The sequence below is a fragment of the Domibacillus sp. 8LH genome (assembly GCF_038806185.1).
GTDB lineage: Bacteria > Bacillota > Bacilli > Bacillales > Domibacillaceae > Domibacillus > Domibacillus indicus_A.
On the sequence record NZ_JAVJNG010000003.1, the window covers coordinates 55948 to 113618 of the forward strand.

Genomic DNA, 57671 nt, shown 5'->3' on the forward strand with positions numbered 1-57671 from the left:
CTGTGATATCGGCCCGCGTACTGGGCGCTATTATCTCTAACCCGGTTGAACAGATGACGGAAACGATGCGCCGGATCCGTAAAAGCGGTACACATGAACGGATTGAAACAAACGGCAGCCGGCATGATGAACTGCAGGATATGGCACTTACCTTCAACGATATGATGAACTTGCTTGAAGAAAATTACCGAAAGCAGGAAGCGTTTGTACAAAACGCTTCGCATGAATTAAAAACACCCCTTACCGTGGTAGAATCATACGCCCGTTTGTTGAAACGCCGCGGAAAGGACTACCCGGATTTGTTCGATGAATCGGTGGAAGCCATTTACGAAGAAGCGCTCCGCATGAAAGAACTGACCCAGCAGCTGCTTGCGCTCGCACGGCGCGATGAAACATGGAATGTGAAAATGGAAACGGTCGATATGGCTGTTTTTGTACGGGAAACAGCCGACTCCTTTCAGCGGGCATATAAGCGGCGTGTTGACGTTCGAATAAAGGAAACATGCAGCGTGAAGACGGACCGGGCTAAACTGCGGCAGCTGTTATTTATTTTTTTGGATAATGCACGCAAATATTCCGAGAAGGAAATCTGTCTAGAAGTCGAGAAACAGGAAATTCGTGTGATAGATCAGGGAATGGGCATACCCGCATCGGACCTGCAAAAAGTATTTGACCGATTTTACCGGGTGGACAAAGCAAGAGCACGTAAAACAGGCGGGTTTGGCCTCGGCTTGTCTCTCGCAAAAGAGCTGGCGGATGCCCTTGGGATCATTCTCCGGATTGAAAGCGAAGAAGGAAGAGGAACAATCGTAATTCTTACTTTTAGCGAATGCTCGTCTGCTGAACGAAAAGACGAACGGGGGAAAGAGGAATGAAAAAAGTCATAACGGCTGCCATCGCCATCGCAGCCGCCGCAGTGTTTTTTTTATACCAGTCCCTGCAGCAGCCGGATGTCACGATGAACGAAGCAGGAGAAAAGCTGGCTGAGCAGTACGGCGGCACGGTGAAGAAGGCTGGGCAGGCAGATGGAGAATTTCACTATACAATAGAAGTACCCGATGAAGGCCAATACAGCATGACGGTTGACAGTGAGACGGGCGAATTAATGGCTATGACACGCCTGGAAACAGTAGAAAATGATTCGGCTGCCCAAGAAGAAAAAACTGAAAAAGGTGCTCGACAGCTGACAACGGAAGAAGCAGGAGAGATTGCGCTAAAAAAAGTACCGGGAACAGTGGATGATATCGAACAAGGCGACGGAGAAGAAGCCGGTTCTTATCTCGTTGATATAGATGCTCAAAATGGCGAAGAAGCGACGGTGCGAATCAATGCGATTTCAGGAGAAGTGCTGTCGATTTCCTGGGATGACTAACGCTTCTCATCAAACTCTCATTTTTCCCTCCCTTTTTTCTCATTTTGTATGGCTATGATAAAAGCAGAAAAGAAAAAAGAGGAGGAAATAAAAATGAAGAAAACAACCATTGCAGGCAGTTTCTTAACGTTAGGTCTTTTAAGCGGAGGGGTTCTCTGGGGCGTACAGAATGACAAAATCCAGGCGGAAGTGCCCGGCTTTGACGTGAAGCTGACGATGGAAGAAGCAAAAGCAATTGCTGAAAAAGAAACGCAGTCTGTAGTTGAGAGCATTGAATTGGAGAAAAATCTGTCTGGCCCTGTTTATGAAATCGATACGCAGGAGTATGATATAAAAATTGATGGAGACTCCGGCAAGGTGTTAAAAAAACAACGGGATACGGATGATGACAGCGGCGATGATTATGATAATCGTGAGAATACAAGTGTAACGGTAACAGAAGCAGAAGCGAAAGCCGCCGCCCAAAAACAAGTAAAAGGCACAATTGAAAAAATAGAGCTGGATGACGGACACTATGAATTAGAAATCAGGGACGGCAAAACAGAAACGGATGTATGGGTAAATGGAACAACAGGTGAAGTCGTAATCGAGGAAGAAGATCTGGATGATTAATCCGGGTCTTTTTCATTTTTCCCTTGCTAAAAGAAGCTCTTCCCTGCTAATGTTAAAGACAACAAAACTAAATAAAGCAATCATTAAAAGTGCCCGGAGTTTCTACGTCCGGGATAATAGGGAAACCGGTGAAAGTCCGGTGCAGCCCCCGCTACTGTATGCGTGATGAACCTGTCTGAAACCCACTGGATTCTATCCGGGAAGGGAGGCAGAAGTAAAGTGACCGCAAGCCAGGAGACCTGCTTTTAATGCTGAAACATCATTCTTCGGTGGGAAGAACGGGATGAATACGCATGGCTTTTTTTGGATAAGTCATTTCTTTAATGCGATTTTCTGCCCCTGCTTCTGCCGTAGAAGCGGGGGCTTTTTGCATGCTTTAAAAAAGGAGCGGATAAAGTGGCAACATGGAACTTAACGAGTATGAGCAAGCATGTGCTGATTTGCAACGGGTCTACCTGTATGCGAAAAGGCGGCGAAGAAGTGACACAGGCAATTCGGAATGAAATTACCGAGCGGGATTTGGATGCATATGTACATACAACAAGAACAAGATGCAATGGACGCTGTAAAGACGGGTGTGTGGTTGTCGTTTACCCGGAAGCAGACTGGTATTTTGAAATGGACGAGCATCGTGCCAAAGAGATGGTCGCCTCGCATCTTGAAAACAACCAGCCAATAAAAGAATGGATTGCCTACGAGCGGTCAGGAGAAGGCATGCAGCTGCTGAACGGCCGCTTTAAGGGAACAGAAAAAGGAGAGAAAAAATGACGGGCACATTGTATGTTGTCGGCTTCGGACCCGGCCATGAAGATCATATTACCGATCGGGCGAAACAAGCGCTGAAAGAAAGTGATTACGTCATTGGATACAAAACCTACATGGAGCTTGTAGCCCCTTTGATTGAAGGAAAAGACGTTATTTCAACCGGAATGAGTGAGGAAGTAAGCCGGGCACAGGCAGCGGTTAAGCAGGCGGAGCGCGGAAAAACCGTTTCTGTCATTTCAAGCGGTGATGCCGGTGTATACGGCATGGCGGGTCTTGTATATGAAGTATTGGCGGAACAGGGATGGAAGCGGGATACCGGCATTCGTGTAGAAATCATTCCGGGAATATCGGCGATCAATTCATGCGCGTCTTTGCTCGGCGCCCCTATTATGCATGATGCCTGTACGATCAGCTTAAGTGACCATTTAACGCCGTGGGAGCTTATAGCGAAACGGATAGATGCTGCCGGCGCTGCTGATTTTGTGATTGCGCTGTATAACCCGAAAAGCGGGCGGCGCACGAAACAAATTGAAGAGGCACAGCGGATTTTGCTCAACTACCGAAAACCGGACACGCCGGTTGGGCTTGTAAAAAGCGCATACCGTGACCGGGAAGAAGTCGTCATGACGACACTTGCGGAAATGCTGGACCACGAAATTGGGATGCTGACAACAGTCGTGATCGGCAATTCAACGACTTTTTTCTATGATGGACTGATGATTACACCGCGTGGATACACACGCAAATATACATTAACAGAAGAAAAGCAGCCGCTACGGCCGCATGAGCGGCTTCGCCCTGAAAACGAACCGTGGGCATTGCATGGAGGCCAAAGTGAAAAAAAGCCCGAGCTTAAAGAGCTTGGCCTGCAGGCGCTCGCCGCACTGAAGCGACAGAAGACGGCGCCGCCAGCTGTGAAAACAATCTTTGAAGCGGCGGTCAGTCCAGGGCTGGTAAACAAGCATTTTACACCGCAGCAGCTGATCGCTATATCTGAAGCGGCGGGCGAAAGGGGTACGATCGAATATACACCACATCATTATGTGCTGTTAAAAACCGAAATGAGTAACCCGCAGCCGATTATTGAAAAGTTGAAAGAAGCGGGACTAAGCCTTGCGCCAACCGGCGATGTTGTCACGATAAAAGCATGTGACTTCTGCAACGGTGATAAAGGCGACGCGATTCCATATACCGAGCAGCTTGGACGGGAGCTTGGCGGCCTCGACGTGCCGAAAGAGCTTCGTATTGGCGTGAATGGCTGTGGCATGGCGTGCTACGGTGCAGTGAACGAGGATATTGGCATTGTATACCGTAAAGGAGCGTTTGACCTGTTTTTAGGCGCTAAAGTGGTTAGCCGGACTGCGCACCCAGGTGTGTATGTGGCAGAAGGCATTCCGCCGGAACGAGTTGTTCCGATGCTCACAGGAATTGTAGAAGAATACCGTGAATCCGGTCATCCAAATGAACGCTTTTTTAAATATTTTAAACGGGTTGGGGAAATAGAAGGATTTGCCCATCGAGATATGCCGGTGCCGGACGTTGAACCGATGCCGTGTGGAGAATAAGGGGGAAAAAGAATGAAAGCCGTACTTTTTGTTGGGCACGGAAGCCGTGACCCGCAAGGCAATGATCAAATTCATCAATTTGTGGAAGGATTTCTGCCGGATTTAAATCCGCTCGTTTTATATGAAACATGTTTCCTGGAGTTTGCACGTCCCGATATCGCGGAAGGCATCGAGCGGTGTATAGTCCGAGGAGCAACTGAAGTTGCCCTCATACCACTTATGCTGCTGCCGGCTGGGCACTCAAAAATTCATATTCCAGCAGCGATTGACGCAGCAAAAGAAAAGTATCCGGGTGTGACATTTACCTATGGAAAGCCAATTGGCATCCATTATGAAACTTCTGTGATTTTAAAAGAACGCCTGCAGGATGCCGGCATTGATCCGGATGAAGCGGGCGAACAGGATGCGGTGATTCTGCTTGGGCGCGGCGGAAGCGATGCAGATGCCAACAGTGACTTATGCAAAATTGCCCGTATTTTATGGGAAAAAACATCCTTTGAAACCGTTGAACCGGCGTTTTATGGTGTGACGAAGCCATCACTTCCCCAAGCGGTAGAAAGAGTTAAAAAGCTTGGCGCGAAAAAGATCATTATTCTGCCGTACTTTTTGTTTACGGGTGTGCTGATCAAACGGATCGAACAGGATTTGGCCCTGTTTCGTGAGCAATATCCAGAATTGTCTTTCACGCTTGCGGATTATTTCGGGTTTCACCCGAAGCTTAAAGTCATTGTGGCAGACCGGATTGATGAAGCGCTGGGCGGTAAATCACTCATGAATTGTGATACATGCCAGTACCGGTTTGAAGCGGGTATTCACCATCACCATCATCATGACCACGACCATGATCATCATCACCATGATCACGACCACGGCCACCATCATCACGGTCATGACCATGATCATGAAAAAGAGGCGATTCGATGATTTTCTTTCTAGCGGGGACAAGTGATGCCCGGGAGCTCGCTGTGAAACTGCAGGAAACGGGGCGCCCGGTTACAGCATCTGTGGTCACCCAGAATGCGTCAATTGAACTTGAAGCAGCGGGCATTTCAACACGTGTGGGCCGGCTGGCTGGAGATGAAATGACGTCTGTGCTCGAAAAGGGTTATACGGCAGTCGTCGACGCCAGCCATCCGTTTGCCGAAGAAGCATCCCGAAATGCTATCGAAGCTGCCCAACGTGCCGGCATTCCTTATATCCGCTTTGAGCGGGCCGGCACGCAGGTTATTGAGCATCCGCTTGTCACACGCGTGGATGCGTATGAAGAAGCAGCGGAAGCGGCACTAGAGCGAGGAGGTGTCGTGCTCCTGACGACCGGCAGCAAGACGCTGCAGGTTTTCACGGAAAAGCTGCTGCCCCACACGGATATCCGGCTGATTGCACGGATGCTGCCGCGTACGGACAATATGGAAAAATGCGCTGCGCTTGGACTGCCTCAGAAAAATATTGTGGCTATGCAGGGTCCTTTTACGAAAGAGTTTGATCTTGCATTGTACCGCCATTACGGCGTGACGACGACCGTCATGAAAGAAAGCGGCGCGATCGGCGCGGTAGCGGAAAAGATCGAAGCGGCCGTGTCGCTTGGTATCGAAACGATCGTCATTTCCCGGCCGCCGGTGCAGTACCCAAATCAATGCGAGCAATTTGAGCAAGTGATCCACACATTAAACCGCCTGGAGGAAACGAAACATGGACTTTAAAACAACTTTTGTACCGGAAACAGTGAAACCAATGGAAATTGAATCACTTAGTTTCTCGATTATTGAAGACGAGTTTGGCCCCCATGATTTATCACCGGAAGAGTTCGCTGTTGTACAGCGGGTGATTCATGCTTCTGCCGATTTTGAACTCGGGAAAAGCGTGCTGTTTCATCCAAAGGCCATTGAGTCCGGCATTCGCGCGATTCGGCAGGGTACGCGTGTAATTTGTGACGTACAAATGATTCAATCAGGTGTATCAAAACCGCGTATTGAGCAGTTTGGCGGTTCTGTGCATGTACATATCTCGGATGATGATGTGATGAAAGAAGCCAAAGAACTTGGGCTGACACGGGCGATTATCTCTATGCGTAAAGCGGCTGCGATTGGAGAAGGCGGTATTTACGCGATTGGCAATGCCCCGACAGCTCTTTTGGAAATTATCCGCCTCGCCAAAGAAGGCCTTGCCAAGCCTGATTTAATTATCGGCATGCCGGTCGGCTTTGTGTCGGCAGCGGAATCCAAAGAAGAACTGGCAAAACTGGATATTCCGTTTATTACGAATATTGGCCGTAAAGGCGGCAGTACGGTCACCGTGGCAGCGCTGAATGCCCTGTCGCTGCTTGCCGTAAAATGAAGCCGGTCCCTGATAAGCCGCTTCGCACAGGATACACAACGGGTTCCTGTGCGACTGCTGCGGCAAAAATTGCGCTGCAGACGCTTCTTACAGGTCAGCCGCCCGAATCAGTTTCTATTTATCTGCCGGCCAAGCAATGGGCTCACTTTACACCGGAATTTATCGAAGTAGGAGAGGGCTCTGTGAAAGCCGGCATCAAAAAAGATGCAGGAGACGATCCTGATATTACACACGGAGCTGTTATTTGTGCAGAAGTAAGCTGGATAAGCGAGCCAGGCATTGAGCTTGATGGCGGGGAAGGCGTCGGCCGGGCGACAAAGCCAGGACTCGACGTAGCACCGGGAGAAGCCGCAATCAATCCGGTGCCGCGCCGTATGATTACTGAAGCGGTTCAAGAGTTGCTTTTAGAAGCGGGGGCTGGAAAAGGCGTCCGCGTGATCATTTCCATTCCAGGCGGCGAGAAGCTGGCTGAGAAAACCTTAAATGCAAGACTTGGCATTTTAGGCGGCTTGTCTATTCTAGGGACGAGCGGCATTGTCCGCCCGTTTTCAACCGCGGCTTTTCGAGCCAGTATTGTAAAGGCTATTGAAGTGGCCGTTGCAGCCGGCTGTAAGCAGGTGGCCGCTACGACAGGCGGACGCAGTGAAAAATATGCCATGAATCATTTGCCGCACCTGCCGGAAGAAGCATTTATTGAAATGGGCGATTTTGTCGGCTTTACACTCAAGCATTGTAAACGGCTCGGTATTCAAAAAGTTACACTTGCCGGGATGCCGGGCAAATTTTCAAAAGTCGCTCAAGGCGTCATGATGGTGCACTCCAAAAGCGCACCGGTCGATATGAATTTTTTGGCGCAGATGGCGGAAGAAGCAGGCGCCTCCGAGAATGAAATTGAAGAAGTACGGGCAGCTAACACAGCGACGCATGCAGCAGAATTAATGGCGGACTATCCGGCATTTTTTGCGCTTTTCTGCCGCAATTGCTCAAGAAATGCCGTTCAGGAAGTGCGCGGCGGCATGGAAGTTGAAACGCTGCTTTTTGCGATGAAAGGACAGCTTTTAGGAAAGGCGGAATACAGTGAGTAACGTACATATTATTGGCATCGGTGCAGACGGAGCGGAAGGGCTGCATCCTCGCCAGCTGAAGCGTATTGAAGAAAGCCGGCTGCTTGTCGGCGGAGAACGGCAGCTGTCGTTTTTTCCTGATTTCACAGGGGAGAGGCTCGTGATTGGCGGGAATTTAAAAGAAGTAAAAACAAGGGTTCAGGACGAAGAAGGTCCAGTCGTGGTACTGGCTTCGGGCGATCCGCTTTTTTACGGAATCGGAGCGTATCTGTCAGGGAGTACAGAAGCTGTTATTGAGCCGCAGCCGTCAAGTGTACAGCTTGCATTTGCCCGGATGAATGAATCGTGGCAGAATGCAAAAACGATCAGTGTGCACGGCCGTCCAATCACCGGGCTTGCCCAGAAAATTGACGGTGAAGAAAAAGTGGCGCTGCTGACAGATGAAACGCATTCACCGGATGTGATTGCCCGCTACCTGCTTCGGTTTAACATGACCGAGTACGATGCATTCGTGGCTGAAAATATGGGTGCGCCGGACGAACGCTGCCGTCATTTAACGCTTGAAGAAATGAGTGAAGCGTCGTTTGCTCCGTTGAACGTGGTGATTTTAAAGAAAAACCGGCCATCGAAAACATGGACTACCGGTATTCCGGATGAGGAATTCAGCCAGCGCAAGCCGGACAAAGGCTTGATTACAAAGCGTGATATCCGCATTCTTACCATTGGTCGAATGAACATCCGTCCGAACAGTACCGTTTGGGATATTGGAACGTGTACCGGTTCCATCGCGATTGAAGCAGCTAAAATAGCTCGAAACGGTGCTGTTTTTGCCATCGAGAAAAATGAAGCGGACCTCGCCAATGCTGAAGCGAATTTTCAAAAATTTCGCACGGACATCACGCTCGTTCATGGAAAAGCGCCAGATGGATTAGAGGGTTTCCCTGATCCGGATTGCGTGTTTATGGGCGGCACGGCCGGTAATATGGACAAGCTTATTGGCACGTGTGCGAAGCGGCTGAAGCCGGGCGGGACAATCGTATTGAATGCCGTTACGATTGAAAACATGTCAAAAGCCCATCAGTTATTCCGGGAAGCCGGCTTTGAGGTGGATATGGCTCTTGCTCAAGTATCCTTGTCTAAGCCTATTTTAAACATGACGCGCTTTGAGGCGCAAAACCCGGTTTACATTATATGTGCTAAAAGAAAAGAGGAACAGTGATGACAGGTATTTTATATGGAATTGGTGCAGGACCGGGTGATCCGGAACTGTTAACGGTAAAAGCGTTTCGCATTTTGTCAGAAAGCAGGGTTATTGCGTTTCCGAAAAAGCGGTCTGGTGAAAAAAGCTATGCGCGCCAGATTATTGATGCTTATATTGATCCACAGGAAAAAGACATGCTTGGTCTTGTTTTTCCGATGACGAAGGATCCGGTCATTTTAGAGCGTGAATGGAACAAAGCAGCAGAAGCCGTAGCGGAAAAACTGGAATCCGGCGAAAACGTCGCGTTTGTGACAGAGGGCGACCCAATGCTGTACAGCACATTTATTCACATGAAAAATGTATTGCAAAAAAGAATGCCGAACGTAAAAACAGAAGTAGTGCCCGGCATATCATCAGTAAATGGAACCGCGGCAAGGCTGAACATTCCGCTTGCCGACGGAGATGAGCATGTCGCGATCATTCCAGCAACAAATGACCGCGACGCGCTGAAACAGGCAATTGAGACGCATGACTGCGTTATTTTTCTGAAAGTCGCGAAGGTGGCAGCCCTTATTTCAAGTGTGATCCGGGAGCTTGGACTTGAGGAGCACGCCCATGCGGTCACAAAAGTTACATCCAGTGATGAAGTTGTCTGGACACTGGATGAATTTGAGCGGGCAGAACCGAACTATTTGACGCTGATGGTGGTGAAGAAAAAATGAAGCTGTTCATTGTGGGAGCGGGACCTGGCGCACCTGATTTAATTACGGTCCGCGGGATGAAGCTTGTAAAGGAAGCAGATGTGATTTTGTATGCCGATTCACTCGTTAACGAGGAATTAATGGCGGGCTGCAAGGAAGGTGCTGTTGTACTGAAAACGGCCGGCATGCATTTAGAAGAGATGGTAGAGACCATGGTCAATTACGTGAAGGAAGGAAAGAAAGTCGTCCGCCTTCACACAGGCGACCCGGCTATTTATGGAGCGATCATCGAGCAAATCGCCCTCTTGAAAGAAGCGGGCATTGAAACAGAAATCGTACCTGGGGTCAGCTCTGTTTTTGCAGCAGCTGCGGCAGCTGGTGCGGAATTGACCATTCCGGATGTCACACAAACCGTTATTTTAACGCGAGCCGAGGGAAGAACGCCGGTACCAGAGAAAGAGCAGCTGAAGGATTTAGCCAAGCATGAATGTACAATTGCTTTTTTCTTAAGCGCAACACTGACCAAAAAGGTAACGCGTGAGCTGGTTGAAGCAGGCTGGCCGGAAGACACGCCGGTAGCTGTTGTATACCGTGCCACGTGGCCGGACGAAAAAATTGTCCGCTCAACGATCGCCGGACTCGATGCGGCGATGCGTGAAAACGGCATTCGCAAGCAGGCGATGATTTTAGCCGGCAAAGCGCTTGATCCGGACATTGGAAAATCGGGACATCGTTCGAAACTATATGATAAAACCTTTACCCATGGTTTCCGGAAGGGAATCAAGTCATGAAGGTTGCGATTGCTTCCATTACAAAACACGGAACCGAAACAGCACGTAAGCTTGCCGAGGAGATGCAGGCGGATTTGTACTACATGCGGAAATTTTGCCGCGGTGATGAAGAAGAGTGGGGCATTACACTGTTTGACGGTTCTGTCCGCCTTCAGCTGCCGAAATTATTTAAAGAATACGACGGCATTGTGCTGATTATTTCACTCGGTGCTGTTGTCCGGATGATTGCCCCGATTTTAGGCGATAAAAAAACCGATCCGGCAGTGGTCGTTCTCGATGACCGAGCTGAGCATGCAATCAGCGTTCTTTCGGGCCATATCGGGGGCGCCAACGAGCTTACACACCGGGTGGCCGAACTGACAGGTGCCCGTCCGGTAATTACAACTGCATCCGATGTGCAAAAAACGATTCCGGTTGATATGTTTGGCCGTGAATTCGGCTGGAAGTTTGAATATGACCGCTTTTTAACGCAGGCGGCAGCCGCTGTAGTGAACGAAGAGCCGGTACTTGTCGTGCAGGAATCAGGAGAGCCGAACTGGTGGAAGCATGACCGGCCGATGCCGGTTCATATCAAGACGGCGGCTTCGGTAAAAGAAGCACTTGAAACGCCGCACAATGCCGCTCTCGTCGTCACCCACAGACTACTCGATGCAGAAGAACTCGATGGGCTTCACTATCCTGTTGTGTACCGCCCAAAATCAATCGTCCTTGGCATTGGCTGCAATCGTGGAACAGAAGCGGAGGAAATTGAGCAGGTCATCGATGAGGCCCTTCGCGATCTTGCCCTTTCCAAAACAAGCGTTCAGTCCATTGCATCCATTGACCTGAAAAAAGATGAAGAGGGTATTTTGGCGGTTGCCGAAAAAAACGACTGGCCGTTTTTCACCTTCCCGCCTGAGCAGTTAAACGAAGCGCCGATGAAAGAGCGTTCAGAAACGGTGTTTAAGTATACCGGTGCGTATGGAGTCAGTGAACCGGCTGCTTATTTAGCGTCAAAAGGGGGAGAAGTTATTTTGCCAAAGAAAAAAAACGGCAACGTAACCATTTCGGTTGCGCTGATCGAATTTGGCAAGAAGTAAAGGAGAGAAGAATAAGATGGGAAAACGAATCGTTATTGCCGGAACGGGCAGCGGCTCCGGCAAAACAACGGTTACGCTGGCGCTGCTTGGCGCCCTGAAGCAGCAAGGCCTTTCTGTACAGCCGTTTAAATGCGGACCGGATTATATTGACCCAACGTACCATACGGCTATATGCGGGCGCCTTTCGCGCAACCTGGACAGCTGGATGGGAAATGCCGGCACGATCCGTGAGGTATTTTCTGAAGCGTCACGAGATGCCGATATTTCAGTGATTGAAGGCGTCATGGGAATGTTTGATGGAAAAGACCCGCTCAAAGATGACGGCAGTACAGCCGAGATCAGCCGTCTTACAGACGCGCCCGTACTGCTGGTCATTGATGCATCCGGCACGGCACGAAGCGCGGCAGCCATTGTTAAAGGATTTCAAATGATGGCACCTGGGCAGATCAAAGCCGTTATTGCGAACAAAACCGGCAGTGAAGGACACTTTCGCTTGATTGAGCAGGCAGTAAAGCAGGAATGCGGCATCCCGGTTATCGGCCATTTGCTGAAAATACCTGGTGTCAGTGTGCCGGAGCGCCATCTGGGCCTTGTCCCGGCCGTTGAAAGAGGAGACCTGGCCGGCTTTTTCCATACGCTTGCAGAAGCGGCCCGAAAGACGGTTGACCTTGATGAACTGCTCCGCCTTGCAGAAGTGCCGGACCTGCCGCAGTCTGAAAACCGTTTATTTGGAAGAAAACAAGACAGCCATGTGACGATTGCGGTTGCAAAGGATGCCGCCTTTCACTTTTATTACGAGGAAAATTTGGAGATGCTTCGTACGCATGGGGCAGACCTTCACTTTTTCTCGCCTCTTGCCGGCGAGACCGTACCCGAAGCAGCAGATGCTCTTTATATTGGCGGCGGATTTCCAGAAGAATTCGCACCCGTTCTCGCTGCCCAGTGCGAAGCACGGAAGTCCGTCCGGCGGGCTGTTGAGTCCGGTATGCCGACATTGGCTGAGTGCGGCGGGTTTATGTATTTAACGGAAGAACTGATCACCGTTGATGGACACTCTTATCCGATGTGCGGCATTATTCAGGGGAAAACGGTCATGAAATCAACCCGAGCAGCACTAGGCTACCGGGAATTAACCGCTTTTCCAGGTGCGTGGATCCCAGAAGGTGAGAAGCTAAGAGGACATGAGTTTCATTATTCTGTGTTTGAAGGACAGGAAAAACCAGCTCCGGCTTTTCAATCCGGCAGCCGATTTGGGCAGAAGCCGGACGGCTGTGTAGTGTATAATGCTGTTGCAGGCTATGCCCATCTTTATTTTCCGTCAAATACTGGAATCGCGGCAGCATTCGTGAAAGCGGCCCGGACTTACCAGCGGAAAAAAGTTACAGTCTAAATAACTTGTACGTTTTTCGTCAAATTATTACAAAAACATAGTCATATTTTTACGAAACTATTGTATTATAGTATCTCTTTGTTTACAATCATAAATGGAAGGTTCATCCAATATTATGTTTGATTAGGGGATACGTATGAACAAAAAAACGACCATCATTGCTTTGCTGTCAAGTTTATTTTTGATGCTCGCCATGGTACTGGTCAATTTGATTGTAACAGCCACCCACCATAACAAAACGGTATGGGCAACAAGCACAGTAAAATCGTCTTATGAAAATATTAACATTAAAACGAAAGAAGCCCATGAAAAGAGGTACGATATCGCGATACAGTACCCCGTTTTTCAACAGGCTTCCTTAAATAAAAAAATCGAACAGTATGTAAAACAAAAAGAGTCAGGTTTTTTAAAAGAAGCCGGGAAAACCGATAGAAAAATGCGAAACGAACAGCCTGCTTCCTTGCGGTTAACGTTTGAGCTTGTTCCAGACAGCAGCGGTATTTACTCGGTTCTTTTCAATGAAAAAACGTATATCACGGCTGAAAAAAACCGCATCTTAAATGAAACGTTTATCGTGGATACAGCAGCGGGCCTCCTTGCAAAAGCGCCGGACTTATTTATCAATCCGCAAAAAGCTTCTACGGCTCTTCATACACCTGTTTCGATAAACGAAGCCGGTTTGTATGTGAAAAATGGCGCAATAGTTTTTTTTAGTGATCGTAAAAAGCACGAAGGAAGTGTGCCGCTTCCCAAGGCAGCACCGTTTTTAAAAAAGGAATGGCGGGACCAGTTAGCGGTAGAGACTGAGCCTCAGGCGGAGCCAGCCGGAAAAGTATCTAGAAAAATTGCGCTTACGTTTGATGACGGGCCAAATCCGCAGAGTACAAAAGCGATTTTGGCTACGCTTAAAAAACATCATGCAAGAGCCACCTTTTTTATGCTCGGCAGTCGTGTGGAACAATACCCGGAGCTCGCCGATCAAGTAGTGCAAGAAGGCCATGAAATTGGCAATCATTCTTTTAGTCACCGGAACCTGACTACACTCGATAAGCAGGGTATAGAAGAAGAAATTCGGCGGACGGCTTCAGCAGTAGAAGCGGCTGCCGGTGTTTCGCCATTGACGGTCCGACCTCCTTATGGAGCGACAAATGACAGTGTAAATGAAGTGATTGGAGCAAAACCGCTGCTTTGGACCATTGACACCATGGACTGGAAATCGCACAATCCAAAAGCCATCTGCGGGATTGTCGAAAAAGAAGCAAAGGACGGTTCAATCGTGTTAATGCATGATATTCATCAAACTACTGCCCAATCGCTTGATAAGATCTTGTCTTTTCTGCAAAAGGAAGGCTATGAACTTGTCACAGTCAGTGAATTGTAGAGGGATCCGGCTCGGCGAAAGCTGAGCCGGATTTTGTGTTCATAAAGCGGAACGTGATATGATAAGAAAAAAGACGGTTATTTTTTGAAAAACAGGAGGTGGATGCTCCGAGCTATCGGAGCCTGTCATTGGAGATTGTGAATTTATTGGGCATTGCTTTATTAATCGCCCTCACTGCTTTTTTCGTGGCTGCGGAATTTGCTATTGTAAAAATGAGAGCTTCACGCGTCGATCAGCTTGTAGCGGAAGGAAAACCGGGTGCTATGGCAGCGAAACGTGTTACAACCCATTTAGATGAGTATTTATCTGCCTGCCAGTTCGGCATTACCATTACGGCACTCGGGCTTGGCTGGATTGGCGAACCTACGGTGGAAAAGCTTCTTCATCCGCTGTTTGAGCGTTTTGAGCTTGCTTCTTCTCTCGCTGCAGTTTTGTCATTTATCCTTGCTTTTACCATTGTCACGTTTCTTCATGTTGTTGTGGGCGAGCTGGCGCCTAAAACAGTCGCCATCCAAAAAGCGGAGGAAGTCACGCTGGCGCTTGCCGTCCCGCTTATATGGTTTTACCGTATTATGTATCCGTTTATATGGACGCTCAACGGCTCTGCGCGGTTTGTGACCGGTTTGTTCGGGCTGAAAATGGCATCTGAACATGATGAGGTTCATACAGAGGAAGAATGGCGGATGCTGCTTTCCGAAAGTTACAAAAGCGGCGAAATTAATCAAACTGAACTGAAATATGTAAATAATATTTTTGAATTTGATGAGCGCCTTGCAAAAGAAATTATGGTGCCGCGCACAGAAATGGTCAGCTTATCGATTGATGATACACTCGATGATGTTCTGGCTATTATCAGAGAAGAAAAATATACGCGGTATCCCGTTATTGACGGGGACAAAGACAATGTAATCGGCATGGTGAACTTCAAAGAAATTTTAAGCGTCGCCGTAAAAGGCAAGCCGCTTCCTAAAGTGCAGCCGCTGCGTCAATTTGTAAAACCTGTAATTCGCGTGTTTGAAAACATGCTGATTCATGACCTGCTTGTGAAAATGCAGAAAGAGCGGACTCATATGGCAATCTTAATTGATGAATATGGCGGTACATCAGGTCTTGTAACGGTAGAAGACATTTTAGAAGAAATTGTCGGGGAAATCCGTGACGAATATGATACAGATGAAATTCCCGAAGTACGAAAAGTGAATGATAGCCATTATCTATTCAGCGCAAAAGTATTAATAAGTGAAGTAAATGCCCTGCTTGGCACTGAGTTAAATGATGAAGATGTCGATACGCTCGGCGGCTGGTTTTTAACAGAAAAAATTGATACATCCCTTCATGACATGCTCGAAGAAGAGGACTGGGTATTTACGATTATCGAAATGGAAGATCATCATATTTTATATATTGAAGCGAAAAAGCGCACATAAGGGGCGCTTTTTTTCATGGTTGTCACAAGAAATAGTCCGGGACAAGTTGCCGGAACGCTCAAAAAGGTGTAGGATAATAGGAATGAAACACGATGGAAAAGCAAAGGGAGTAAAAATAATGTCACGATATGAAGACGACAGCCTTGCCTTGCATACCGACCTTTATCAGATTAATATGGCCGAAACGTACTGGCATGATGGCATCCATACAAAAAAAGCCGTATTTGAATTATATTTTCGCAAGCTTCCATTCGGAAACGGATACGGTGTTTTTGCCGGATTAGAAAAAATTATCGATTACTTGGAGAATTTTCATTTTTCAGAGAGCGATATCGACTATTTGCGCGATATCGGCTACAAGGAAGATTTTTTAGCTTATTTAAAAAACATGAGGTTTACAGGCACGTTAAAAAGCATGCAGGAAGGTGAGCTTGTCTTTGCAAACGAACCGATTCTACGTATTGAGGCGCCGCTGGCGGAAGCTCAAATTGTCGAAACCGCCCTGCTTAATATTGTGAACTATCAAACATTGATCGCCACGAAAGCATCTCGGATTAAACAGGTGCTTGGCGACGAAACGGCAATGGAATTTGGCTCGCGCCGGGCGCACGAGATGGATGCAGCAGTATGGGGAACGCGGGCTGCTTATATCGGCGGTTTTGACGCAACAAGCAATGTCCGGGCAGGCAAGCTGTTTGGCATTCCTGTTTCCGGTACGCACGCCCATGCACTTGTGCAAACGTACAAAGATGAATACACAGCTTTTCGCAAATATGCAGAGCGGCATCGTGACTGTGTGTTTCTCGTAGATACGTATGACACGCTCAAGTCTGGTATGCCGGCAGCGATCCGGGCCGCAAAAGAGCTGGGAGACCAGATTCGCTTCGTTGGTGTCCGCCTCGACAGCGGCGATATGGCTTATCTTTCCAAGGAAGCACGTAAAATGCTTGATGAAGCAGGGTTTCCAAAAGCGCATATTGTGGCGTCCAATGATCTGGATGAATACACAATTATGAACTTAAAAGCTGAAGGTGCCAAAATTGATGTATGGGGTATCGGTACAAAGGTGATTACCGCGTATGACCAGGCTGCTCTTGGCGCCGTTTATAAATTGGTGTCGATTGAAGATGACAACGGAAGGATGACGGATACGATCAAGCTGTCAGCCAATCCAGAAAAAGTGACAACACCTGGATTAAAACGCGTGTACCGCATTATCAATAAGCTGAATGGCAAAGCGGAAGGGGATTATATTGCGATGGAACATGAAGATCCACAGCATGCCGAGCGGCTGAAAATGTTTCATCCTGTACACACCTTTGTCAGCAAATTTGTGACCAATTTTGAAGCGCGCGAACTGCATGAACCGATTTTCATCAACGGCACGCGTGTATATGAACTGCCCGATATCCACACGATCCGGAGCCGGACGGCGGATAACCTGTCGCTATTATGGAGCGAATACAAGCGGGCGCTTAATCCGGAAGAATATCCGGTCGATTTAAGCCAGGCCTGCTGGGATAATAAAATGAAAAATATTGAAGCCGTTAAAGCGCAGCCGCAGGAGCAGCTGTAACGGCCCGAAAAAGCGCCAAAATCGGCGCTTTTTTTCATGTAATCTTTGCCCCTGTAAAAAGCAGCGATTATAATGGAAGAAGGTACACTAGGAGGTGCGTCTCGTGAAGGAAGAATTAAGTGAATTTTATGATATCTTTACCGGCACTAAAAAAGATATTGAAAGTTTTATGGCAATGCTCGATCCGGTTATTAACAATGCAAAAGATGACCACGAGCGGCTGTATTATCACCATATTTTTGAAGAAGAGGAACAGCGGCTTGCCAGGCTTGCCGAGTTGATCCCGCTGATTGAAACCTTTCAGGCCGGGCGGGGAGGCGATTTCACACCGTCCAACAATACGTTCAACCGGCTGCTGCAGGAATTGAATCTTGAAAAGTTCGGCCTGCATAACTTTGTGGAGCATCTTGATCTTGCTCTTTTTCAATTTAAAGATGCGGAGCGCCAGGCCAAGCTGTCCCAAATGCGCGAATCCAATTATAAAAGTTATCAGTTTGTAAAAGAAAAGCTTGCCGGCATTAACAAACGCTTTGACACAGGATACACAGACCCACATGCGCATCATGACGAGCATGGGGATCATTTAAACCATCATGCACACAGCGATCATCATTCCCATGTGCATACATCGGCGGCGCTTCTGGCAAAACCGGCAGGACCAAAGCGGACATTTACAGTAGGGTCCCTTATTTCAAAGTAGGAGGAAGAGTTGATGAGCAAATTACACTTATATCCAGACGCACCACTATCAGAGGCTGACTTTGATCAGCTGGAGCAAATTATGATTGAAGCGGCCAGGGGGCAATTAACAGGCCGGCGGTTCATTGAGTTGTACGGCCCGCTTGGACGCGGCGTACAGAGCATTCACACAGACATTTTTTCCGAAAAAAGCGCAGCTCATATGGATTTGCAGGGATCGTTTGACACGGAAGTGGAATCATCCAAGCGCGTCAATTATACCATTCCTATGTTATATAAGGATTTTGTTTTGTACTGGCGTGACATTGAGCAGGCAAAAGCACTTGATATTCCGATCGACTTTTCCGCAGCAGCCAATGCAGCACGTGATGTGGCATTGCTCGAAGACGAAATGATTTTTCATGGCGCGGCCCAGTTTGACATACCTGGTTTAATGAATGTCAAAGGACGCCAGACACACTTAATCAGCAATTGGTACGAATCCGGAACCGCATTCCAGGACGTAGTGGAAGCACGTGGAAAGCTGATGGAGATGAACCATAACGGTCCGTATGCGCTTGTTCTGTCGCCAGAGCTGTATGCACTGCTGCACCGGGTACACCGCGATACAAACGTGCTCGAAATTGAGCATGTGCGTGAGCTTGTAACAGGCGGCGTTTTTCAATCGCCTGTTTTAAAAGGAAAAACAGGTGTGCTTGTGAATACAGGACGTAATAATCTTGATTTGGCGGTATCGGAAGATTTCGAAACCGCTTATCTCGGCGAAGAAGGAATGAACCACCCATTCCGTGTATACGAAACGGCAGTGCTCCGGATCAAACGTCCATCTGCAATTTGTACATTCGCCGACCCAAGAGATGATGAATAGGGAGTGGACGGTCGGTTCGCTCATTCCAGGCAGGGAAACACGGCGTGTACCGCTGGAGCCGCCGGCCCGCCTGGCGGAAGAAGAGCAGCCATCTCTCGATAAGCTGGCAGCCGCTGTCCAATGGAAGCAAAAAGAAGCCTCCTGCACTGTATCAGTCAAGCCGGGTGTTACACTGCTCGATGCGACGCTTGAACAAGGGTGCAGCATAGATTACAAATGCCGTAAAGGAACATGCGGCCGATGTGCTGTGGACATTCTTTCAGGAGAAGCTTTTCTCTCACCTAAAAATGAAGCCGAACAAAAAAAGCTCGGCGCTTCTTTACGCAGGCTGGCCTGCCAGACGGTCATGAGAGAAGCGTAAAAAACAGGGAAGCCGATTTGGCACCCTGTTTTTCACATAAAAAAAAAGCCTTTTAACAAGGCCTGTTATATATTAAGCAAATTTTTTCGTATGGATGGCAACTACATTCGATTCAATCGCAAATGGCAAATGAACATGCCGCTTTTCCAGTTCGTCTATACTGACGTCCCGTACAAGCTTTAATGCTTCCTTTTTAAAGGAATGAGTGACAAATCCTTCATTTACTTCACACAGCTTACGCAAGTAGCGAAGGGTTTCTTCTGTCATTAGTTCTCGAACGGCTGCATTTTGAAGCTGGCAGATCAATTTATGGCGAAGTCCCCGCATGACGCCGATTTGATCAACGTGTGCTGTAACGTTTTCGCCGCTATCTGCCACAAAGCTGAACGAAATGTATTTTCCCTGGGACAAATCAACATTTGTAAAAACCGGATTGGTATATGTTTCACCGGATGAAAGTGTAATCGACTCGGCTTCCGCAGCACCACCTAGCTTTCGGCTGTTGGCGATAACCATATGGATGTCTTTGAGTCCGTGAAGCATTCCATTCATGCAGTCTCCCTCTTTCCATCGTCGTTCTTCTTTCATCTTAAAGGGAATGATAATCATTGTCAATAAGAAGTTAAGGAAGCATGAACTGCGTATTTTTGTACAGAATAAAAGAGCATTCCGCTTTACTTAATACTATTCAGAAAATTCGTTCTTTATGCAAAATCTATTCAGTATTCTGTAATAAAATGCAAAAAATGCGCATTTTCGATGAATATTCATGTATAAAAATAAATAAATGCATAAAAAATGATTGAGTTTTTAAAGTGAAAAGAGTATTATCGTACTATATAAAAAAATCAAAGGGGATTTTTAGATGACCTATTCATTTAAAAAAGCAGCAGCCGCTATCATGGCCAGCACTGCTTTGCTGTTAGCAGCGTGCGGCGGCGGAGAAGAAGAAAAGGGCGGCAGTCCTTCTGAAGAGAAAAAGGTACTTAATGTTGGAACGGAAGCTACATTCGCTCCGTTTGAATTTATGGATAAAGGTGAAGTGTCCGGATTTGACGTAGATCTTTTAAATGCCGCAGCAGAAGAAGCTGGCTATGACGTCAACATTCAAAATACAGGATGGGATTCCATGCTTGCCGGTCTTCAAAGCGGACAGCTTGATATCGGCATGTCGGGCATTACTATTACCGATGAACGTAAAGAAACATATGATTTCTCTGTTCCATATTTTGAATCCGTAACGATGATCGTCTACAAAGAAGGAACAGACATTAAAGCAGCGGAAGATTTAAAAGGTAAGAAAATTGGCGTTCAAAATGGAACAACTGGACAATTTGCAGCTGAAAGCATCGTGGGTGTAAACAACAATGCTATTTCAAAATATGAAACAGCCGCTCTGATGTTCCAAGCTCTTCAAAGTGGAGACGTTGAAGCTGTAGTAACAGATATTGCAGTAGCACTTGAATATGAAAAATCAAATCCGAATGCCGGTGTTAAAACGGTCACAGATGATCAGTTTGCAGCTGAATACTACGGTATTGCTTTCCCGAAAGGAAGCGAGTATAAGGACGATTTTGACAAAGCATTAAATACGCTTTACGAAAACGGTAAATACGCTGAAATCTACGAAAAATGGTTTGATGAAGCGCCAGATATGGAAACTTTAAAAAAAGCAGCGCAATAAAAAAACGGCTGTCCATTTCTTAACGGACAGCCATTTTCTATGAAAGGAGAGAAAAAAATGGATTTTCGTTTTGATATTATCACAGATTATATGCCGTTTTTTCTGCAGGGCTTAAAAGTTACGCTCGGTGTTTCCCTTGCCGGTGTGCTTGCCGGGCTTGTACTCGGGCTTTTTATCGCGCTCGGAAAAATGTCAACTAATAGATGGATTCGTCTTCCCTTTAATATTTATATTAATATTTTCCGGGGAACACCGCTCCTTGTTCAGCTATTAATTATTCATTTTGGGATAGTACCGTTGTTTATGTCGCCTTCTAATCCCGTTGTATCTCTTGTGATTGGATTGTCTCTGAATGCGGCAGCATATATTGCGGAAATTTTCCGGGCAGGTATTCAATCTATTGATAAAGGGCAGATGGAAGCTGCGCGCTCTCTTGGGATGACGCGCGTGCAGGCGATGAAACTCGTTATTTTGCCGCAGGCGTTTAAGCGTGTAATTCCGCCGCTCGGCAATGAATTTATCGTGTTACTAAAAGAATCTTCACTCGGTTCGGTGCTGGCTGCGCCTGAACTGATGTATTGGGGCCGTGCTGCGGCAGGCCAGTATATTCGTGTATGGGAGCCGTACCTGACCGTTGCACTTATTTATCTTGTACTGACACTGTCACTTACCTACTTGATGAATTATGTTGAAAGGAGATTAAGCACTGATGATAAGCGTTAAAAACTTAAAAAAATCTTTTGGTGATAATGAAGTGCTGAAAGACATTTCCCTTGATGTATCACCGCAGGAAGTGGTAGTGGTTATTGGTCCATCCGGATCAGGAAAATCAACGCTTATCCGCTGCTTAAACATGCTGGAAACAATTGATGGCGGGCACGTAATCATTGATGGAAAAAATTTAACCGATAAGAAAACAAATATTAACGAGGTTCGAACAGACGTAGGAATGGTGTTTCAGCACTTTAACTTATTCCCTCACAAAACGATTCTTGAAAATGTTACACTCGCCCCCATCAATGTGCGGGGGATAAAAAAAGCAGAAGCAGAAGAAAAAGCGCGGGTCCTGCTGGACAAAGTAGGTCTTGCCGAAAAAGCCTCTGCTTATCCGGATTCACTTTCCGGGGGACAAAAGCAGCGTGTGGCGATTGCGCGTGCACTTGCGATGGAGCCGAAGGTCATGCTGTTTGATGAACCAACATCGGCTCTTGACCCTGAAATGGTTGGGGAAGTGCTGGAAGTCATGAAGCAGCTGGCTAAGGACGGGATGACCATGATTGTCGTAACGCATGAAATGGGCTTTGCCCGTGAAGTGGGCGACCGGGTTATTTTTATGGATAATGGCTATGTAGTGGAACAAAACGAACCGAAAGCGCTATTTGATGCTCCTCAGCACGAACGGACGAAAGCCTTTTTAAGCAAGGTGCTATAACAAAAAAGCCTCCTTTTAAAAGGAGGCTTTTTTTAGTGCTGGTAAATAAGCATTTCGATTTCTGTGCCTTCAAGCGTTTCTTTGGTCATTAAATCTTCTACGAGCCGTTCGAACGCCTCTCGGTTTTCCTCAATTAATGTTTGGGACCGTTCGAGTGCGACTTCAAACAGCTCATTCATTTTTGTTTCCTTGTCTGCTTGACGGAATGTCAGGGAAAAACGATCCTGGAAAATACCGGTATCTACCATGCGTTCTAAGATCTGTTTTGCCTGCTGAACATCACCGCTTACGCCAATTGAATGCTCGCCAAGGTAAAGGCGCTCTGCTACCCCGCCTGAAAGAATCATAGCCACCTGGTCAATCAATTCGCTGGCCGTTGATAAATGAAGCTCTTTCGGCACAGGAGCAACATAACCAAGCGCTTGTCCACGCGGAATGATCGTAGCCTTGCGGACAGAACCGGGCTTCGTGAGAGCAGCTACTAGGGCATGGCCGGCTTCATGAATCGCGACACGCCGCTTTGTAGCAGGGTCTGCAAGCGGCCGTGTTGTTGTGCCCAGAATGGTTCGGTCAAGTGCATAGTCAAAATCTTCTTTTCCAATCGTATCACGCCCGCTTCGAATGGCATTGCGGCTTGCCGTTTCAAACAGCGCCGACAATTCAGCTCCGGAAAAGCCGACGGTAGACTCTGCCAGATCCTGAAGCATGGCGGCGGCGTTGTCGGTTAATTTTCTTCCTTTGGCGTGAATATCAATAATTTCTTTCCGTCCTTTTGCATCCGGCAAAGTCACATGGAACGAGAAATCAATACGGCCGGGGCGGAGAAAGGCTTCATCAAGCATGTCGCGCCGGTTTGTCGCAGCGATAAACAGAATACCATCATTGTCAAGGCCGCCATCAAGCTGGACAAGCAGCTCGGTCAGTGTTTTTTCGCCTTCCTCGCCGCCGTGTGCTTTCCGGCGCCCGGCTAATGCGTCAACTTCATCAATAAAAATAACAGCTGGTTTTTGTTTGCGTGCTTCTGTAAACAAACTGCGCACACGCGATGCACCAACACCGACGAACAGCTCTGTAAAAGCGGAACCGCTTGATGAAAAGAAAGAAGCGCCAATTTCACGGGCAATAGCCTGAGCGAGCAGCGTTTTTCCTGTTCCCGGCGGGCCGTATAGAAGAATACCGCGCGGCGGTTCAAGACCCAGACGGGTAGATAAATCTCTTTCTTTTAAAATCGACAGCGTCTGCAGAATATCTTCCTTCATCTCATCCGCAAGACCGCCGACATCATTAAGCGTAATATCTGGAAGGGGACGGGCCTGTGAAAGGCTGTTTTTCATCGAGTGAGCCACACCCATTCCGCCGCCTTTTTTTCGGTAAATGTAAAACCCAATGGCTGATGCTGTTAACAGAACAAGTACAATAATCCAGCTTTCATATGGATTGGCTTTTACATATTCATAGCGAATATTGTATGTTTTGTTCAATTGGTCAACCGCATCGCTTCCCGGAGAAATATAAGAAGTAAACTCGCCGTTTTGTGTGGAAATATGCAGCTTGCCGTCAGGATGCTCCTCTAGCTCAACTACTTTTCCGTTTTCTTTTTGAATAATAGATTCAACCGATGAAAACGGAACGACAGTCGCTTGATTCGTATCCCGTACATATAAAAATACAACGGCCGCTATGAGCAGCGAAAAAGCAATCGCTGCTTTCCACCACAGTCCGGGACGTGTTAACATCGACATCACACTCCCTTTTTAGTCTCTCTCTATTATAAGAGAAAACGAGAATCGATGAAAGCGGAAAACATTTCTGCTCCAAAACACTCTTGTTTTAAAATCGAATGGTGCGTGGTATGATAAGGAAGATTAAATTTAAAGGAGCGATTACTTTGGCGAAAAAAGGCTATATTCAAATGAAAGACGGAGCGAAAATCGAATTCGACTTGTTTCCGGAGGCAGCACCAGGTACAGTAGAAAACTTCGAGAAACTAGCGAATGAAGGATTTTATAACGGTGTTGTATTCCACCGTGTTATTCCGGGATTTGTAAGCCAGGGCGGCGATCCGACTGGAACAGGAATGGGCGGTCCGGGTTACACAATCAAATGCGAAACAGAAGGAAACCCGCATACACATCAGGAAGGGTCTCTATCTATGGCACATGCAGGAAGAGACACAGGCGGCAGCCAGTTCTTTATCGTTCATGAGCCACAGCCTCATTTGAATGGCGTTCATACTGTTTTTGGCCAGGTAACATCAGGCATCGAAGCTGTAAAGTCTATGAAAAATGGCGATGTAATGGAGAAAGTAGAAGTATTCGACGCGTAATGATGCACTAAAGCCGGCTTTTGCCGGTTTTTTTATGGAAAAAATGAGTATTTCGGATGTGCAGTTGACGAGGTTCATACAACTGTGTAAAAATAAAACACATCATACATAAAAGCCTACTGGGGGTGCCTTCAGGCTGAGAGAGGAATGTCCTTAACCCCAATAACCTGATCCGGATCATGCCGGCGTAGGGAAGTAGCAATCACTGACGAAAAAACGGTTCAGCGTATTGCTGAGCCGTTTTTTGTATGAAGGAGGAAAAATCAGTTGTTTACCCCTAAAAAAATGGCGGTAATGTCTCTCCTGGCCGCAATTGGCGTTCTCGGCGCCACCTTTATCTGGTTTCCGGCAGGGGCGGCGAAAGCCTTTCCCGTCCAGCATGCCATCAATGTGCTGGCGGCCATTTTGCTCGGTCCCGGCCCGGCAGTCATCATCGCTTTTTTAATTGCAGCTGTTCGTAATCTATTAGGGCTTGGAACGATTCTCGCTTTTCCAGGCAGTATGATTGGTGCCGTTTTGGCCGGATATGCTTATCAAAAATGGAAGAAGCCTTCTCTTGCCGCAGTGGGAGAAATAGCAGGAACCGGCGTGATCGCTTCGCTTGTATCTGTACCGATCGCCAACTTATTTCTCGGTATGAAAGCAGCCGCATTTGCCTTTATGCCGGCATTTCTCATCAGCAGCGTGACAGGGGCCGTGCTTGGTCTTCTCCTGGCCGTCCGCTTGAAAAAAACAAAAATGTTTCAACGAAAGGATCATTTCTAATGAATAATCACGATGCAGCTCAGCTGCTCCAAAAAGTAAGAGCGGAAAAGCCGCTTATTCACAATTTAACCAACACTGTTGTGACAAACTTTACGGCAAACGGCCTGCTTGCACTGGGTGCTTCCCCGGTTATGGCTGATGCCGTGGAAGAAGCAGCAGATATGGCTCGTATTGCGTCTGCCGTTGTCCTCAATATCGGTACACTTTCAGCTTCTAAGGTAGAAGCCATGATTTTAGCAGGGAAAGCAGCGAATGAAAAAGGGATTCCTATTTTGTTTGATCCCGTTGGGGCAGGAGCCACTCCATTTCGCACAGAAAGCGCCAAGCGCATTTTATCAGAGGTAAAAGTGGATGTACTGCGCGGGAATGCAGGAGAAGTTGCCGTGCTGTGCGGACGGTCCGTTGAAGTAAAAGGAGTAGACGGCGGTGGAAATGAAGATGTGCGCAGACTGGCAAGGGAAGCAGCCGAACTGCTGAACCTTACTTGTGTGATTACCGGCAAGGAAGACAGTGTGTTTGGGGAAGAAGCATATGCCATTCAAAACGGCCATCCTATTTTAACGCGCGTTACAGGGACAGGCTGTCTTCTTGGGGCTGTAATTGCTTCTTTCTGCGCGGTTGAAAAAAACTACGCAAAAGCAGCTGCAGCAGCGCTGTCCTTTTATGGTGTGGCTGCGGAACGTGCTGCCGCTGCGCCGGGTGCGGACGGACCGGGTACGTTTGCTGCCGGGTTTATCAATCAACTTTACCAAACGAGCAGCCAGGACATGATCGAAAACGGAAAAGTAGAGGTGCTTTAATATGACAGTAGCCAAAGCATTAACAATTGCAGGATCTGACAGCGGAGGCGGCGCTGGCATTCAAGCGGATTTAAAAACATTTCAAGAATTGGGTGTGTACGGCACGTCCGCTTTAACGGCTGTTACAGCACAAAACACACTCGGCGTACACGGTGTGTATCCGATCGAAGCTGAAGCCGTAGAAAAGCAAATTGAAGCGGTACTGTCAGACATCGGAGTAAATGCCGTGAAAACAGGGATGCTGTTTTCGGCTGGCATTATTGAAGCCGCTGCCTGGACACTCCGGAAATACGAGTGCCAAAATCTTGTCATTGACCCTGTGATGATTGCCAAAGGGGGTGCTTCATTGCTGCAGAAGGAAGCATCTGAAGCATTGAAAAAGGTTTTGCTTCCGCTTGCGCTTGTTGTGACCCCTAATATTCCTGAAGCAGAAGTGCTGACAGGAATGACCATTCGTTCAGAAGCCGATAAAAAAGAAGCGGCAAAGCGGATTGCTTCTTACGGGGTGAAAAACGTCTTGATTAAAGGCGGTCATGAGGAAGGAGATCAAACATCCGACCTTTTATATGACGGGGAGGCGTTCCACATGTTTACCGGCCGGCGGATTGATACAAAAGACACTCACGGGACCGGCTGTACTTTTTCAGCGGCTATGACGGCGGAAATCGCAAAGGGTGCATCTGTCCACGCGGCGGCGCAAACGGCTAAATCTTTTATTCAGGCGGCGATTGAAGACGGTCTTCATATCGGAGAAGGCCATGGGCCGACTAATCATTGGGCACATCGCCAGCGGGGAGGACAGCTATGAGAAATGAGCAGCTGGCTGTGTATTTTATTGCCGGTACGCCGAACTGCCCGCGGCCGATTGAAACGATCTTGCAGGAAGCCATTGCCGGCGGCATTACGATGTTTCAATTCCGGGAAAAAGGAAAGGATGCGCTCAAGGGAGCTGCCAAAAAACAAACCGCGCAGCGCCTTCAGACGATCTGCCGGGAAGCAGGCATCCCGTTTATTGTCAATGATGATATTGAGCTTGCCGTCGACATTGGTGCAGACGGTGTTCATATTGGCCAGGAAGATGAAGCGGCATCCATCGTACGTGAGAAGCTAAAAGGCGGTATTGTCGGAGTATCCGTTCATACGATGGAAGAATTTGAACAAGCGATAAAAGATGGAGCTGATTATGTCGGGACCGGTCCAGTATATGCCACCGCAACGAAAACGAATACCCGCCCGGTGGCAGGCACGGGCTTAATCCACCGTATGAAAGAGCGTTATCCCCAGTTTCCAGTAGTCGGTATTGGCGGCATTACGCTTGAAAACGCGGAAGAGGTCATCAGGGCCGGAGCCGACGGAGTATCTGTGATTACGGCCATCAGCCTGGCTGAAAATCCTGCTTCCGCTGCAGTACTTTTAAAAAACAACTTCTTATAAAAAAGCAAACCAGCAGGCCTTTTTTCGTGCTATGATAAGAAAAACGTATTTAGAACGAGGCCGGGTGAAGCAATGTACCTATTTATTATCAACCCGTCTTCCGGAAACGGACAGGCGGTTTTTTTGTGGAAAAAAGTTGAGGGTATTTTAAAAAAGAAACAGATTCCTTATGCAGCGCTTGTGGGAGATTCGGACGTAGCAGCCCGTGAGTTTATTTGGAAGCGGATGAAAGAAAAAAAGATAAAAGCTGTGGCGGTGATCGGCGGCGACGGAACCTTTCACGCGGTTATACAGGACCTTGTTTACACGGATACAGCGGCAGCTTTGCTCCCAGCCGGGGCGGGGAATGATCTCGCCCGTATGTTTGGCCTGACGAAAAATCCGCATGCCTTTGTAGAAGGACTGCTGTCAAAAACTCCGCAGCAGATCGATGTATTGAAAGTCAACAACAGCTTTGGGCTGACGGTTTCCGGTATTGGTCTGGATGCTCATATTGCCGGACAGGCAGCCCGGGCTTTTTATAAAAAAACGCTTCATAAACTTGGGACAGGCGGCCTATCTTATAAGCTGAGCGCCCTTTCATCCATTATTCGCTACAAGCCATTTAAAAGCATTGTTACGATTGATCAGGATCAATACATATCAGACCGCACCTGGATGATCGCAAGCGGCAATACGTCTTTGTATGGGGGAGGGCTTGTCATTTGCCCGTATGCCCATCCTATTGATGGAGTAGCCGACGTTACACTTGTGCATACTGTGTCGAGAAGACGGCTGCTTTTTCGGCTGTTTCCGCTTCTTATGAAAGGGGACCCGGTACTGCGTGCAGGGGTTACCTATAAAAAAGGCAAAAGCATCATGGTTCAAACGAGCCGGCCGGTGCCGGTAATGGTTGATGGTGAAGTAATTGGCGCAACGCCTGCTGCCATTTCTATTCAAGAAAAAGCTATTTATCTCATCATCACTACGTAACAAAATGAAGCTTGTTTGCATATTAGAGCCAGGTTTTGGGTATGAAAAAAAGAGAAGATATGTGCACAAGCGAAGTGGAGGCGTAGGAATGGAAAAAATGAACCGTGGTATTTTAACAGCGCTGTCAGCGATCGGCATTGCGCAAGGGCTGAAAATCTTTACTCATAAAAAAGTAAGTGGCAATTGGGATGTAAAACAAGCTTTTACAACAGGCGGTATGCCAAGCTCTCACTCGGCCGGCGTGTCGGCACTGGCTTCTTATGTGGCTGCAAATAAAGGGTGGCGCCACACGGAAACAGCATTAGCAACTGTTTTTGGTGTCATTGTAATGTATGATGCTCAAGGCATCCGCCGTCATACGGGAGAAATTGCCCAGCTGGTCAATGATCTTGAAGACAATCTTGCTAAATTTTCCGGTGAATTTCCGAGTTTTCAATACGTGCAGCGCGAAAAAGAATTAAAGGAATTGCTCGGCCACCAGCCGGTCGAAGTAGGGGCAGGTGCCCTGCTAGGCATTCTCCTTGGCATTGTCTCTGCAAAAATTGAAGACGGACTGCGAAAATCAGAACAAAAAAAACAAATTTACAATCGGCGTGAAATCAATCGGCGTAAACATCAATGGTAACGAAAAAAGCACCCGTCGCGGGTGCTTTTTTATTTGATTACTTGGAAAACAATATGACGGTTCATAACCGGTTTCAGCTTGAAAAGCACATGATGGATGATTTCCTTTTTCATCACAGCTGAAACGGCCGGTGAGAGGGTTAATGATTGAATAAAGCGTAATGCGTGGCATTCGATATAGTGGGTAATTTGCTCTTTATAAAATAAATCGCGCTTAACGATTTTTTCCTTTATTTCGTTTGTAAGCTGTATCGCAAATTGCGTAACAGAATACTCAACTCCTCCGTAAAATTCAGCTACTGTCATAGCTCATTCCACTCCTTCCTCCATTCCATTTGTCAATACTTCTATTTATATCTTAACACAAACTTTACAATAAATTAATAATTAAATGATATTTATTTACATTACCTTAATTTATATGCCATAAAAAGCCTTATATGAAAAAAAACCCTAAATAAAAGGGTTTTTTTTCAGTGTGTAGATAAAGTCTTTTGCTTTTAAAAAAGAGCCGATAAGTGAAGCCTGCCGGACTTCGCGTTCCTCGGGCAGTGCGGGAGTCTCCTCGGCTGCGCCTGCGGGGTCTCCCGATTCACTGTACTTCCCGCAGGAGTCTTCGTCCGGCAGGCTTCACTAAGTAGTGTTGATGATCCATAAGCAAGAACTGAATAGAAATTCTCTCTTTATTTAAACAGAAAGATACGACCTTATGAGCTCTGTACAATCTTGTCGCAAGCCACTTCGGCGGGAGGGCAGCGCAGATTCCTATGGGCCGTGCCTGCCCCATGGAAAGCGGAGCTGCCTGGGCGCCGCCGCCGATCCACCCCATTCATGTGCACAATCGTTCATATAATTTGTCCACGGTCTGAAAAAACCCTAAATAGAAGGATTTTTTTGTATAACGATTTAAGAAAGCGAAATCGCTGCCGGCTTTACTTGAAGGGAAGAAAGCTGGTACGTTTTATGGCGGATTGCTTCAACGGAAACATGTTTTCGTGCAACGCCGGTATCCATCGCTGCCTGCGCGACAGCAGCAGCCACTTCCGGTGCTACACGTGGATCAAATGCAGATGGAATAATATATTCCTCAGAGCGTTCTTGATCGCCTACAAGAGAGGCAATGGCAAAAGCAGCAGCCATTTTCATTTCCTCATTGATATCTGAAGCCCGTGTATCAAGCGCCCCTCGGAAAATGCCCGGAAAAGCTAAAACATTGTTGACTTGATTTGGAAAGTCGGAGCGGCCTGTGCCGATCACGCGTACACCGGCTGCTTTGGCATCTGCCGGCAGAATTTCCGGCGTTGGGTTGGCCATTGCAAAAACAATCGCATCCTGCTTCATCGTCTGGATCATAGCCGGTGTCAGCGCTCCGGCAGCAGAGACACCGATAAACACATCGCTGTTCTTTACAGCTTCCTCAAGCGGTCCGCTCACTTTATCCGGGTTGGTAAACGAAGCAATTTCTTCTTTAATCGGATTCATCCCAGCGGTCCGTCCCTCGTAAATCGCTCCTTTCGTATCACACATAATAATATTTTTTACGTTAAATGCCTGAAGCAGTTTAGCGATGGCTATACCAGCTGAACCAGCACCATTAATAACAATTTTGATATCAGAAAAGGACTTGTCCACAATCTTTAACGCATTAATTAAACCGGCAGCTGTAACGATCGCTGTACCGTGCTGGTCGTCATGAAAAACAGGAATATCCATTTCCTTTCTGAGACGCTCCTCAATCAAAAAGCAGTTGGGCGCTTTGATATCTTCTAAATTAATGCCTCCAAAGGATGAAGCAGTAAGTTTTACAGTTCGGATAATGTCTTCTGGGTCGCTGCTATTAATGCAAAGCGGAAAAGCATCCACACCGCCAAAATTTTTAAATAAAATGGCTTTTCCCTCCATTACGGGAAGGGAAGCATGTGCGCCGATATCTCCCAATCCGAGAACAGCTGAACCGTCTGATACAACTGCCACTGTGTTGGCTTTCATCGTATACTCATACAGATTTTCTGGGTTTTCGTGAATCTCAAGGCAGGGTTCAGCAACGCCTGGCGAATAAACAAGGCTTAAATCGTTTAAGTCTGTAACCCCCATTTTCGCTGCTGTTTCCAGCTTTCCTTGATAGTGACGATGAAGATCAAGTGCATCCTGACGTAAATCTTTCAATGTGATTCCCCTTTTCTGTTCAGTTTTCTAATTTTCATAGCAACGCAAACCGGAAACTGATTCAAATTTTCTGAAAATTTATTTTTGTATTGTATCGCTTTTCAGAAGGGTTGTAAATAGAATCGGGCAAAAAATGTCCCGATAAATAAAAGGGTTGTGTTCTTTTCTTTTTTACTGTACATTTAGAAAATAAGATCAATTAAACAAACCTTATCAAGAGAAGCGGAGGGACTGGCCCGACGATGCTTCAGCAACCGGCCGTATCGGCAAAGGTGCTAAATCCAGCGGACTGACACCGTCCGGGAGATGAGAAGAAGTGTAAAAACAAGCCTTCTTCCATGGAGGCTTGTTTTTTTTATATTAAAAGGAGCGATAGAAATGACAAATATTGAAACAAAGCTTGCCCAACTCGGCAACCGTACAAACAATCCAACTGGAACAGTTAATCCGCCTGTTTATTTTTCAACAGCTTATCGCCACGAGGGAATTGGCATGTCAACAGGCTATGATTACGTGCGGACAGGAAACCCAACCCGCGAAGTCGTCGAAAAAGCGATCGCTGATCTTGAAGGAGCAGATGCAGGATTTGCTTTTTCTTCCGGCATGGCCGCTATCCATACTTTAATGTCTTTGTTTGAGCCGGGCGATCATTTCTTAGTATCAGCTGACTTGTACGGCGGCACGTACCGCTTATTTGAAAAAGCCTGGAAAAAGTTTGGTCTCGACTTTACATATGACAGCTTTGAGTCATTGAGTGAAACAAAAAAATTGGTAACCGAGAAAACAAAAGCGATCTTTTTGGAAACGCCGACCAACCCGCTTATGAACGAAATCAGCATCAAGGCCGTTTCTGATTTTGCAAAAGAACACGGTCTGCTGCTGATTGTGGATAATACATTTTATACTCCAGTGCTGCAGCGCCCTATTGAGCAGGGTGCCGATATTGTTCTTCACAGCGCCACGAAATATCTTGGCGGGCATAATGACCTGCTGGCCGGCTTAATTGCTGTAAAAGGTGAAGAACTGGCTGCTCGTGTTTTTGACTTTCAAAATGCAATCGGTGCCGTACTCGCGCCATTTGATTCCTGGCTGCTTGTCCGCGGTATGAAAACGCTCAGCCTGCGTATGAAGCAGCATACAGAAAACGGTCAAAAAATTGCGTCATTTTTAAAAGAGCATGATGATATTACAGACGTTCTATATCCGGGACAGGGCGGTATGCTGTCATTCCGCTTACGGTCAGAAGAGTGGGTAAATGCATTCCTGCAAAACTTGCAGATTATTTCCTTTGCGGAAAGCCTGGGCGGCGTAGAGAGTCTTATGACATATCCAGCCACGCAAACCCACATGGATATACCGGAAGAAATCCGTGTTGCAAACGGCGTCTGTAACCGGCTTTTACGTTTTTCAATCGGGATCGAACATGCGGAGGATTTAATTGCAGATCTCGAGCAGGCATTTCAAAAAATGAAGGGATGAACAACGAGTTGAGCGACTATACATTTCAAACCAAATTACTTCATAACAATCATAAATTTGATCCAAATACCGGCGCGGTCAGTGTGCCAATTCAGCATGCATCTACGTTTCATCAGTCTGATTTTGATTCGTTTGGCCAGTATGATTACAGCCGGTCCGGCAATCCGACTCGTGAAACGCTAGAGGCAGCAATTGCTGAATTGGAAGGCGGCGTGCGTGGTTTTGCGTTCGCTTCCGGTATGGCGGCTATCTCTACAGCGTTTATGCTTTTATCAAAAGGCGACCATGTAGTGGTGACAGATGACGTATACGGCGGCACGTTCCGGATGGTTACATCCGTGCTCACACGCTTTGGCATTGAACATACATTTGTCGATATGACAGATCTGGATGCTGTTGCTAAAGCTATTCAGCCGAATACAAAAGTGCTTTACATGGAAACGCCGTCTAATCCGCTGCTCAAAGTAACCGATATTGAGGGCGTTGTGAAACTCGCTAAAGCGAACGGATGCCTGACATTCTTAGATAACACTTTTTTGACTCCTTATTTGCAGCGGCCCATTGAGCTTGGTGTAGATCTTGTTCTTCATAGTGCAACAAAATTTTTGTCCGGGCACAGTGATGTGCTTGCCGGTCTCGCTGTAGCAAAAGACGAAGAATTAGCTGCTCAATTTTATGCGCTGCAAAACTCGTTTGGAGCGGTGCTTGGCGTTCAGGACTGCTGGCTTGTGCTGAGAGGATTAAAGACATTATCAGTTCGGATGGAGCAGTCACAAAAAGGGGCAGCTGAAATTGCTCATTACCTGGCTTCTCACCCAAAAGTTAAGCATGTGTATTACCCAGGTCTTGCTGAGCACCCAGGCCATTCTGTTCACTTCCGTCAGGCAGCAGGCGGCGGCGCTGTGCTGTCATTTGAACTGGAAGATGCAGATGCGGTGCGCCGTTTTACTGCCCGCGCAAAAATTCCAGTTTTTGCGGTTAGTCTTGGTGCGGTTGAATCTATTTTGTCATACCCGCCAAAAATGTCCCACGCGGCTATGCCGGATGCGGAACGGGACAAGCGTGGCATTCGAGACGGATTGCTGCGTCTGTCCGTTGGGCTGGAATCTCCAGATGATTTAATCCGGGATTTTGAACAGGCTTTTCAAGATTAATGCAAAAAAACGTCATCCTTTTTAAAAGGATGACGTTTTTTATTAAGCGTGACGCATTTTTTTTAGGATAAAGCTTACAATGGCAACAAGGATGATAGCGCCGATTAAAGCTGGAATAATGGCCATTCCACCGATGGTTGGTCCCCAATCGCCAAAGATTGCGCCGCCAATCCATGCGCCAATAATACCTGCAATAATGTTGCCGATGATTCCGCCTGGAATATCCTTACCTAGAATAAGTCCTGCTAACCAGCCGATGATTCCACCGACAATTAAGAAGATAATAAAGCCCATGATGTTTTCCTCCTGGTAAAGTTATTTGTAATGCTTTGATGGTTTATGTATTCCCGATATCAAATAGATCAAACCAAAAAAATGAATAAAAATTAATTGACAATATTTTCACAGTCAAGACAAAAGAAAAAGAAAGAGCGATCGCTCTTTCTTTAGTATTTCCGAATGGCAAAATCACATTCACCTTCGAGTGCTTTAATCAGCGGACCGAACCCACTGGCTTCATCCATTACACGCTGATCAAGCAGTTCATTAAATCGGCCTCCGTAAAATTTCACATAAAGCATAATGCTGAGACGGTGGCCGCCCCTCTCAGGGTCTTTCAATACATCAACCTGTGCAGCAACATCAACAAACGTTTCATCTGCATGATCATCAATGCCGGCAGCCTGCTGCACGGCGTTTTGTTAGCAGGCAGCAATTGAAGCACCAAATAACTCAAGATAGTTTGTCCGCAGTTGTCCTTGGCCGCCTAATATGGATGGAGTGGTCAGCTCAAGGTTCAGCGGTCCCTCTTCTGTCCAGACGCTTCCTTCCCGTCCGCCCTTTGCATTAACGGTCACACTATAGACCGGTTCCATTAAGAATCGCTCCTTTTCGGGTCAGATTGAGTTTCTTCTATCATTTCCCTGTGAAAAGAAGCGGCCAAACAATTAAAGAAGCATACCGGCAATCGCAGCGCTGAGCAGGGAAGCAAGAGCACCTGCTATAACTGACTTCAAGCCGAGGCGGGCAATGTCAGCACGGCGGGAGGGAGCTAGGTTTCCAAGTCCGCCAATTAGAATTGCTAATGAAGAAATATTCGCAAACCCACAAAGCGCAAAGCTGATAACAGCGACTGTTTTCGGAGTCAGGCTGTCGATTTGCGGGGCAAAATTAGAATAAGCAACAAATTCATTTACAACGAGCTTTTGTCCGATAAAGCTGCCGGCTGTAACAGCTTCATGCCAAGGAACACCGATGGCAAAGGCAATTGGCGCGAAAAGGTAGCCAAGAATCATCTCAAGAGAGAGGCTGTCTAATCCGAACCATCCGCCGATTAAGCCAAGCAGGCCGTTGACAAGAGCGATAATAGCCGTAAAAGCTAGTAACATGGCGCCAATATTCAGGGCAAGCTGAAGACCGACGCTCGCTCCTTTAGCAGCTGCATCAATTACGTTGACAGCATCTTCATCTGATTCCATTTTAAATTCTTTTGGCTCAGGTTCCGCAGATGTTTCTGGAACAAATAATTTAGCCATGACAAGCCCAGCCGGTGCAGCCATAAAACTTGCAGCAAGTAGATACTCAAGAGGCACGCCAAGAAGGGAGTAGCCAATCAAAACAGAGCCCGCAACGGATGCAAGTCCGCCTGTCATAACGGCAAATAATTCTGATTCTGTCAATTTGTTAATATAAGGCTTAATCACAAGCGGGGCTTCCGTCTGCCCGACAAAAATGTTGGCAGCAGCCGACATCGACTCTGCTTTTCGTGTACCGAGTATAGCGGACAAGGTACCGCCAATTATTTTAATAAAAAACTGCATAATGTTTAAATAGTACAAAACAGAAATCAAGGCCGAGAAAAAGATAACAACAGGAAGAACATTTAAGGCGAATACATATGTAATCCCAGATTGTTCTGTATATAAGCCGCCAAATAAGAAATTAATCCCTTCATTAGCATAGCCAGTAATTGCGTTGACGACTTCTGTTAGCTTCAGCATCATTTTTTGCCCGAAGCTCCATTTTAAAACAACAAATGCAAAAACAAGCTGGAAAGCAAGGCCGCCAAGTACAGTCCGCCAGTTGATGCGCTTTCGATTGGTCGAGAAAAGAAATCCAATCCCTAATACGATTACAACCCCAAATAGTCCCCAGAGGAACGACATTTTAAACACTCCTTTAATTTTCTTTACACATCCACATCTGACTAGTTTATAATTAACAGCGTTGGCTATTCAACTGTTTAGAAAAAGACGCAACATTAAAATAATACTTACTTATATAGCTTATCTGATTTAACAGAATATAAACGTGTAAGGAAAGAAAGGAAGAACAGAAATGGCATCATTTAAAGAAGATGTATTATCGAGACGAACCTTTGCAATTATCTCCCACCCGGATGCCGGGAAAACGACGATGACAGAGAAATTGCTTCTATTCGGCGGTGCAATCCGTGACGCCGGAACGGTAAAAGGAAAGAAAACAGGAAAATTTGCTACATCTGACTGGATGGAAATCGAAAAGCAGCGGGGGATTTCCGTAACCTCTTCTGTTATGCAGTTTGCTTATGAAGGGTACAATGTAAACATTTTGGATACACCGGGTCACCAGGATTTCTCGGAAGACACGTACCGGACGCTGATGGCGGTTGACAGTGCCGTGATGATTGTCGATGCGGCAAAAGGGATTGAAGCCCAGACACTCAAATTATTTAAAGTATGCCGCATGCGCGGCATTCCGATTTTTACGTTCATTAATAAATTGGACCGCCAGGGGAAAATGCCGCTTGAACTGCTGGAAGAGCTTGAAGAGGTGCTCGGCATTCAGTCATATCCGATGAACTGGCCGATTGGCATGGGGAAAGAGTTTTTTGGCATTTACGACCGTTATAACAAGCGGGTTGAACAATTCCGCACAGAAGAAGCGGACCGTTTTTTGCCGCTTGATAAAGAGGGGCATATTGCGGTTGACCACCCTATTAAAGAATCTTCTCTTTACACAGAAGCGATGGATGATATTTTACTGCTCGAAGAAGCAGGCAATGAGTTTTCTCGGGAAAAAATTAATTCAGGTGAATTATCACCTGTCTTCTTCGGCAGCGCACTGACAAACTTCGGCGTACAGACATTTTTAGAAACGTACCTGCAGTTTGCGCCGCCGCCACAGCCGCGCAATGCTGACGCAGGAGAAATTGATCCGCTGAACGAACAGTTTTCCGGCTTTATTTTTAAAATCCAGGCAAATATGAACCCCGCTCACCGTGACCGGATTGCTTTTCTGCGTATTTGCTCCGGCAAATTTGAGCGCGGTATGGCGGTTACACTCGCCCGGACAGGAAAAACAACAAAGGTGTCCCAGTCCACACAATTTTTAGCGGACGACCGCAGTACGGTCAATGAAGCGGTTAGTGGGGACATCATCGGACTATACGATACTGGAACGTACCAAATTGGCGATACCCTTACAGGCGGCAAGCCGATTTTCCAATTTGAAAAGCTGCCTCAGTTTACTCCGGAGCTTTTTGTGAAAGTGGCGGCGAAAAACGTGATGAAGCAAAAAAGCTTCCACAAAGGAATCGAGCAGCTTGTACAGGAAGGCGCTATTCAAATGTATAAAACGGTCCGTACAGAAGAGTATATTCTCGGGGCTGTCGGGCAGCTCCAATTTGAAGTATTTGAGCACCGGATGATCGGCGAATACAATTCAGAAGTGCGCATGGAGCCAATCGGCCAAAAAATTGCCCGCTGGATTGAAAACGAAGAGGATATTACCGATGCCATGTCGTCTTCGCGCAGCACGCTTGTGCGCGACCGTCATGGCAAGCTTGTATTCCTGTTTGAAAACGACTTTGCGCTCCGCTGGTTCCAGGATAAGCACCCAAATATCCGTTTGTATAACTTAATTGGATAAAAAGAAGCCTCGTCTATCGAGGCTTTTTTTATTTTAACGTGTTCCACTTGGTCAGAAAGCCATTCATTCGGTATAGTGAAAGAATAGCAATTCCGTAAAAAGGAGGAAATAGATTGAAGATAAGCAAGTTTTCGATTGAACGGCCGGTATTCACGATGGTTATCATGTTTTTAGTCATTATTCTTGGGATCGTCTCACTTTTGCGCATTCCGCTTAAGCTGATTCCGGATTTAAATCCGCCCATCGCGGTTGTTGTGACAACCTATGAAGGAGCAGGTCCGACGGAAGTCTCCGAAAAGGTGACAAGGCCGCTTGAACGAAGCCTGTCAACGCTTCCAGGAATTGAAAATATCTCTTCCACTTCTCGGGAAGGTTCCAATTTTATATTACTTGAATTTTCCTGGAGCACGAATATTGATGATGTCCAAAACGATGTGCTGCAGCGGATCGGTCAAACGCCGATGCCGGAAGGAGCGGGGGAACCTCAGTTTTTAAAGTTTGATCCATCGCAGTTTCCGATTATTCAACTATCTCTTCAGTCAGACGGAAAAGCTGATTTGAAGGGATTGACGGAAACACTGCAGACGGATTTGTCTGCTGTAGAAGGGGTCGCGAATGTGTCTGTAACAGGGCTTACAGCGGATGAGGTAATAGTCGATTTAGACGAAGAAAGAATGAAACAATACGGCATTGATCAGTCAACAGTCGTTCAGCTGATTGGAGCAAATAACGTTTCACTGCCCGGAAGTACTGTGGAGGCGGATAATAAAACATTGACGACACGTGTTATCAGCCAGATCACCTCTTTAGACGATATCAAAAACTTGACTGTATCAGTCAACCCGCTCACTGGAGAAAAAGTAACCATTGCCGACGTAGCCTCCGTTGAAAAAAAACCGCTTAATGAGAATACAATCACACGGGCTAATGAAAAACCGGCTGTGCTGTTAAATGTTTTGCAGGAGTCAAACGCAAATACCGCTGAGGTGTCTGAAGGGTTCCAGGAAAAACTGGATGAGCTGCTGGCAAGGGATGAGTACAAAGGAATTAAAGCAGACATTTTATCAGATCAAGGAGATTATATTCGCCTGGCTATCGGTAATATCGCAAATTCTCTCTTTGTAGGCGGCGCTCTTGCGATGGCGGCATTATTCTTTTTCCTGAGAAATGTAAGAAGCCCGCTCATTATTGGTGTGGCCATTCCTTATTCTGTGATCGTGACGTTTGTTCTTATGTTTCTGGCGGGTTTTGATTTAAACATTATGACGCTCGGAGCACTCGCTCTTGGAATCGGGATGCTTGTTGATAATGCGATCGTTGTCATCGAAAATATCTATCGTCACCTGTCGATGGGAAAGGATCCGAAAACGGCTGCTTATGATGGCACAAAAGAAGTAGGTGTAGCGATTACTGCTTCTACGCTGACAACGGTCGCAGTGTTTTTGCCCATTATTTTTATCTCGGGTATTTTAGGACAAATTTTAAAAGAGTTTGCGTGGACCATTTCATTCAGCTTGTTTGCTTCGCTTGTTGTAGCGGTTACTGTCATTCCTATGATGGCCAGCCGATTTTTGACTGCACTTCCGCCAGGTGTAGAAGAAAAGCGCCAGCAGTCCCGCCCGCTTTTATTGCTTGAAAGGGGGGTCAGGTGGTCACTTGCACACCGCGCGACTGTTTTAACGATTGCTTTTATTCTTTTTGCAGCTGGAGTATTCGGTTTAACAAAAGCTGGTACACAGTTTTTGCCTCCGACAGACGAAGGGTTTGTCACGGTTGAGGTAGAAACAGAAAACGGCACTTCATTCAAAGAAACAGAAAAAGTGGTACAGGCCGTTGAAGATGTAATGGCAGAAAAAGAAGATATTCAAGTTTATGTCAGCTTGATTGGTTCTACACAGGAAAGCTCATTTGGCGGAACCAATTCGTCAAACGAAGCAGAAATGTATGTGAAAATGAAAGAAGACCGCGGCCGCTCTGTTTTTGATTTTGTAGATGAAATAAAGCCCGAGGCAGAACAAGCTGCCAAGCGTATCAACAAAACGGCAGAGGTCACTTTCAACCTGCAGTCAGCGTCCGGAACTGCCCCACAGACATTAACCTTTAACGTGCGGGACATTCATCCCGACCGGCTGAACAAAGCGATTGAACCTATTCAATCGGAAATTGAACGTATTGATGGTGTAACTGATGTACGGACGGACCGTGACGAAACCATTCAAGAGGTGCAGATGACGGTAAAGCGGGAACAGGCACTTCGAGCGGGGCTCGCACCGGCGCAAGTGGCCCAGATTGTAAACAATGCAACCCGTGGTGTGTTTGCAACTCAATTGATTGAAGAAGGGTCATCAGAAGTAAAAACGGTTTACGTGCGTTATGACGAGAACGTAACGAAAAACATAGACGCTTTAAGAAATATGCAGGTGAAGACACCATCAGGAACCTTTGTTTCATTGGAAACCATTGCTGATATTCAGTTGAAAAACGGGCCTGTGTCCATTCGGCGCATTAAAAGTCAGGATGCGGTGCAGTTTACAGTCACTTATTCGGCTTCGCAAAATTTAGGTGACATTTCCTCAGCAGTAGATGAAAAAATCGCCGGCTTAAACCTGGCGGACAGCACGATCGTATCCTACAGCGGTGATCAGGAACTGCTGGATAATTCAAAAGATGATATTGTGATGGCCATGGTACTGGCCATTATCCTTGTTTATATCGTGATGGCTGCCCAGTATGAATCCTTTAAGTATCCATTTGTGATTATGTTTACCGTTCCGCTTGCGGTGATTGGTGTGGCTTTGTCTCTTCTTTTAACAAACCTTCCAATCAGTGTGCCGGCTATTATCGGTATTTTGATCCTTGTCGGTATTGTGGTCACCAATGCGATTTTGATGGTGGATTACATTTTGCAGCGGAAAAAAGATGGATTATCCGGTCATGAAGCCGTTGTTCAATCTGTTAAAGACAGGGTGCGACCGATCTTAATGACCGCTTTAACCGCTATTCTCGGGTTAATTCCCCTTGCATCTGGAATCGGAAGCGGAACGGAGATCAACCAGCCTATGAGTGTTGTTGTAATCGGCGGTTTGGTTTCCAGTACGTTTTTAACGCTTTTCGTTATCCCGGTTGTGTTTAGTTTTTTTGACCGGGGAACAAAAAAAGAAAAAAAGTTTACAAACTAAAAAAAATTGAATATACTAATATTGTGAAAAATAAATTTCTTTGACGAATAGTCGAAGGGGAGTAGCGTTAGGTACAAACCTAAAGCAGTGTCGTCACTTCATGGATTTGATCTATATCCATCGGCGCTGCTGGCATGAAGGAAGACCACACATGCTTAGCGAGACCTTTGTCTGTAATCTATTACAGGCAAAGGTCTCGCTTTTTTTTGTTTTCTTCATGCCCGTTTTAAACCATTATTGGAAGGAGATGGGTAAGATGGATACAGCTTTGTTACTAGAATACGCATGGGTGCTCGGTGTCCTCATTATTTTGGAAGGGATCTTGGCAGCGGATAATGCAGTCGTCATGGCCGTTATGGTTAAGCACCTGCCGAAGGAGCAACAGAAAAAAGCGCTGTTTTACGGATTGATGGGGGCTCTTGTTTTTCGCATTGCGGCACTGTTCCTTATTTCGTTCCTCGTCAAAGTATGGCAGGTACAGGCGATTGGCGCTCTTTACTTGTTCTTTATCTGCGTCAGTCATTTGTATAAAAAATGGAAGGAAGACAGAAGGATTGAAGGACACGGACTCGAAAAGGATTTGCGTGGATCTTCTTTTTGGATGACTGTTTTAAAAGTAGAAATAGCGGATATTGCGTTTGCCATTGATTCGATGCTCGCGGCTGTAGCATTGGCGGTTACACTTCCGGAAACAGGCTGGGGCCAGATTGGCGGTATCGATTCCGGACAGTTTTTGGTAATGTTCCTTGGCGGTTTTATTGGCGTTGTTATTATGCGCTTTGCGGCTACCTGGTTTGTCCGTCTTCTGCAAAAATATCCCACGCTCGAAACAGCCGCATTTTTAATTGTCGGCTGGGTCGGCGTGAAGCTGGCAGTCTTTACATTGTCTCATCCGTCTCTGGCAGTACTGGATGAGCATTTTCCCGAATCAAAACCGTGGAAGCTCGTTTTCTGGAGTGTTCTCCTGGCAATTGCTGCCGGCGGTTATTTAATTGCCCGGGCGAAAGGGCCTGAACAAAGCAGTGAAAATGCTAGCGCTTAAAGCAAAAAACCTTAAAACACATCGAATGTCACAGTTCGATGTGTTTTTTTGTTTGAAAACAATGTTTTAGGCGTATAGATAGAGACGGATAAGAAAAAGGAGATACAGCTATGGATTTAAAATCAGGAAGTGTGTACTGGCCGGAGACATTCGAAGAAGCGCCCGCTTATCCATCTGTAAAAGAGGATATAGAGTGTGATGTCGTGATTATCGGTGCAGGTGTATCCGGCGCCTGTACCGCTTATGAATTAAGAAACACCGGCTTTGATGTCGTGCTCGTTGAAAAACGGACAGTGGCCGCGGGAAGCTCAAGCGCAAATACAGGCTTACTGCAGTTTGCCAATGATCAGCTTCTGCATGAGGCGATTCGTTCATTTGGCAAAAGGGCAGCAGTTGATCATTATTGGCGCTGTTTTAATGCGATCCGTTATCTTGAGAATGATATCGCCCCGTCGCTGCCGATTGATCCGGACCTGACCATGCGCAGCAGTTTATTTTTCGCGAGCTGTGAAGAAGATATTGGCAAAATACAAACAGAATACGCAGCTTTAAAAGAAGCCGGGTTTGATGTTGACTATGTGGAAGGAGAGGGAATGAAAAAATGGGTTCCTTTCAGCCGGCCGGCAGCTATTATTGCAAAAGGCGACGCAGAGGTTAATCCGTTAAAGCTTACCCATGGACTTGTAAGAGCGGCTGCCAAAGAAGGGGTCCGTGTTTTTGAGCAAACAGAAGTGAGTTTAAAAAAAGCGGATGAAGCCGGTGTCGTTCTGCGAACAAAGGACGGCCATTTACTCAGGGCAAAAAAAGCCGTTTTTGCTCAAGGGTATGAAACGCAAGAAACGGTAAAGGACCCAAATGCAGTCGTCGAAAGCAGCTATGCAATTATAACCAATCCCGTAGAGGATTTATCGTTTTGGAAGGATGGCGTCATGATCTGGGAATCCAACCGTCCTTACTACTACGCCCGGACAACAGCAGACCGGCGCATTGTAATCGGCGGACTTGATGAACCGGCTTCGGAGGGAAGTGCGCGTGACCGAAAAATGCCGGCAAAGACGGAGAAGCTTGTTCAAGAAGCTGAGGCATGGTTCCCGTCTTTAAAAGGAAAAATACGCGCGGAGTACAGCTGGAGCGGATCGTTTGCCCATACGCAGGACGGGCAGCCCATCATCGGCCGGTACAGCCATATGCCCAACAGCTTGTTCCTGCTTGGCTATGGCGGCAACGGAGTGGTGTACAGCTTGTTTCTGTCCCGTCTGATCGCCCGGTTTTTAATGGGAGAAAGGGATGCGGCTTTTTCATTTTATTCAAAAGAGCGGTTTTATGAACCAAAGTAAAAAGCGGCAGGCCGGGAAGGCCTGCCGCTTTTGGTTTAAATGGCTGCTGTTAAACGGGACGGAAAAAAGTAGGAGGAAGAACCGGCACCGTTTGGCTGAAAGTAAACAAGCAGCCAGCCGTCTTCTTGAACCCAGGCACCGTTTCGTTTTTGCATTGTAACGGGCTCTAGGATCGTATGCTTATGCAGTTCTTTTTCGCGAAGCCCGAGAGATGCGAACGACTCACCGGCAAGAAGAGGATGGACGGCAAGCTGCTGATAGATTGCTTTCCGCTGGGCAGACTCGTCTGTATTCCACCAAGGCTTACGCGGCTTAAAGCGCTGATTGGCTAAATAATCATACTTCATAATACTCTCCACATGAGCCGCGTCATTCGGATAAGCCGTCCGCACAAACGAATCCAGCCGTTTAAACAAATCCTCCAGCTGGTGGCCGATACGGCTCCAGCCGTTCGCTTCCCAAAATGTGCCAAAATCCTGAAAAAAGTCAAACGGTGTTTCGGCGAGATGGCGTGTAATATAATCAATCGTCTCATCGGTCCGGTGATCGTTCCAGTACTTTTCAAGCACGTCTTCCGTTTGTTTAATACGAATCACTTCATCAAATGGAAGCACCCGGTTTGACAGCATTTCATACGGCGCTTGATCCATGTACTGATAGCCGTATTGAGGAGCGCTTAGACGCAGACCTGTTCCGCGAAGCAGCTTTAGGAAGCCAAGCTGTAGCTCTTCCGGCCGAAGGGCAAATACGTCGTTAAACGTGTTGCGGAATGAATCGTAATTTTCTTCCGGCAGGCCGGCGATCAAATCAAGGTGCTGCTCAATTTTACCGCCTTCCTTTACCATCGTCACGGTACGTACTAGTTTTTCCCAATTTTGTTTTCGCTGAACGAGCTCATTTACGCCGTCATTGGTCGACTGCACCCCGATTTCAAAACGAAACAAACCGGCCGGGGCATTCTCATTTAAAAATTGAATCACTTCGGGGCGCATAATATCACCTGTAATCTCGAATTGAAATACAGTGCCGGGCACATGCTCATCAATGAGAAACTGAAACATTTCCATTGCATAGCTACGGCTGATATTAAATGTCCGGTCAACAAATTTAATGGTTTTAGCCCCGTTTTTCATCAGAAAACGAATATCGTCTTTTATTTTCTCGCGGTCAAAATAGCGCACTCCCGTCTCAATAGACGATAAGCAGAATTGGCAGCGGAATGGACAGCCGCGGCTCGTTTCGATGTAGGTAATCCGCTTAGACAGCGAATCTAGGTCTTCTTCAAAGCGAAACGGGGAAGGCAGCTCGCGCAGGTCGATTTTATTCGTCTGAGGCTGAATATGCTGTTTGCCGTTTTCTTTATAGGCAAGGCCGGGCACTTTGGAAAAGTCGCGCTCTCCCGATAACTGGTCGAGCAGCATACGGAACGTTTTTTCTCCTTCGCCGATCGCAATAAAGTCCACATCCGTAAGTCGGTCCAGCCAGTATGGAACATCATAAGTCACTTCCGGACCGCCAAAGACAATCGTGCACTCAGGCAGTACTTTTTTAATCATGCCGGCTACGCGGATCGTTTCTTCAATATTCCAGATGTAGCAGCTAAAGCCGATCACATCTGGTTTGTGGCTGTACAAGTCGGATACAATATTCATGGCAGGATCTTTGATCGTATACTCGGCCAGCCGGATATCATAAGCATCCTCACAGTAAGATTTCAAGTAACGGATCGCTAAATTAGTATGGATATATTTTGCATTTAATGTGCAAACAGTAATATTCACGATTTATTCTCCTTTTTAATGAAAAAGCTGGGGCGTTTAAGCTCCAAAAACGGGCGGAACAGGGCGGCTGCCCATGGAGACGCCAGGGCAAATGTTAAAACGGTAGCCGTTCCAAACAAAACAAGCAGAGACGGCGGCAGTTCCAGTGTTTCTACACGCCGTGACGACTGAACAAAAAAACCATGCAGCAAGTACACGTATAATGTATTTCGTCCCCATGCGGTAAAGAAAAAGACTTTATGCGGCACAACGGAAAGAAAAAAAGCAATCATGACGATATTAACAGCATAAACAAACAATCGTAAAAGCAAACCATCTGTTCCGTCAGCACCAAGCGCCGCGTACGATTGGGAGCCAAACAGCCACTCAATCTGCATCGTTGTATGCGTATAGCAGTATGCAAACAGCCCGGCCGCAAAAAGAAACAGCGGAATGCGGGACCGCATACGGAACAACGGCTGGAACCATTCTTTTTTCGCGTAATAGCCCGCTAAAAAGAACGGGAAAAACACAAATGTCCGGCCGATGCTTAAAACAGTCAGTGATTCATTGACCAAGCCGATTCCAACACCGGCTGCTACCGAAAGGATAAGCGCAATAAACGGGTTTTTCAGCCATTTAACGGTGCCTAAAAGCAATACATGCCAAAGGAACAAGCTCATTAAAAACCAAAGCGACCATTCAGGAATCAGCAATCTTACGGAAAGAGCTTCTTCATGGTCGATCCAAAAATAAAAAACCGAATACACACATTGAAAAATAAGAAATGGAATCAGCAGCTTTTCGGCCGCTTTTTTAATATAGCCCGGCCGCTTTATGTTTTTGGCGAAAAAGCCAGAAATCAAAATAAAAGCTGGCATATGAAAAGAATAGATTACCATATAAAGAGCATAAAGGAACGGACTGGTGTGAATATATGGACGAAGAAGATGACCAAATACCACTAAAAAAATAAGAAAAAACCGAACGTTGTCAAAATAATTATCACGTTTTTTCAATAAGATCACCTGTTTAATAGAGTAAACACATGACGTTATTATACACGACCGAGAAAAGAAATCGACAAAAACCGCTGTGGAAATTATGGAAAATGGAAGGTTCCTGCTTCCAAAAGGAAGCAAAAATGTGTAACGTATAAATGAAGAAATGAATAGACAGGCAGGGGAATAATAATGAAAGAAAGTGAAAAATCGTTAAAATTATTTATTGTGCTATCGCGCGCATATAAAGTGGTAAACGAGCAGGTCAATGGGTTTATTCAAAAGTCCGGCCTTAATCCGACAGAATTTGCGGTACTGGAGCTGTTGTATCATAAAGGGCCTCAGCCGCTTCAGCAGATCGGCGGGAAAATCCTGCTTGCAAGCGGCAGTATTACCTATGTTGTGGATAAGCTTGAGAAAAAGCAGCTGCTAAAACGGGTAGCCTGCCCACACGACCGGCGCATTACCCATGCCGCTATTACGGAAGCAGGAACAGAACTAATTGAGCGCATTTTTCCAGTGCATGAGCAAAACATTCATGATCTTGTGAGTGTGCTGTCCGAAGAAGAAGTCGAACAGGCAACGGCTATTTTAAGAAAACTGGGGCTGTCTATTAAAAACTTGTCGTAACGCTTTTGCCGAATCTGAGTTTTATATGGTAAAATAACTCGGATTAAGGAAAGGAGCTTTATGAATGGCACTATGGAAAGACTGGCGCTTTATTCTTGGAGTGGCAGCGGCATACGTTCTTTTATATGTAACTTTCTTGGATAAAGATATTTTTTGGTATATTTACACAGCAGCTACTTTGTTTTTTATTAGTATTTCAATTATAAGCGAGCCGATTGATGATCAGCAGAATACAAACCGGTTTATGCTATACGGTATCTTGTCTGGGATTGTTTTATACGCACTCTTTGTGGCTGGATATGCACTGCTGAAGCTGATGCCTGTATCGGCAGAGGAGCATGTTTCTTCTATCTATGCTTTATTCAGCCCCGTATTTATTTGGCATTATATCGTTCTTGTGCTGATTATCATTCCTGGAGAAGAATTGTTTTTCCGGGGATTTATCCAAAAACGCCTCGGCCGCTATATGAACAAGTGGGCAGCTATGGTGACAGCGGCACTGTTTTACGCTTCTGTTTTTGTTTTTTCCGGTGAATGGCTTTGGATGATGGCAGCTCTTTGCGGCGGCTTGTTTTGGGGAAGCTTATATATATGGCGTAAAAGCATACCAATGCTGATTATTTCTCACTTAATCTTTGATTTGCTTTTTGTTGTTTTTTTGCCGCTTGCATAAAGTGCCTTTTTGGCACTTTATTTTTTTTGAAAAAGTACTTGAAAGTCAAAAAAGGTCAAAGTATAATAAATGCATGGTCAGAGATGGTCAAAGTTAAACATAATAAATACTCGCGAAACCTTTTAGATCAATTTGCAGGACAGTCAAAAGCCAAAGGAAGCAGTTTTCTCTTGGGGAAGCTGAACTTGCTTTTGTTCTCCTTATGCTTGCTCATGCTGTTTTCCTTAGGCATATCATATTGAGCAGAAAAGTTGAAGGTCAAAAAAGGTCAGTTTGTAATAGAGTTATAGTCAAAGATGGTCAAAATTAAGAACAACGAAACTTTCAAGCCTTTTAAACGAACTTGCAATGAAGGGCAAAAGCAATACAAGAATCCATTTCTTCTATGTAAGTTGAACTTTTCTTTTGTTGTAGCCATTTAGGGTGAGCAGAAAAGTTGAAAGTCAAAAAAGGTCAAATTATAATAAAGATATAGTCAAATATAGTCAAAGTCAAAACGAAGGGGATGACGTGGATGAAATGTCAAAAATGCCAGCAGCATCGCGCGAATGTGCAAATGAATGTCCGTGTCAATGGTCAATCAGCACAGTATCATTTATGCGATGCATGCTTTCAAAAAGAAAAACAAACTATGGGAGGAATGAACATGAATTTTGGATCATTCGGTTTTCCATTTGATGAGTTTATGAAAGGAATGCAATCACAAAATCCGCAGCAGGCAATGAAGCAGCAAGTACCGCCAGCTGGAGAGGGACGCGGAGGCGGAGGGATTCTCGATCAATTCGGACGCAATCTGTCCTCACTTGCCAAAGCCGGATTAATTGACCCGGTGATCGGCCGCGACAAAGAAGTTGCGCGCGTGATTGAAATTTTAAACAGAAGAAATAAAAACAACCCTGTTCTGATTGGGGAGCCTGGTGTTGGTAAAACGGCGATTGCAGAAGGACTTGCTCTTTACATTGCAGAAGGACGAGTGCCGGCGAAACTGACAGGGAAAGAAGTATATGTGCTGGATGTTGCTTCCCTTGTTGCCGGTACAGGTGTGCGCGGGCAATTTGAAGAGCGTATGAAACAAATCATTGAAGAAGTAAAAACGCGGAAAAATATTCTTCTTTTTATTGACGAAATTCATCAGCTGGTTGGAGCGGGGTCAGCAGAAGGCTCTATGGATGCCGGCAATATTTTAAAACCGGCTCTTGCCCGCGGTGAAATGCAATTGATTGGTGCAACAACATTAAAAGAATACCGTCAAATCGAAAAAGATGCAGCGCTTGAACGACGCTTTCAGCCGGTGCAAGTTGCGGAACCAAGCGTAGAGGAAACGATTCATATTTTAAAAGGTCTGCAGAAGCATTATGAAGACTTCCACCAGGTTACTTACACTGAAGAAGCGATTCAAGCGTGTGCCGCTCTGTCACACCGTTATATTCAGGACCGCTTCCTGCCGGACAAAGCAATTGACCTTCTTGACGAAGCGGGTTCTAAGTTAAACTTGACCATTGACCCGTCTGATACAGCTTCTATACAAGAACAGCTTTCCGAGGCAGCAAAGCGTAAAGAAGAAGCACTCCAGAAGGAAGCATATGAAGAAGCAGCAAAATGGCGTGACGAAGAAACTGCGCTGGAACAAAAACTGGCTCAAGGCGGTACAGCGGCTGAGGCACCAACCGTCACAGCAGAAGTGATTCAATCATTAATTGCAAGCAAAACAGGCATTCCGGTTGGAAAGCTTCATCAAGATGAACAGCTTCAAATCAAACATCTTGAAGAAAATCTTGCCGGTAAGGTAATTGGGCAAAAAAGAGCCGTTCAAAAAGTGGCGAAAGCGATCCGTCGCAGCCGTGCGGGCTTAAAAGCGAAAAACCGCCCAATTGGTTCATTCCTGTTTGTCGGACCGACAGGGGTTGGTAAAACAGAATTAACAAAAACATTGGCAGAAGAGTTATTCGGCTCTAAAGAATCTCTTATTCGCCTGGACATGAGTGAGTTTATGGAGAAACACAGTGTGTCTAAACTGATTGGTTCTCCTCCGGGATATGTAGGATTTGAAGAAGCAGGTCAGTTAACAGAAAAAGTGCGCCGTAATCCATACAGCATTATTTTGCTTGATGAAATTGAAAAAGCACACCCTGATGTTCAGCATATGTTCCTGCAAATAATGGAAGATGGCAGATTAACAGACAGTCAGGGACGGACGGTAAGTTTCAAAGAGTGCGTTATTATTATGACAAGCAACGCTGGTGTCGGCAGAAAAAATATAACAGTCGGCTTTGACAAGCAGGCTCAAAAATCCGATGATTCTGTTCTTGACTCATTGTCTGATTTCTTCAAGCCGGAATTTCTAAACCGTTTCGACGCGATTATCGAGCTTGAAGCGCTTGGCAAAGAGGAGCTTATCCAGATTGTTGATTTGATGCTCGGCGACTTGAATGATATGCTTGCGGAGCAGCAAATGAAAATTGATGTGGATGCAGCAGTAAAAGAAAAGCTGGCTGAGATTGGCTTCAACCCTCAATTTGGGGCACGGCCGCTTCGCCGGGCAATTCAAGAGCATATTGAAGATGCAATCGCTGATTTTATGATCGATCATCCAGATGCTTCGCATTTAAAAGCAATAGTTGAAAACGATCAAATTACGATTCAATCAGTGTAAATAAACAAAAGAGCGGATTCTAGAATCCGCTCTTTTTTTCATGCATGGACGATGATATAATTTTTATGGTTAACGACTGTTTTTTCTTCTAATTCGCGCTCATCGAAATCTTCCATTATTGTCAAATCAACAATGACGGAGTTTTCATTTACTTTTTCGACGATCCCGCGTAGGCCGTCTTTAAATTCAATAATGTTGCCGACTTCTGCTTTAGTCATCTGTTTCGCTCCTTTTCGACAATTGACGATACCATTTTCTCTCGTTTTCTTTTATAATGAAAACGTTAGCGAAAGGTATTAAAATAAATTTTGCCTTATTTTTTGAAAATAGTAAAGGATTTTACACGGTGTTGTGTTAATTTTTCGACTATTTTAATAGGAGGTGAGGAGCGTGACTGCAGAAGAAGCTGCGGGATATCTTGAAAGCCTTCGCAATGGAACTGTTGCACGTGTACACATTGGACGAAATGATTTTCTTTCGTTTCGGCAGGTGCTTATTCAACAGGCTGACTTTAAACATTTCCGAGGCATTGCCAAACACGGTGGCCACACTGAATATGAATACATGGAAGCACCTCGAAGCTAAAGGAGTGGAAGCATGTTCAAGAACAAAACCGTCATCGTAACAGGCGGGGCGAATGGGATTGGCAGAGCAACAGCCTATGCTTTTGCCGCAAAAGGTGCCAACACAATTATTGTAGATATGAAAGAGGAAGGCCGGACAGTTGTTCAGGAATGGAAGCAATCCGGTTATAACGCGGCGTTTTGTTGTGCGGATGTAGGAAATACAGACAAAATGGCAGAGTTGTTTGCGCAGATTAACCAGGAATACGGCGGCATCGACATCTTAATTAACAATGCAGGAGTTTCTTCTTTTGGCTCTATCTGGGACATAAAGAAAACAGACTGGGACAAAATAATGACCACTAATGCAGCAAGCGTCCTGTTTTGTTCCCGCGAAGCCGCCCGCTATATGAAAAGCGGCAGCGCCATCGTAAATATGTGCTCAACTCGGCAAAGTATGTCAGAGCCACATACAGAATTGTATGCAGCGTCAAAAGGAGCCATTTATTCGTTGACTCATGCGCTTTCTGTAACATTAGGTGAGAAGGGAATACGAGTAAACAGTATCAGTCCCGGCTGGATTGAAACAGGTGACTACACGAAGCTGCGGCCGGAAGATCATGCCCAGCATCCAGCAGGCCGGGTCGGCAGGCCGGAGGATGTAGCCAAAGCCTGTTTATATCTTACCGACCCAGAAAATACTTTTATAACCGGAGAAAATTTGGTTATTGACGGTGGAATGACGCGCAAAATGATTTATGTTCATTAACGTTTCGACTTTTTCAATTGCTCTTTCGTGTACCTTTTAAGCGAGTCAATAATCTGGTTTTTCAATGCTTCGTTTCCGTCGCTTTGAACACCGTAGTGATATACGCTGCCGGCTTGTCGCTGCCGAATCATTTTTCCTGGAAAAGAAATAAGCGTACCAGCCAGCTCAAAAGTAAAAACGAGAATCGGATCGACTGCTGGGTCAAGAGCCTCTTTTGAAGCCGCTTTTAATCCACTGGGGCTGATATCAAGGATAAAAGAATCAAACGATTGAACTTTTTTTCTTTCATCTGGACCGGTGGACTCAAATACTTCACAAACCGCTGGAATTGATTCGGAAAAAGCATAGCGAAACGCTTCTTGTCTTTTATAATACATGCCAAAAACTCCTTATGCTTGTCTATATTTGTCTATTTTAAAAGATAAAGGGAAAAGCAGCAACTTGAAAAAACTCGATCGTTGAGAGAAATGAAATTTAATGCTATTCTCTATGAAGAAAAATGTATGAAGGAGAGACGATCCATGTCGAAAAAAACTTTTACAGTAACAGCAGACACAGGCATTCATGCACGTCCTGCAACGCTGCTTGTTCAAACAGCAAGCAAGTACTCAAGCGATATAAATCTTGAATTTAACGGTAAAAAAGTGAACTTAAAATCCATCATGGGTGTAATGTCACTTGGAATCGGCAAAGGTGCTGAAATTACGATTTCAGCAGAAGGCAGTGATGAAGAAGCTGCACTCCAAGCGATTGAAACACTACTCCAAAACGAAGGGCTGGCAAACTAATAATGGCAGCGATATTAAAAGGAATTGGCGCATCAGACGGAATTTCATTTGCAAAAGCTTACCGCTTAATGGAACCAGACTTAACAGTTGAGAAAAGGGATGTAGCAGATGCTGCAGCTGAAGCGGAACGTTTCCGCGCAGCGTTGAAAAAATCAGAAGCAGAACTTGAAGTAATCAAAGAAAAAGCACGCAAGGATCTAGGAGACGATAAAGCGGCTATTTTCGAAGCTCACCTGCTTGTGTTAAACGATCCAGAACTTACTGGACCGATTGAAGACAAAATTAAATCAGAGTCTGTGAATGCAGAATACGCGCTTCAAGAAACAGCAAACATGTTTATCGGCATGTTTGAAGCGATGGATAATGAATACATGAAAGAGCGCGCAGCAGATATTAAAGACGTAACAAAACGTGTATTAGCAGCGCTTCTTGGTGTAGATCTTCCAGCACCTGCTTTGATTGCAGAGGAAGTCGTTGTCGTTGCAGAAGATTTAACGCCTTCTATGACCGCTCAGCTGAACCGTGAATTCGTTAAAGGATTTACAACAGATATCGGCGGCCGTACGTCGCACTCTGCGATCATGGCACGTTCATTGGAAATTCCAGCAGTTGTTGGAACGAAAAATGCAACAACAGATATTCAAAACGGTGATATGATTATCATTGACGGTCTTCAAGGGGAAGTACACATTAACCCGACAGAAGAAGTAGCAGCAGAATACAAAAAACGTGCAGAAGCATACGCGCAGCAAAAAGCGGAATGGGCGAAGCTTGTAAACGAACAAACGGTTACAGCGGACGGCCGCCACGTTGAGCTTGCGGCTAACATTGGGACGCCTGCAGACCTTGAAGGGGTAAAAGCAAACGGCGGAGAAGGCGTTGGCTTGTACCGTACAGAATTTTTATACATGGGCCGCGATAACCTGCCTACAGAAGAAGAGCAATTTGAATCTTACAAAGCTGTTTTAGAAGGCATGGAAGGCAAACCGGTCGTTGTTCGCACATTGGATATCGGCGGTGATAAAGAGCTTCCATACTTGAACCTGCCGCATGAAATGAACCCATTCCTTGGTTTCCGTGCGATTCGTCTTTGCTTAGAAGAGCAGGATATTTTCCGTACGCAGCTTCGTGCCCTGCTTCGTGCGAGCATTTACGGAAACTTGAAAATCATGTTCCCGATGATTGCGACCGTAAACGAATTCCGCCAGGCAAAAGCCGTTCTTTTAGAAGAGCGTACAAAACTTGAAGCAGAAGGCGTAAGCGTTGCAGAACACATCGAGCTTGGCATCATGGTGGAAATTCCATCAACAGCTGTTATTGCTGATTTGTTTGCAAAAGAAGTAGACTTTTTCTCAATCGGCACAAACGACTTAATTCAATACACAATGGCGGCAGACCGTATGAACGAGCGTGTATCTTACTTGTACCAGCCGTACAATCCGTCTATCCTGCGTCTTGTTAAAATGGTTATTGAAGCAGCGCACAAAGAAGGCAAATGGGCTGGCATGTGCGGTGAAATGGCCGGAGATGAAACAGCGATTCCATTACTTTTAGGTCTAGGCCTTGATGAATTCTCAATGAGTGCCACATCCATCCTAAAAGCACGTGCGCAAATGAAACATTTGTCAAAAGCAGACATGGAAGAGCTGGCAGCAAAAGCAATTGAAATGTCAACAGCTGAAGAAGTTGTAGAACTTGTTCAATCCATCAAAAAAAATTCATAAAAAAGGTGTAAAAGTAGAAAAAACGGGAATGATATAAACGTAACCAGTTTTTCATTCTCCATTTCTCTCACTTTTTGCCCGGGCGATCGCTGTCCGGGCCTTTTTTTATGAAAAAAAGCAGAGGCTGCATCACAGCTTCTGCTTTATTCATTAAAGTGTTCTTAAAAATTGCTCGATCCGCCGCAGCCCTTCTTCAATTTCCTGAACACTGCATGCATAAGACAAACGGAACCAGCCTTCCCCCGCATCAGAAAAAGCACTGCCGGGCACAACCGCTACTTTATATTTTTGAGCCAAAGTTAAACAAAAATCAAAAGAAGAGCCGATATAAGCTGTAGGTACTTTTACAAAAAAGTAAAAGGCACCATCAGGTTTGACCGTTTCTAGTCCGAGCTCCTGCAGTTTCTCAAAGGTGAAATCACGCCGCTTTTGGTATTCGCTGCGCATAGGCAGCGCATCATCCATGCCGTCGGTCAGGGCGGCAACCGCTGCTTTTTGTGAAACAGAGGAAGCGCAGGAGACGTTGTACTGATGGACTTTTAAAATGTGCTGTGTAATAGAATGCGGCGCAAATAAAAGCCCAATCCGCCAGCCGGTCATCGCATGTGACTTGGACAAGCCGTTTACGACAATCGTTTGTTCCGGCAAAAAGGACGCAATGGAAACGTGAGGACGTTCATACACAATTTCGCTGTAAATTTCGTCTGCTAAAACGAAAAGCTCATATCTTTTTGCCAGCGCCGCAATATCTTGAAGCTCCTGTTCCGTTAAGCTGACGCCAGTCGGATTTGAAGGATAAGGAAGAACGATCACTTTTGTTTTTTTGGATATGTATGGCTCGATTTTGTCGGCAGTCATGCGAAAATCATTATCGGTTACATTTACCATCACCGGCTTGGCACCGCATAAGTGAATAATGGGCTCATAACCAGGGTAAACAGGACCTGGAAGAATCACTTCATCACCCGGCTCCAGAGCAGCCCGCAGTGCAATGTCGATCGCCTGGCTTGCGCCAACGGTCACAATCACTTCAGTGTCCGCACTGTAAGAGACTCCATACTTTTCCTTATAAAAACGGACAGCAGCTTCTTTTAGCTCAGGCAGCCCGCTGTTTGGCGTATACACGGTCGCGTTTTGCTCGATAGCACGGATACCGGCTTCTTTTACATGATCAGGAGTGTTAAAATCCGGCTGGCCGATCGTAAGAGAAATCATTCCTTCCTGAGTACCGACCAGGTTATAAAACTTGCGGATACCCGAAATTTCAATGCTTTTCACACGTGTGTTCAATCGATGTTCCATTTATAAACCACCTTTTTTCTTATCTAATATTATTATAATGTAAATTTTTGAATTAAATATTAAAGAATTATAAACTTTTCAAACATCGACAATTTTTTCATTCGTGATATAGTAAAATAAAAAAAGCAAGGGGACTTATGACTTATGACAAATGATTATGGAATTTTACTTGAATCTGGAACAAATGAACTTGAAATTGTGGAATTTGAAGTTCAGGGCAATAAATATGGGATTAATGTGATGAAAGTAAAAGAAATCATTCAGCCTATGCCTATTACTTTTATCCCGCATGCCCACTCCCACATTGAAGGCATTATTCAGCTTCGTGGTGAGGTGCTGCCAGTGATTGATATGGCAAAAGTGCTGGGCCTGCAGCCATCTCAAAATGGCCAGATGGATAAATACATTGTAACAGAGTTTAACCAGCAAAAAGTGGTTTTTCACGTTCAAAACGTGACGCGCATTCACCGTATTTCCTGGAATGATATTGAAAAGCCGTCTGAAATGTATCAGGGAGGCAACAATCAAATTATCGGCGTGATCAAAATCAATGAAACGATGATTTTGTTGATCGACTTTGAAAAAATTGTCGTAGATATTAATCCGCATTCCGGCATTCACGTGGACCAAATTAGAAGCCTGGGCAAGCGTGAGCGGTCCGAAAAACAAATTATTGTGGCAGAGGACTCACCGCTGCTCCGCAAGCTGCTTCACGATACGCTGGCGGAAGCGGGATATGACCGGGTTGAGTTTTTTGAAAACGGTCAGATTGCCCTCGATTATTTGGAATCGACACTTGAACCGGAAAATACATTCGAAAAAGTGCAGCTGATTGTTACAGATATTGAAATGCCAAAAATGGACGGACACCATTTAACAAGACGGATCAAAGATCATCCTGTTTTGAAAAAACTACCAGTCATTATTTTTTCTTCATTGATTACCGACGAGCTTCGCCACAAGGGTACAGGAGTAGGTGCCGATGCGCAGGTGAGCAAGCCGGAAATTGCCCGTCTTGTTAAGTATATTGATGAACTTGCCCTATAAAAGAAAGGACGCTTGCTTGTCAGCGGCGTCCTTTTCGTTCTTAATATGACTGGCCAAGCGGTTTAAACACCGGCTTCGTGTACTTTTTCTGACCGGGAGTCTTCGGCTTTGTTTCTTTTTCTTTCATACCCGTATACGCCTCAAGAATACTTTTTGCTTTAGATAGCCCCATGGAACAGCGGGGGTTGCGTATTTGTTCGCTTAACCGCCCTAGGTGCGGCAATAAAGTAAAGTCTTCTTTACAAGGCGGCATATGAAAGGTGTATTCACCGCATGAAACAAGCACATCCGACTGCTGCCGGCTGTTTTTAGGATTTCGGGAAAAGTGAAGGCCTTTTTTTTCTGCTTTACCTTCCTTGATCATCTTCAGGAGGGCGCATTTTTTCAGCGCATATAGGTATTTTGGGTTTGTAGCCGTTTTTGCATGGCGGTTAACCGTGAAAATGGCTTTGGCGAGGGTCTCTTCGGATGAAGGTTCGGTGAAGGGTTCAGATTTTTTGCTCAATGTAGTGACTCCTTTCGTCTTCATTTTCTCTCATTATATACTGTTTAACCGTGATTTGGAAGCATTCATGGTGGTTTGCGTGGTATATTTAAAGGGGAAAATGAATAAAAAAAGAAAGCGGGAATCACTGTGATGCAAACCAAAACAGGCATTATTGACATTGGATCCAATACAGTCCGTCTGGTTTTATATAAAGAGCAAGGGTCAGCGATTGAGGAATTTCGAAATGTAAAAGCACCTCTCAGGCTGCGGCACTTTTTAAATGAAAAAAGTGAAATGAGCGATGAAGGTGTCCGGCTGCTGCTTGAAGCGCTGCTCAATTTCAAAGAAGTTCTCCGTTACTACGAGGTAACAGAGGTAGAATGTACCGCAACAGCTGCTATAAGACAGGCATCAAACCGGGATGCCATTATTGAAAGAGTCAAGGAAGAAACGGGATTTCATATCCGGCTGCTGTCGGGAGAGGAAGAAGCTTCTTACGGGCTGTCAGCCGTTTTGAAAACAATGCCGGCTGATAATGGACTGACGATTGATATCGGCGGAGGCAGTACAGAAATTACACTTTATAGAAACAGAAAATTGAAACATTTTTTCAGCTTTCCTTTTGGCGTGGTCTCCCTTAAAGAACAGTTTATCCCAGAAGGCCGAATGAAGCCGAAAGAGCAGAAACGAATGGCTGAGTTTATTCAAGGAGAGCTTGAAAAATTCGATTGGCTTGGTGAAGCACCGGACGGCATGATTACGGCTGTGGGCGGCAGCGCGCGCAA

General features: G+C 45.9%; 59 protein-coding genes and 3 riboswitches (2 of these 62 only partly in view). Of the genes, 45 read left to right on the plus strand and 14 right to left on the minus strand.

Features of this window, described 5'->3' with window-relative positions:
• From RG959_RS06750 to RG959_RS06845, 20 genes are all read left to right on the plus strand, one after another.
• Positions 1-875, plus strand: the 3' portion of a protein-coding gene (locus tag RG959_RS06750) for a sensor histidine kinase (protein WP_342796483.1). 505 nt of this gene lie to the left of the window's left edge; 875 of the gene's 1380 nt are visible here — the last part of the coding sequence; its start codon lies off the left edge, out of view; its stop codon occupies positions 873-875.
• Positions 872-1372, plus strand: coding sequence for a PepSY domain-containing protein (locus RG959_RS06755; RefSeq protein ID WP_342796484.1), 501 nt, complete (start codon positions 872-874; stop codon positions 1370-1372). The genes RG959_RS06750 and RG959_RS06755 overlap by 4 nt, the downstream gene beginning before the upstream one ends.
• Before the next feature lie 93 nt (positions 1373-1465).
• Positions 1466-1984 carry a PepSY domain-containing protein gene (locus tag RG959_RS06760; protein WP_342796485.1) on the plus strand — a complete coding sequence of 173 codons (519 nt, stop codon included), beginning with the start codon at positions 1466-1468 and terminating at the stop codon, positions 1982-1984.
• Positions 1985-2054: 70 nt separating this feature from the next.
• Positions 2055-2245, plus strand: a riboswitch (cobalamin riboswitch).
• Between the two features lie 135 nt (positions 2246-2380).
• On the plus strand, positions 2381-2752 hold the full coding sequence (locus RG959_RS06765; RefSeq protein WP_242232244.1) for a (2Fe-2S) ferredoxin domain-containing protein: 372 nt from the start codon (positions 2381-2383) through the stop codon (positions 2750-2752).
• Positions 2749-4314 (plus strand): precorrin-3B C(17)-methyltransferase, encoded by a 1566-nt coding sequence (cobJ, locus tag RG959_RS06770; protein WP_342796486.1) that lies wholly within the window; start codon positions 2749-2751, stop codon positions 4312-4314. Before RG959_RS06765 ends, cobJ begins: the two co-directional genes overlap by 4 nt.
• A gap of 12 nt (positions 4315-4326) precedes the next feature.
• Positions 4327-5238: a sirohydrochlorin chelatase gene (locus RG959_RS06775; protein WP_342796487.1), complete on the plus strand. Its 912-nt coding sequence runs from the start codon at positions 4327-4329 to the stop codon at positions 5236-5238.
• Positions 5235-6014: a precorrin-6A reductase gene (gene cobK / locus RG959_RS06780; RefSeq protein ID WP_342796488.1), complete on the plus strand. Its 780-nt coding sequence runs from the start codon at positions 5235-5237 to the stop codon at positions 6012-6014. Before RG959_RS06775 ends, cobK begins: the two co-directional genes overlap by 4 nt.
• Complete coding sequence (locus RG959_RS06785; protein ID WP_251270425.1) at positions 6004-6648, plus strand: precorrin-8X methylmutase; 645 nt, start codon at positions 6004-6006, stop codon at positions 6646-6648. The genes cobK and RG959_RS06785 overlap by 11 nt, the downstream gene beginning before the upstream one ends.
• Positions 6645-7733 carry a cobalt-precorrin-5B (C(1))-methyltransferase gene (locus tag RG959_RS06790; RefSeq protein ID WP_342796489.1) on the plus strand — a complete coding sequence of 363 codons (1089 nt, stop codon included), beginning with the start codon at positions 6645-6647 and terminating at the stop codon, positions 7731-7733. Before RG959_RS06785 ends, RG959_RS06790 begins: the two co-directional genes overlap by 4 nt.
• Positions 7726-8931 (plus strand): precorrin-6y C5,15-methyltransferase (decarboxylating) subunit CbiE, encoded by a 1206-nt coding sequence (gene cbiE, locus RG959_RS06795; RefSeq protein WP_342796490.1) that lies wholly within the window; start codon positions 7726-7728, stop codon positions 8929-8931. Before RG959_RS06790 ends, cbiE begins: the two co-directional genes overlap by 8 nt.
• The gene (cobI, locus tag RG959_RS06800) at positions 8931-9635 is read left to right on the plus strand and encodes a precorrin-2 C(20)-methyltransferase (protein WP_309086930.1); all 705 of its coding nucleotides are present in this window, start codon (positions 8931-8933) and stop codon (positions 9633-9635) included. The genes cbiE and cobI overlap by 1 nt, the downstream gene beginning before the upstream one ends.
• On the plus strand, positions 9632-10405 hold the full coding sequence (gene cobM / locus RG959_RS06805) for a precorrin-4 C(11)-methyltransferase (protein ID WP_342796491.1): 774 nt from the start codon (positions 9632-9634) through the stop codon (positions 10403-10405). The genes cobI and cobM overlap by 4 nt, the downstream gene beginning before the upstream one ends.
• Positions 10402-11484 carry a cobalt-precorrin 5A hydrolase gene (locus RG959_RS06810; RefSeq protein WP_342796492.1) on the plus strand — a complete coding sequence of 361 codons (1083 nt, stop codon included), beginning with the start codon at positions 10402-10404 and terminating at the stop codon, positions 11482-11484. Before cobM ends, RG959_RS06810 begins: the two co-directional genes overlap by 4 nt.
• A 16-nt stretch (positions 11485-11500) precedes the next feature.
• Entirely contained in the window at positions 11501-12874 is a 1374-nt protein-coding gene (locus RG959_RS06815) for a cobyrinic acid a,c-diamide synthase CobB (RefSeq protein WP_342796493.1), read from the plus strand.
• Positions 12875-13010: 136 nt separating this feature from the next.
• Positions 13011-14255 (plus strand): polysaccharide deacetylase family protein, encoded by a 1245-nt coding sequence (locus tag RG959_RS06820; RefSeq protein WP_342796494.1) that lies wholly within the window; start codon positions 13011-13013, stop codon positions 14253-14255.
• 128 nt (positions 14256-14383) lie between these two features.
• Complete coding sequence (locus RG959_RS06825) at positions 14384-15682, plus strand: hemolysin family protein (RefSeq protein ID WP_342796495.1); 1299 nt, start codon at positions 14384-14386, stop codon at positions 15680-15682.
• 118 nt (positions 15683-15800) lie between these two features.
• Positions 15801-17258: a nicotinate phosphoribosyltransferase gene (locus tag RG959_RS06830; RefSeq protein WP_285879132.1), complete on the plus strand. Its 1458-nt coding sequence runs from the start codon at positions 15801-15803 to the stop codon at positions 17256-17258.
• A 103-nt stretch (positions 17259-17361) separates the two neighbouring features.
• Positions 17362-17958 (plus strand): IMEF encapsulin system ferritin-like cargo protein, encoded by a 597-nt coding sequence (locus RG959_RS06835; protein ID WP_342796496.1) that lies wholly within the window; start codon positions 17362-17364, stop codon positions 17956-17958.
• 12 nt (positions 17959-17970) lie between these two features.
• Positions 17971-18825 carry a family 1 encapsulin nanocompartment shell protein gene (locus tag RG959_RS06840; RefSeq protein ID WP_251270415.1) on the plus strand — a complete coding sequence of 285 codons (855 nt, stop codon included), beginning with the start codon at positions 17971-17973 and terminating at the stop codon, positions 18823-18825.
• The gene (locus RG959_RS06845) at positions 18818-19186 is read left to right on the plus strand and encodes a 2Fe-2S iron-sulfur cluster-binding protein (RefSeq protein WP_342796497.1); all 369 of its coding nucleotides are present in this window, start codon (positions 18818-18820) and stop codon (positions 19184-19186) included. Before RG959_RS06840 ends, RG959_RS06845 begins: the two co-directional genes overlap by 8 nt.
• A gap of 72 nt (positions 19187-19258) precedes the next feature.
• Here RG959_RS06845 and RG959_RS06850 read toward each other — a convergent pair whose 3' ends face one another.
• Positions 19259-19738: a hypothetical protein gene (locus RG959_RS06850; RefSeq protein WP_342796498.1), complete on the minus strand. Its 480-nt coding sequence runs from the start codon at positions 19736-19738 to the stop codon at positions 19259-19261.
• 313 nt (positions 19739-20051) lie between these two features.
• On the opposite strand from RG959_RS06850, the gene RG959_RS06855 reads away from it, so the two are divergent.
• Genes RG959_RS06855 through RG959_RS06865 form a run of 3 tightly spaced genes read left to right on the plus strand, consistent with a single transcriptional unit; the run spans position 20052 to position 22302 of the window.
• Complete coding sequence (locus RG959_RS06855; RefSeq protein WP_242232226.1) at positions 20052-20870, plus strand: basic amino acid ABC transporter substrate-binding protein; 819 nt, start codon at positions 20052-20054, stop codon at positions 20868-20870.
• Between the two features lie 57 nt (positions 20871-20927).
• Positions 20928-21593, plus strand: coding sequence for an amino acid ABC transporter permease (locus tag RG959_RS06860; RefSeq protein WP_251270411.1), 666 nt, complete (start codon positions 20928-20930; stop codon positions 21591-21593).
• The gene (locus RG959_RS06865; protein ID WP_342796499.1) at positions 21580-22302 is read left to right on the plus strand and encodes an amino acid ABC transporter ATP-binding protein; all 723 of its coding nucleotides are present in this window, start codon (positions 21580-21582) and stop codon (positions 22300-22302) included. The genes RG959_RS06860 and RG959_RS06865 overlap by 14 nt, the downstream gene beginning before the upstream one ends.
• 32 nt (positions 22303-22334) lie before the next feature.
• Here the strand turns inward: RG959_RS06865 and RG959_RS06870 are convergent, their stop codons facing one another.
• Positions 22335-24038: an AAA family ATPase gene (locus RG959_RS06870; RefSeq protein WP_342796500.1), complete on the minus strand. Its 1704-nt coding sequence runs from the start codon at positions 24036-24038 to the stop codon at positions 22335-22337.
• Positions 24039-24190: 152 nt separating this feature from the next.
• Between RG959_RS06870 and RG959_RS06875 the strand changes: the two genes are divergently transcribed.
• From RG959_RS06875 to RG959_RS06905, 7 genes are all read left to right on the plus strand, one after another.
• Positions 24191-24628: a peptidylprolyl isomerase gene (locus RG959_RS06875; protein ID WP_242232222.1), complete on the plus strand. Its 438-nt coding sequence runs from the start codon at positions 24191-24193 to the stop codon at positions 24626-24628.
• A gap of 111 nt (positions 24629-24739) precedes the next feature.
• Positions 24740-24839: riboswitch (TPP riboswitch) on the plus strand.
• Between the two features lie 56 nt (positions 24840-24895).
• Entirely contained in the window at positions 24896-25393 is a 498-nt protein-coding gene (gene thiW, locus RG959_RS06880) for an energy coupling factor transporter S component ThiW (protein WP_342796501.1), read from the plus strand.
• Positions 25393-26193, plus strand: coding sequence for a hydroxyethylthiazole kinase (gene thiM, locus RG959_RS06885; RefSeq protein WP_342796502.1), 801 nt, complete (start codon positions 25393-25395; stop codon positions 26191-26193). The genes thiW and thiM overlap by 1 nt, the downstream gene beginning before the upstream one ends.
• 1 nt (position 26194) lies before the next feature.
• Entirely contained in the window at positions 26195-27001 is an 807-nt protein-coding gene (thiD, locus tag RG959_RS06890; protein ID WP_342796503.1) for a bifunctional hydroxymethylpyrimidine kinase/phosphomethylpyrimidine kinase, read from the plus strand.
• Positions 26998-27627 carry a thiamine phosphate synthase gene (thiE, locus tag RG959_RS06895; protein ID WP_342796504.1) on the plus strand — a complete coding sequence of 210 codons (630 nt, stop codon included), beginning with the start codon at positions 26998-27000 and terminating at the stop codon, positions 27625-27627. Before thiD ends, thiE begins: the two co-directional genes overlap by 4 nt.
• 72 nt (positions 27628-27699) lie before the next feature.
• Positions 27700-28599 (plus strand): diacylglycerol/lipid kinase family protein, encoded by a 900-nt coding sequence (locus RG959_RS06900; RefSeq protein WP_342796505.1) that lies wholly within the window; start codon positions 27700-27702, stop codon positions 28597-28599.
• Between the two features lie 88 nt (positions 28600-28687).
• The gene (locus tag RG959_RS06905) at positions 28688-29224 is read left to right on the plus strand and encodes a divergent PAP2 family protein (RefSeq protein WP_251270404.1); all 537 of its coding nucleotides are present in this window, start codon (positions 28688-28690) and stop codon (positions 29222-29224) included.
• Positions 29225-29253: 29 nt separating this feature from the next.
• Here the strand turns inward: RG959_RS06905 and RG959_RS06910 are convergent, their stop codons facing one another.
• Both RG959_RS06910 and RG959_RS06915 read right to left on the minus strand, forming a co-directional pair.
• Positions 29254-29529 (minus strand): hypothetical protein, encoded by a 276-nt coding sequence (locus RG959_RS06910; protein WP_342796506.1) that lies wholly within the window; start codon positions 29527-29529, stop codon positions 29254-29256.
• 600 nt (positions 29530-30129) lie between these two features.
• Positions 30130-31389, minus strand: coding sequence for an NAD(P)-dependent malic enzyme (locus RG959_RS06915; RefSeq protein WP_342796507.1), 1260 nt, complete (start codon positions 31387-31389; stop codon positions 30130-30132).
• 207 nt (positions 31390-31596) lie between these two features.
• A riboswitch (SAM riboswitch) is annotated at positions 31597-31702 on the plus strand.
• Positions 31703-31767: 65 nt separating this feature from the next.
• Between RG959_RS06915 and RG959_RS06920 the strand changes: the two genes are divergently transcribed.
• Complete coding sequence (locus RG959_RS06920) at positions 31768-32868, plus strand: methionine biosynthesis PLP-dependent protein (RefSeq protein ID WP_309086949.1); 1101 nt, start codon at positions 31768-31770, stop codon at positions 32866-32868.
• An 8-nt stretch (positions 32869-32876) separates the two neighbouring features.
• On the plus strand, positions 32877-34022 hold the full coding sequence (metC, locus tag RG959_RS06925) for a cystathionine beta-lyase (RefSeq protein ID WP_342796508.1): 1146 nt from the start codon (positions 32877-32879) through the stop codon (positions 34020-34022).
• A 42-nt stretch (positions 34023-34064) separates the two neighbouring features.
• On the opposite strand, the gene RG959_RS06930 is transcribed toward metC, so the two are convergent.
• The 4 genes from RG959_RS06930 to RG959_RS06945 all read right to left on the minus strand — a co-directional run bounded on the left by RG959_RS06930 (position 34065) and on the right by RG959_RS06945 (position 36187).
• Positions 34065-34316 carry a GlsB/YeaQ/YmgE family stress response membrane protein gene (locus tag RG959_RS06930; protein WP_050181614.1) on the minus strand — a complete coding sequence of 84 codons (252 nt, stop codon included), beginning with the start codon at positions 34314-34316 and terminating at the stop codon, positions 34065-34067.
• Positions 34317-34468: 152 nt separating this feature from the next.
• Positions 34469-34714 (minus strand): hypothetical protein, encoded by a 246-nt coding sequence (locus RG959_RS06935; RefSeq protein WP_342796509.1) that lies wholly within the window; start codon positions 34712-34714, stop codon positions 34469-34471.
• Positions 34715-34723: 9 nt separating this feature from the next.
• Complete coding sequence (locus tag RG959_RS06940; RefSeq protein ID WP_342796510.1) at positions 34724-34897, minus strand: hypothetical protein; 174 nt, start codon at positions 34895-34897, stop codon at positions 34724-34726.
• 72 nt (positions 34898-34969) lie between these two features.
• Entirely contained in the window at positions 34970-36187 is a 1218-nt protein-coding gene (locus tag RG959_RS06945) for a NupC/NupG family nucleoside CNT transporter (protein WP_309086953.1), read from the minus strand.
• A 172-nt stretch (positions 36188-36359) separates the two neighbouring features.
• On the opposite strand from RG959_RS06945, the gene RG959_RS06950 reads away from it, so the two are divergent.
• The 4 genes from RG959_RS06950 (at position 36360) to RG959_RS06965 (ending at position 43489) form a co-directional block, all read left to right on the plus strand.
• The gene (locus RG959_RS06950; RefSeq protein ID WP_242232208.1) at positions 36360-37931 is read left to right on the plus strand and encodes a peptide chain release factor 3; all 1572 of its coding nucleotides are present in this window, start codon (positions 36360-36362) and stop codon (positions 37929-37931) included.
• Between the two features lie 113 nt (positions 37932-38044).
• Entirely contained in the window at positions 38045-41110 is a 3066-nt protein-coding gene (locus RG959_RS06955; RefSeq protein WP_342796511.1) for an efflux RND transporter permease subunit, read from the plus strand.
• A gap of 256 nt (positions 41111-41366) precedes the next feature.
• Positions 41367-42152, plus strand: a complete 786-nt coding sequence (locus RG959_RS06960) for a TerC family protein (protein WP_342796512.1) — start codon at positions 41367-41369, stop codon at positions 42150-42152.
• Positions 42153-42262: 110 nt separating this feature from the next.
• Complete coding sequence (locus RG959_RS06965; RefSeq protein ID WP_342796513.1) at positions 42263-43489, plus strand: NAD(P)/FAD-dependent oxidoreductase; 1227 nt, start codon at positions 42263-42265, stop codon at positions 43487-43489.
• A 35-nt stretch (positions 43490-43524) separates the two neighbouring features.
• On the opposite strand, the gene RG959_RS06970 is transcribed toward RG959_RS06965, so the two are convergent.
• Positions 43525-45270 (minus strand): B12-binding domain-containing radical SAM protein, encoded by a 1746-nt coding sequence (locus RG959_RS06970; RefSeq protein WP_342796514.1) that lies wholly within the window; start codon positions 45268-45270, stop codon positions 43525-43527.
• The gene (locus RG959_RS06975) at positions 45267-46268 is read right to left on the minus strand and encodes an acyltransferase family protein (RefSeq protein WP_342796515.1); all 1002 of its coding nucleotides are present in this window, start codon (positions 46266-46268) and stop codon (positions 45267-45269) included. Before RG959_RS06975 ends, RG959_RS06970 begins: the two co-directional genes overlap by 4 nt.
• 174 nt (positions 46269-46442) lie before the next feature.
• Between RG959_RS06975 and RG959_RS06980 the strand changes: the two genes are divergently transcribed.
• The 3 genes from RG959_RS06980 (at position 46443) to RG959_RS06990 (ending at position 50206) form a co-directional block, all read left to right on the plus strand.
• Positions 46443-46880, plus strand: coding sequence for a MarR family winged helix-turn-helix transcriptional regulator (locus RG959_RS06980; RefSeq protein ID WP_251270391.1), 438 nt, complete (start codon positions 46443-46445; stop codon positions 46878-46880).
• A 64-nt stretch (positions 46881-46944) separates the two neighbouring features.
• Positions 46945-47553, plus strand: a complete 609-nt coding sequence (locus tag RG959_RS06985; protein ID WP_342796516.1) for a CPBP family intramembrane glutamic endopeptidase — start codon at positions 46945-46947, stop codon at positions 47551-47553.
• 514 nt (positions 47554-48067) lie between these two features.
• Positions 48068-50206 carry an ATP-dependent Clp protease ATP-binding subunit gene (locus RG959_RS06990; protein ID WP_342796517.1) on the plus strand — a complete coding sequence of 713 codons (2139 nt, stop codon included), beginning with the start codon at positions 48068-48070 and terminating at the stop codon, positions 50204-50206.
• 38 nt (positions 50207-50244) lie between these two features.
• On the opposite strand, the gene RG959_RS06995 is transcribed toward RG959_RS06990, so the two are convergent.
• Complete coding sequence (locus RG959_RS06995; protein WP_069939554.1) at positions 50245-50424, minus strand: YkvS family protein; 180 nt, start codon at positions 50422-50424, stop codon at positions 50245-50247.
• A 172-nt stretch (positions 50425-50596) separates the two neighbouring features.
• Here RG959_RS06995 and RG959_RS07000 point away from each other — a divergent pair, with 172 nt between their 5' ends.
• Together RG959_RS07000 and RG959_RS07005 are read left to right on the plus strand one after the other, a co-directional pair.
• Entirely contained in the window at positions 50597-50791 is a 195-nt protein-coding gene (locus RG959_RS07000) for a hypothetical protein (protein ID WP_342796518.1), read from the plus strand.
• Between the two features lie 12 nt (positions 50792-50803).
• Entirely contained in the window at positions 50804-51538 is a 735-nt protein-coding gene (locus tag RG959_RS07005) for an SDR family NAD(P)-dependent oxidoreductase (RefSeq protein ID WP_342796519.1), read from the plus strand.
• Here RG959_RS07005 and RG959_RS07010 read toward each other — a convergent pair.
• Positions 51535-51915: a PilZ domain-containing protein gene (locus tag RG959_RS07010; RefSeq protein WP_342796520.1), complete on the minus strand. Its 381-nt coding sequence runs from the start codon at positions 51913-51915 to the stop codon at positions 51535-51537. The genes RG959_RS07005 and RG959_RS07010 overlap by 4 nt on opposite strands.
• Positions 51916-52059: 144 nt before the next feature.
• Here RG959_RS07010 and RG959_RS07015 point away from each other — a divergent pair, with 144 nt between their 5' ends.
• The gene (locus RG959_RS07015; protein WP_342796521.1) at positions 52060-52326 is read left to right on the plus strand and encodes a phosphocarrier protein HPr; all 267 of its coding nucleotides are present in this window, start codon (positions 52060-52062) and stop codon (positions 52324-52326) included.
• A gap of 2 nt (positions 52327-52328) precedes the next feature.
• Positions 52329-54050 (plus strand): phosphoenolpyruvate--protein phosphotransferase, encoded by a 1722-nt coding sequence (gene ptsP, locus RG959_RS07020; protein WP_342796522.1) that lies wholly within the window; start codon positions 52329-52331, stop codon positions 54048-54050.
• 150 nt (positions 54051-54200) lie between these two features.
• Here the strand turns inward: ptsP and RG959_RS07025 are convergent, their stop codons facing one another.
• A complete protein-coding gene (locus RG959_RS07025; RefSeq protein WP_342796523.1) occupies positions 54201-55352 on the minus strand; it encodes an aminotransferase A in 1152 nt (383 codons plus the stop codon).
• A 144-nt stretch (positions 55353-55496) separates the two neighbouring features.
• Between RG959_RS07025 and RG959_RS07030 the strand changes: the two genes are divergently transcribed.
• Positions 55497-56399, plus strand: a complete 903-nt coding sequence (locus RG959_RS07030; RefSeq protein WP_342796524.1) for a chemotaxis protein — start codon at positions 55497-55499, stop codon at positions 56397-56399.
• A gap of 40 nt (positions 56400-56439) precedes the next feature.
• On the opposite strand, the gene RG959_RS07035 is transcribed toward RG959_RS07030, so the two are convergent.
• On the minus strand, positions 56440-56904 hold the full coding sequence (locus RG959_RS07035) for a YkyB family protein (protein WP_342796525.1): 465 nt from the start codon (positions 56902-56904) through the stop codon (positions 56440-56442).
• A gap of 132 nt (positions 56905-57036) precedes the next feature.
• On the opposite strand from RG959_RS07035, the gene RG959_RS07040 reads away from it, so the two are divergent.
• Positions 57037-57671: the beginning of a Ppx/GppA phosphatase family protein gene (locus tag RG959_RS07040; RefSeq protein WP_342796686.1), read on the plus strand. 898 nt of this gene lie beyond the right edge of the window; only the first 635 of its 1533 coding nucleotides appear in the window; it begins with the start codon at positions 57037-57039; the stop codon falls past the right edge of the window.

Coding starts and splice junctions, on each gene's coding strand:
- RG959_RS06755 (WP_342796484.1), top strand. CDS start 872: ATGAAAAAAGTCATAACGGCTGCCATCGCCATCGCAGCCGCCGCAGTG.
- RG959_RS06760 (WP_342796485.1), top strand. CDS start 1,466: ATGAAGAAAACAACCATTGCAGGCAGTTTCTTAACGTTAGGTCTTTTA.
- cobJ (WP_342796486.1), top strand. CDS start 2,749: ATGACGGGCACATTGTATGTTGTCGGCTTCGGACCCGGCCATGAAGAT.
- RG959_RS06775 (WP_342796487.1), top strand. CDS start 4,327: ATGAAAGCCGTACTTTTTGTTGGGCACGGAAGCCGTGACCCGCAAGGC.
- cobK (WP_342796488.1), top strand. CDS start 5,235: ATGATTTTCTTTCTAGCGGGGACAAGTGATGCCCGGGAGCTCGCTGTG.
- RG959_RS06785 (WP_251270425.1), top strand. CDS start 6,004: ATGGACTTTAAAACAACTTTTGTACCGGAAACAGTGAAACCAATGGAA.
- RG959_RS06790 (WP_342796489.1), top strand. CDS start 6,645: ATGAAGCCGGTCCCTGATAAGCCGCTTCGCACAGGATACACAACGGGT.
- cobI (WP_309086930.1), top strand. CDS start 8,931: ATGACAGGTATTTTATATGGAATTGGTGCAGGACCGGGTGATCCGGAA.
- cobM (WP_342796491.1), top strand. CDS start 9,632: ATGAAGCTGTTCATTGTGGGAGCGGGACCTGGCGCACCTGATTTAATT.
- RG959_RS06810 (WP_342796492.1), top strand. CDS start 10,402: ATGAAGGTTGCGATTGCTTCCATTACAAAACACGGAACCGAAACAGCA.
- RG959_RS06815 (WP_342796493.1), top strand. CDS start 11,501: ATGGGAAAACGAATCGTTATTGCCGGAACGGGCAGCGGCTCCGGCAAA.
- RG959_RS06820 (WP_342796494.1), top strand. CDS start 13,011: ATGAACAAAAAAACGACCATCATTGCTTTGCTGTCAAGTTTATTTTTG.
- RG959_RS06830 (WP_285879132.1), top strand. CDS start 15,801: ATGTCACGATATGAAGACGACAGCCTTGCCTTGCATACCGACCTTTAT.
- RG959_RS06840 (WP_251270415.1), top strand. CDS start 17,971: ATGAGCAAATTACACTTATATCCAGACGCACCACTATCAGAGGCTGAC.
- RG959_RS06845 (WP_342796497.1), top strand. CDS start 18,818: ATGAATAGGGAGTGGACGGTCGGTTCGCTCATTCCAGGCAGGGAAACA.
- RG959_RS06850 (WP_342796498.1), bottom strand. CDS start 19,738: ATGAATGGAATGCTTCACGGACTCAAAGACATCCATATGGTTATCGCC.
- RG959_RS06855 (WP_242232226.1), top strand. CDS start 20,052: ATGACCTATTCATTTAAAAAAGCAGCAGCCGCTATCATGGCCAGCACT.
- RG959_RS06860 (WP_251270411.1), top strand. CDS start 20,928: ATGGATTTTCGTTTTGATATTATCACAGATTATATGCCGTTTTTTCTG.
- RG959_RS06865 (WP_342796499.1), top strand. CDS start 21,580: ATGATAAGCGTTAAAAACTTAAAAAAATCTTTTGGTGATAATGAAGTG.
- RG959_RS06870 (WP_342796500.1), bottom strand. CDS start 24,038: ATGTTAACACGTCCCGGACTGTGGTGGAAAGCAGCGATTGCTTTTTCG.
- thiM (WP_342796502.1), top strand. CDS start 25,393: ATGAATAATCACGATGCAGCTCAGCTGCTCCAAAAAGTAAGAGCGGAA.
- thiD (WP_342796503.1), top strand. CDS start 26,195: ATGACAGTAGCCAAAGCATTAACAATTGCAGGATCTGACAGCGGAGGC.
- thiE (WP_342796504.1), top strand. CDS start 26,998: ATGAGAAATGAGCAGCTGGCTGTGTATTTTATTGCCGGTACGCCGAAC.
- RG959_RS06900 (WP_342796505.1), top strand. CDS start 27,700: ATGTACCTATTTATTATCAACCCGTCTTCCGGAAACGGACAGGCGGTT.
- RG959_RS06905 (WP_251270404.1), top strand. CDS start 28,688: ATGGAAAAAATGAACCGTGGTATTTTAACAGCGCTGTCAGCGATCGGC.
- RG959_RS06910 (WP_342796506.1), bottom strand. CDS start 29,529: ATGACAGTAGCTGAATTTTACGGAGGAGTTGAGTATTCTGTTACGCAA.
- RG959_RS06920 (WP_309086949.1), top strand. CDS start 31,768: ATGACAAATATTGAAACAAAGCTTGCCCAACTCGGCAACCGTACAAAC.
- RG959_RS06930 (WP_050181614.1), bottom strand. CDS start 34,316: ATGGGCTTTATTATCTTCTTAATTGTCGGTGGAATCATCGGCTGGTTA.
- RG959_RS06940 (WP_342796510.1), bottom strand. CDS start 34,897: ATGGAACCGGTCTATAGTGTGACCGTTAATGCAAAGGGCGGACGGGAA.
- RG959_RS06945 (WP_309086953.1), bottom strand. CDS start 36,187: ATGTCGTTCCTCTGGGGACTATTTGGGGTTGTAATCGTATTAGGGATT.
- RG959_RS06950 (WP_242232208.1), top strand. CDS start 36,360: ATGGCATCATTTAAAGAAGATGTATTATCGAGACGAACCTTTGCAATT.
- RG959_RS06960 (WP_342796512.1), top strand. CDS start 41,367: ATGGATACAGCTTTGTTACTAGAATACGCATGGGTGCTCGGTGTCCTC.
- RG959_RS06965 (WP_342796513.1), top strand. CDS start 42,263: ATGGATTTAAAATCAGGAAGTGTGTACTGGCCGGAGACATTCGAAGAA.
- RG959_RS06980 (WP_251270391.1), top strand. CDS start 46,443: ATGAAAGAAAGTGAAAAATCGTTAAAATTATTTATTGTGCTATCGCGC.
- RG959_RS06985 (WP_342796516.1), top strand. CDS start 46,945: ATGGCACTATGGAAAGACTGGCGCTTTATTCTTGGAGTGGCAGCGGCA.
- RG959_RS06990 (WP_342796517.1), top strand. CDS start 48,068: ATGAAATGTCAAAAATGCCAGCAGCATCGCGCGAATGTGCAAATGAAT.
- RG959_RS06995 (WP_069939554.1), bottom strand. CDS start 50,424: ATGACTAAAGCAGAAGTCGGCAACATTATTGAATTTAAAGACGGCCTA.
- RG959_RS07005 (WP_342796519.1), top strand. CDS start 50,804: ATGTTCAAGAACAAAACCGTCATCGTAACAGGCGGGGCGAATGGGATT.
- RG959_RS07010 (WP_342796520.1), bottom strand. CDS start 51,915: ATGTATTATAAAAGACAAGAAGCGTTTCGCTATGCTTTTTCCGAATCA.
- RG959_RS07015 (WP_342796521.1), top strand. CDS start 52,060: ATGTCGAAAAAAACTTTTACAGTAACAGCAGACACAGGCATTCATGCA.
- ptsP (WP_342796522.1), top strand. CDS start 52,329: ATGGCAGCGATATTAAAAGGAATTGGCGCATCAGACGGAATTTCATTT.
- RG959_RS07025 (WP_342796523.1), bottom strand. CDS start 55,352: ATGGAACATCGATTGAACACACGTGTGAAAAGCATTGAAATTTCGGGT.
- RG959_RS07030 (WP_342796524.1), top strand. CDS start 55,497: ATGACAAATGATTATGGAATTTTACTTGAATCTGGAACAAATGAACTT.